Annotated in this window: 46 protein-coding genes, 2 tRNA genes and 3 rRNA genes (2 of these 51 running past the window's edge); 9 read left to right on the plus strand and 42 right to left on the minus strand. The window is 61.3% G+C overall.

All coding sequences use genetic code 11. The features are described from left to right. From AC3RCG_RS27155 to AC3RCG_RS27185, 7 genes are all read right to left on the minus strand, one after another. Window positions 1-2190 carry the beginning of an NAD-glutamate dehydrogenase domain-containing protein gene (locus tag AC3RCG_RS27155; protein WP_492402093.1) on the minus strand. 2538 nt of this gene lie to the left of the window's left edge, so 2190 of the gene's 4728 nt are visible here — the first part of the coding sequence; the start codon lies at window positions 2188-2190; its stop codon lies beyond the left edge, outside the window. Window positions 2191-2341: 151 nt separating this feature from the next. Then, window positions 2342-3682, minus strand: a complete 1341-nt coding sequence (astB, locus tag AC3RCG_RS27160; RefSeq protein ID WP_492402091.1) for an N-succinylarginine dihydrolase — start codon at window positions 3680-3682, stop codon at window positions 2342-2344. 9 nt (window positions 3683-3691) lie between these two features. Further along, window positions 3692-5173 carry a succinylglutamate-semialdehyde dehydrogenase gene (gene astD / locus AC3RCG_RS27165; RefSeq protein ID WP_492402090.1) on the minus strand — a complete coding sequence of 494 codons (1482 nt, stop codon included), beginning with the start codon at window positions 5171-5173 and terminating at the stop codon, window positions 3692-3694. Next, complete coding sequence (gene astA / locus AC3RCG_RS27170; protein ID WP_099411299.1) at window positions 5166-6218, minus strand: arginine N-succinyltransferase; 1053 nt, start codon at window positions 6216-6218, stop codon at window positions 5166-5168. Before astA ends, astD begins: the two co-directional genes overlap by 8 nt. Before the next feature lie 13 nt (window positions 6219-6231). Beyond that, window positions 6232-7263 (minus strand): arginine N-succinyltransferase, encoded by a 1032-nt coding sequence (locus AC3RCG_RS27175; protein ID WP_070220671.1) that lies wholly within the window; start codon window positions 7261-7263, stop codon window positions 6232-6234. Between the two features lie 95 nt (window positions 7264-7358). Next, window positions 7359-8600 carry an acetylornithine/succinylornithine family transaminase gene (gene astC, locus AC3RCG_RS27180; protein ID WP_070220673.1) on the minus strand — a complete coding sequence of 414 codons (1242 nt, stop codon included), beginning with the start codon at window positions 8598-8600 and terminating at the stop codon, window positions 7359-7361. A 140-nt stretch (window positions 8601-8740) separates the two neighbouring features. Next, window positions 8741-9685 carry a GlxA family transcriptional regulator gene (locus tag AC3RCG_RS27185; protein WP_492402089.1) on the minus strand — a complete coding sequence of 315 codons (945 nt, stop codon included), beginning with the start codon at window positions 9683-9685 and terminating at the stop codon, window positions 8741-8743. Window positions 9686-9814: 129 nt separating this feature from the next. Here AC3RCG_RS27185 and AC3RCG_RS27190 point away from each other — a divergent pair, with 129 nt between their 5' ends. The 3 genes from AC3RCG_RS27190 (at window position 9815) to AC3RCG_RS27200 (ending at window position 11699) form a co-directional block, all read left to right on the plus strand. Next, window positions 9815-10249, plus strand: coding sequence for a MarR family winged helix-turn-helix transcriptional regulator (locus AC3RCG_RS27190; RefSeq protein WP_492402088.1), 435 nt, complete (start codon window positions 9815-9817; stop codon window positions 10247-10249). A 45-nt stretch (window positions 10250-10294) separates the two neighbouring features. Further along, window positions 10295-10579, plus strand: a complete 285-nt coding sequence (locus tag AC3RCG_RS27195) for a hypothetical protein (protein ID WP_070290811.1) — start codon at window positions 10295-10297, stop codon at window positions 10577-10579. A gap of 271 nt (window positions 10580-10850) precedes the next feature. Then, window positions 10851-11699, plus strand: a complete 849-nt coding sequence (locus AC3RCG_RS27200) for an HDOD domain-containing protein (RefSeq protein WP_070220681.1) — start codon at window positions 10851-10853, stop codon at window positions 11697-11699. On the opposite strand, the gene AC3RCG_RS27205 is transcribed toward AC3RCG_RS27200, so the two are convergent. The 9 genes from AC3RCG_RS27205 to queA all read right to left on the minus strand — a co-directional run bounded on the left by AC3RCG_RS27205 (window position 11696) and on the right by queA (window position 20079). Further along, entirely contained in the window at window positions 11696-11860 is a 165-nt protein-coding gene (locus AC3RCG_RS27205; RefSeq protein ID WP_162995790.1) for a hypothetical protein, read from the minus strand. The two genes, AC3RCG_RS27200 and AC3RCG_RS27205, sit on opposite strands and share 4 nt — an antisense overlap. A gap of 186 nt (window positions 11861-12046) precedes the next feature. Further along, entirely contained in the window at window positions 12047-12673 is a 627-nt protein-coding gene (locus AC3RCG_RS27210) for a glutathione S-transferase family protein (RefSeq protein ID WP_492402087.1), read from the minus strand. Between the two features lie 74 nt (window positions 12674-12747). Further along, window positions 12748-13458, minus strand: a complete 711-nt coding sequence (locus AC3RCG_RS27215; RefSeq protein ID WP_492402086.1) for a helix-turn-helix transcriptional regulator — start codon at window positions 13456-13458, stop codon at window positions 12748-12750. Beyond that, complete coding sequence (locus AC3RCG_RS27220) at window positions 13455-14204, minus strand: hypothetical protein (RefSeq protein WP_492402085.1); 750 nt, start codon at window positions 14202-14204, stop codon at window positions 13455-13457. The genes AC3RCG_RS27215 and AC3RCG_RS27220 overlap by 4 nt, the downstream gene beginning before the upstream one ends. Window positions 14205-14277: 73 nt before the next feature. Further along, window positions 14278-15300 (minus strand): protein translocase subunit SecF, encoded by a 1023-nt coding sequence (secF, locus tag AC3RCG_RS27225; protein ID WP_070220687.1) that lies wholly within the window; start codon window positions 15298-15300, stop codon window positions 14278-14280. A gap of 90 nt (window positions 15301-15390) precedes the next feature. Continuing rightward, a complete protein-coding gene (gene secD / locus AC3RCG_RS27230) occupies window positions 15391-17256 on the minus strand; it encodes a protein translocase subunit SecD (RefSeq protein ID WP_070220688.1) in 1866 nt (621 codons plus the stop codon). Between the two features lie 96 nt (window positions 17257-17352). After that, on the minus strand, window positions 17353-17685 hold the full coding sequence (gene yajC, locus AC3RCG_RS27235) for a preprotein translocase subunit YajC (RefSeq protein ID WP_046684538.1): 333 nt from the start codon (window positions 17683-17685) through the stop codon (window positions 17353-17355). Window positions 17686-17881: 196 nt separating this feature from the next. After that, window positions 17882-19021, minus strand: coding sequence for a tRNA guanosine(34) transglycosylase Tgt (tgt, locus tag AC3RCG_RS27240; protein WP_034745502.1), 1140 nt, complete (start codon window positions 19019-19021; stop codon window positions 17882-17884). A 2-nt stretch (window positions 19022-19023) separates the two neighbouring features. Next, a complete protein-coding gene (gene queA / locus AC3RCG_RS27245; protein ID WP_070311527.1) occupies window positions 19024-20079 on the minus strand; it encodes a tRNA preQ1(34) S-adenosylmethionine ribosyltransferase-isomerase QueA in 1056 nt (351 codons plus the stop codon). 177 nt (window positions 20080-20256) lie between these two features. On the opposite strand from queA, the gene recG reads away from it, so the two are divergent. Further along, the gene (gene recG, locus AC3RCG_RS27250; RefSeq protein ID WP_492402083.1) at window positions 20257-22359 is read left to right on the plus strand and encodes an ATP-dependent DNA helicase RecG; all 2103 of its coding nucleotides are present in this window, start codon (window positions 20257-20259) and stop codon (window positions 22357-22359) included. Window positions 22360-22468: 109 nt separating this feature from the next. Here recG and AC3RCG_RS27255 read toward each other — a convergent pair whose 3' ends face one another. The 12 genes from AC3RCG_RS27255 to AC3RCG_RS27310 form a co-directional block, all read right to left on the minus strand. Further along, window positions 22469-22960: an REP-associated tyrosine transposase gene (locus AC3RCG_RS27255; protein WP_492402082.1), complete on the minus strand. Its 492-nt coding sequence runs from the start codon at window positions 22958-22960 to the stop codon at window positions 22469-22471. Window positions 22961-23147: 187 nt separating this feature from the next. Next, window positions 23148-23273: a hypothetical protein gene (locus AC3RCG_RS27260; protein WP_256267217.1), complete on the minus strand. Its 126-nt coding sequence runs from the start codon at window positions 23271-23273 to the stop codon at window positions 23148-23150. Beyond that, window positions 23273-24487: an MFS transporter gene (locus tag AC3RCG_RS27265; RefSeq protein WP_070311530.1), complete on the minus strand. Its 1215-nt coding sequence runs from the start codon at window positions 24485-24487 to the stop codon at window positions 23273-23275. Before AC3RCG_RS27265 ends, AC3RCG_RS27260 begins: the two co-directional genes overlap by 1 nt. Then, entirely contained in the window at window positions 24484-25488 is a 1005-nt protein-coding gene (locus tag AC3RCG_RS27270; RefSeq protein ID WP_492402081.1) for a Gfo/Idh/MocA family protein, read from the minus strand. The genes AC3RCG_RS27265 and AC3RCG_RS27270 overlap by 4 nt, the downstream gene beginning before the upstream one ends. 3 nt (window positions 25489-25491) lie before the next feature. Continuing rightward, on the minus strand, window positions 25492-26307 hold the full coding sequence (locus tag AC3RCG_RS27275; RefSeq protein WP_070311532.1) for a DUF3025 domain-containing protein: 816 nt from the start codon (window positions 26305-26307) through the stop codon (window positions 25492-25494). 6 nt (window positions 26308-26313) lie between these two features. After that, window positions 26314-27366, minus strand: a complete 1053-nt coding sequence (gene pyrC, locus AC3RCG_RS27280; RefSeq protein ID WP_070290804.1) for a dihydroorotase — start codon at window positions 27364-27366, stop codon at window positions 26314-26316. Window positions 27367-27515: 149 nt separating this feature from the next. Beyond that, complete coding sequence (locus tag AC3RCG_RS27285; RefSeq protein WP_492402079.1) at window positions 27516-28973, minus strand: amidohydrolase family protein; 1458 nt, start codon at window positions 28971-28973, stop codon at window positions 27516-27518. 37 nt (window positions 28974-29010) lie between these two features. Further along, on the minus strand, window positions 29011-29736 hold the full coding sequence (locus AC3RCG_RS27290; RefSeq protein ID WP_070220705.1) for an amino acid ABC transporter ATP-binding protein: 726 nt from the start codon (window positions 29734-29736) through the stop codon (window positions 29011-29013). Between the two features lie 19 nt (window positions 29737-29755). Continuing rightward, a complete protein-coding gene (locus AC3RCG_RS27295) occupies window positions 29756-30448 on the minus strand; it encodes an amino acid ABC transporter permease (RefSeq protein WP_409027630.1) in 693 nt (230 codons plus the stop codon). Between the two features lies 1 nt (window position 30449). Then, window positions 30450-31199, minus strand: coding sequence for an amino acid ABC transporter permease (locus tag AC3RCG_RS27300; RefSeq protein WP_121671239.1), 750 nt, complete (start codon window positions 31197-31199; stop codon window positions 30450-30452). Window positions 31200-31297: 98 nt separating this feature from the next. Further along, the gene (locus AC3RCG_RS27305; RefSeq protein WP_070220709.1) at window positions 31298-32254 is read right to left on the minus strand and encodes an amino acid ABC transporter substrate-binding protein; all 957 of its coding nucleotides are present in this window, start codon (window positions 32252-32254) and stop codon (window positions 31298-31300) included. Window positions 32255-32449: 195 nt separating this feature from the next. Continuing rightward, the gene (locus tag AC3RCG_RS27310) at window positions 32450-34300 is read right to left on the minus strand and encodes an ABCB family ABC transporter ATP-binding protein/permease (protein ID WP_436541529.1); all 1851 of its coding nucleotides are present in this window, start codon (window positions 34298-34300) and stop codon (window positions 32450-32452) included. Window positions 34301-34436: 136 nt separating this feature from the next. Between AC3RCG_RS27310 and AC3RCG_RS27315 the strand changes: the two genes are divergently transcribed. Both AC3RCG_RS27315 and AC3RCG_RS27320 read left to right on the plus strand, forming a co-directional pair. Then, window positions 34437-34802, plus strand: coding sequence for an acyl-CoA thioesterase (locus AC3RCG_RS27315; RefSeq protein WP_226939493.1), 366 nt, complete (start codon window positions 34437-34439; stop codon window positions 34800-34802). A 21-nt stretch (window positions 34803-34823) separates the two neighbouring features. Beyond that, the gene (locus AC3RCG_RS27320; protein WP_121670646.1) at window positions 34824-36416 is read left to right on the plus strand and encodes an alkaline phosphatase D family protein; all 1593 of its coding nucleotides are present in this window, start codon (window positions 34824-34826) and stop codon (window positions 36414-36416) included. On the opposite strand, the gene AC3RCG_RS27325 is transcribed toward AC3RCG_RS27320, so the two are convergent. After that, on the minus strand, window positions 36413-37279 hold the full coding sequence (locus AC3RCG_RS27325; RefSeq protein WP_070311535.1) for a LytTR family DNA-binding domain-containing protein: 867 nt from the start codon (window positions 37277-37279) through the stop codon (window positions 36413-36415). The genes AC3RCG_RS27320 and AC3RCG_RS27325 overlap by 4 nt on opposite strands. 155 nt (window positions 37280-37434) lie before the next feature. Here AC3RCG_RS27325 and AC3RCG_RS27330 point away from each other — a divergent pair, with 155 nt between their 5' ends. Further along, window positions 37435-38607, plus strand: a complete 1173-nt coding sequence (locus AC3RCG_RS27330) for an acyltransferase family protein (RefSeq protein ID WP_492402078.1) — start codon at window positions 37435-37437, stop codon at window positions 38605-38607. On the opposite strand, the gene AC3RCG_RS27335 is transcribed toward AC3RCG_RS27330, so the two are convergent. The 4 genes from AC3RCG_RS27335 to AC3RCG_RS27350 form a co-directional block, all read right to left on the minus strand. Further along, window positions 38604-40286 carry a long-chain-fatty-acid--CoA ligase gene (locus tag AC3RCG_RS27335; protein WP_492402077.1) on the minus strand — a complete coding sequence of 561 codons (1683 nt, stop codon included), beginning with the start codon at window positions 40284-40286 and terminating at the stop codon, window positions 38604-38606. The genes AC3RCG_RS27330 and AC3RCG_RS27335 overlap by 4 nt on opposite strands. A gap of 54 nt (window positions 40287-40340) precedes the next feature. Beyond that, a complete protein-coding gene (locus AC3RCG_RS27340; protein WP_099411285.1) occupies window positions 40341-42023 on the minus strand; it encodes a long-chain fatty acid--CoA ligase in 1683 nt (560 codons plus the stop codon). A gap of 276 nt (window positions 42024-42299) precedes the next feature. Beyond that, the gene (locus AC3RCG_RS27345; protein WP_492402076.1) at window positions 42300-43349 is read right to left on the minus strand and encodes an aminopeptidase; all 1050 of its coding nucleotides are present in this window, start codon (window positions 43347-43349) and stop codon (window positions 42300-42302) included. A gap of 1 nt (window position 43350) precedes the next feature. After that, entirely contained in the window at window positions 43351-45426 is a 2076-nt protein-coding gene (locus AC3RCG_RS27350) for a molybdopterin-containing oxidoreductase family protein (RefSeq protein ID WP_492402075.1), read from the minus strand. A gap of 206 nt (window positions 45427-45632) precedes the next feature. Between AC3RCG_RS27350 and AC3RCG_RS27355 the strand changes: the two genes are divergently transcribed. Then, entirely contained in the window at window positions 45633-46826 is a 1194-nt protein-coding gene (locus AC3RCG_RS27355; RefSeq protein WP_070311541.1) for a M20 aminoacylase family protein, read from the plus strand. 1 nt (window position 46827) lies between these two features. Here the strand turns inward: AC3RCG_RS27355 and AC3RCG_RS27360 are convergent, their stop codons facing one another. Beyond that, window positions 46828-47730 carry an NAD(P)-dependent oxidoreductase gene (locus AC3RCG_RS27360; RefSeq protein ID WP_492402358.1) on the minus strand — a complete coding sequence of 301 codons (903 nt, stop codon included), beginning with the start codon at window positions 47728-47730 and terminating at the stop codon, window positions 46828-46830. A gap of 88 nt (window positions 47731-47818) precedes the next feature. On the opposite strand from AC3RCG_RS27360, the gene AC3RCG_RS27365 reads away from it, so the two are divergent. Next, the gene (locus AC3RCG_RS27365) at window positions 47819-48391 is read left to right on the plus strand and encodes an acyloxyacyl hydrolase (protein ID WP_227742064.1); all 573 of its coding nucleotides are present in this window, start codon (window positions 47819-47821) and stop codon (window positions 48389-48391) included. Between the two features lie 269 nt (window positions 48392-48660). Here AC3RCG_RS27365 and rrf read toward each other — a convergent pair. From rrf to AC3RCG_RS27405, 8 genes are all read right to left on the minus strand, one after another. After that, window positions 48661-48773: ribosomal RNA gene (rrf, locus tag AC3RCG_RS27370) — 5S ribosomal RNA — on the minus strand. Between the two features lie 140 nt (window positions 48774-48913). Beyond that, a 23S ribosomal RNA gene (locus AC3RCG_RS27375) occupies window positions 48914-51787 on the minus strand. A 247-nt stretch (window positions 51788-52034) separates the two neighbouring features. Next, window positions 52035-52110 (minus strand) — tRNA-Ala (locus tag AC3RCG_RS27380). Window positions 52111-52137: 27 nt separating this feature from the next. Next, window positions 52138-52214 (minus strand) — tRNA-Ile (locus AC3RCG_RS27385). 100 nt (window positions 52215-52314) lie between these two features. After that, window positions 52315-53845: ribosomal RNA gene (locus AC3RCG_RS27390) — 16S ribosomal RNA — on the minus strand. The 16S, 23S and 5S rRNA genes sit together here with 2 tRNA genes alongside, the layout of an rRNA operon. 408 nt (window positions 53846-54253) lie before the next feature. Beyond that, window positions 54254-55333, minus strand: coding sequence for a tartrate dehydrogenase (locus AC3RCG_RS27395; RefSeq protein WP_492405691.1), 1080 nt, complete (start codon window positions 55331-55333; stop codon window positions 54254-54256). A gap of 40 nt (window positions 55334-55373) precedes the next feature. After that, window positions 55374-56864 carry a DUF3482 domain-containing protein gene (locus AC3RCG_RS27400; protein ID WP_070223770.1) on the minus strand — a complete coding sequence of 497 codons (1491 nt, stop codon included), beginning with the start codon at window positions 56862-56864 and terminating at the stop codon, window positions 55374-55376. Further along, a protein-coding gene (locus AC3RCG_RS27405; RefSeq protein ID WP_492405693.1) for a DUF2868 domain-containing protein crosses the window boundary here: on the minus strand, window positions 56861-57671 show its 3' portion. Its footprint extends 668 nt past the window's final position; the window shows 811 of its 1479 coding nt (coding positions 669-1479); the start codon falls outside the window, past its right edge; it ends in the stop codon at window positions 56861-56863. The genes AC3RCG_RS27400 and AC3RCG_RS27405 overlap by 4 nt, the downstream gene beginning before the upstream one ends.

Here is a 57671-nt window from a genome sequence, read left to right on the forward strand (position 1 = left end):
CAGGGTGGCTGCCATCAGGTCGGCCAGCGCGCCGAGGATTTCCTCGGTATCGGCATGGTTCACGGAGGGCAGGCCCGCCTTGATGGCGGCGATTGCCTCCAGGGCGGCCGCGTGCTGCGCATCGGACAGCGCTGGGTCGAAGCGCTGCAGGAAGGCTTCGACCAGGGCTTTGACCTGGGCCGGCTGTTTGCGCAGGCTCTCGGCGATGTAGCGCACCGAGAAGCGGCTGCCCGTCTGGCGCCAGTAGCTGGTGTAGGCCCGCACCAGCTGCACTTCGCGCGTCGACAAGCCGCCTTCGATGACGAGGCCATTCAGGCGGCCATCTTCGGCCGTGTCGTTGAACAGGGCGGCAAACAATTCCTGCGCCACGGCGACGACGGATGGCTGCGCCAGTTTCGCCGCGCTGGCGGCATCGACCGTCAGGCTGGTGATGAAATAGCGCGTGCCGTCGGACAGCGAAACCGAATACGCCTGTTCGCGGTCGATGGCCACGCCCGCGTTGTGCAGGGCCGGCAAAATGGTCGACAGCGGCGGCACCTTGTTGGCCGAGTACAGGCGAATCGTGGTCACAAAGCCCGTCTCGATGCGCACGGCCACGTGCGCCGGATCGGTATTGCGCAGGATGGTGTCGAGGTCGCGGAAAGCGATGGCCGGCGCGGTGGCGGCCACGTAGTCGAGCGGTAATGTGGCGCAGAGTTTGCGCAGGCTGGTGCGCAGGGCCACGTCGGGCACGGCGTCGGCCACGGCGGCAAAGCCGTTATGCCAGCCATCGAGCACGCCCAGCAGCGGCTGTTCGATATCCGTTTCCAGGTCCAGCGGGTAGCGCGCGGCGTGGGCGATCAGGTAGACGCGCGCCAGCGGGCCGTCGGCCACCAGGGTCTGCGTGCTCACGTGCGTGGCGCCGGAACTGGCTTGCAGGGCTTTTGCCAGGCTCGATGCGACGCTGGCGCTGTAGCGCTCGCGCGGCAGGTAGACCAGCACGTTCAGGTGGCGCGCGTACACGTCGCGGCGCGCGAAGACCTTGGTGCGCGGCTGCTTGTACAGCGAAACGACGGAACCGCACACTTGCGCCAGCCAGTCGAGGTCCGCTTCCAGCGCTTCCGTGCGCGGCAGGGATTCGAGGATTTCGCGGAATTTCTCGGCACGGAAGCCTTGCTGGCGCACACCGGCCAGGCTCAGTACCTTGGCCACGCGGCCGCGCGCAAACGGCAGCGCCGCCAGCGGGGTGGAATTGCCGGCACGGGTGAACAGGCCGACGAAGCAATGCTCGCCCAGGATCGCGCCTTGCGCATCCATGTCGCGCACGCCGATGAAGTCGAGCTGCTGGTCGCGGTGCAAAGTGCCCGCCACGTCGGCCTTGACGATGGACAGCGCCGAGTCGCGCTTGGCCAGGGTGTCGAAGTCGCCCGGGATATTCGCCAGGCAGGTGCCGTAGACCGGGTGCGCCGTATCCTGCAGTACGCCGACACGGCTCGGGATGTCGCGTTCCAGTTCGCGCACGCCCGGCTTGACGCGGTAGTAGGCATAGCCGAACACTTCAAAGCCGCCGCTGCGCGCCCATTCCAGGAAGGCGGCCACTTCCGCGCCCTCTTCGCCATGCTGCGCTGCAGCCGTGGCGACGGCGGCCAGGCGCTCGCTCATGGCGGCGGCATCGCGGCGCACGACGGCAGCGTCACGCGCGACCGTCTCCAGGGCGGCGACCAGCGCTGCCAGGGCTTGCGGCGCCAGCTCTTCGTCGAGCAGCACCAGCACATACGATTCGAGCGGATCGCCCGGCTGGCGCACCGCTTCGACGCTGCCATCAAGAGCGCGGCGCACGGGCAGCACGGTATTCATCACGCCGCGCACGGCCATGTGCTGGCGGCGCATGGCCATGACGATGGAGTCGACCAGGTAAGGCATGTCTTCGTTCAGGATCAGCAAGGCGCTCGCCATGCCGCCACGGCCATCCGCATAACGCAGGGTGGCGATTTGACAGCCGCTGCCGGTGCGCTTGGCCGCTTGCGTGAAGCCGTCGACCAGCACGGGCGCCAGGCTGCCGGGCGCGATGTCGGCCAGGTCTTCGGCGTCGAGCGAGTCGAGCCATGCCTGCACCAGCTGCACGACAGGCGCTGCCGCCTTGCCCGCATTGCCTGCCGCGTTAATCAGCTCCAGCGTTTGTGTACGCAAATCTTGTGGCGTGTGATTCATCTTGCATCTCCATTACGGTAATGTGAATGTCCAACGCTGTCGTTCGGGCTTGTGGCTGGGCGGCAGCGGTGTCAAGAGACGGGGGGTCGCCCGTCCAATTCTGTGCTACGGATAGTTTGTCTCGGATTTTTTCTGTGTGTTTTTCTATCGCCTACAAGTCGTACAATCCAGGTAAGTTGAGGATGATCGTCAATTCTTCAAGCGCCGCGTGCACTTCCAGCGCCAGCTGCGGGTCGGCCAGGTCGCCCGGCTCCAGATGGTCGCGGTAGTGCTTTTCCACCCACTGCACCAGACGATGGTACAGCGTTTCCGTCATGATCACGCCCTGGTGCATGGCGCGCGCCTCGGTTTGCGTCAGGGCCACGCGCAAACGCAGGCAGGCGGGCCCGCCGCCGTTGCGCATGCTCTGGCGCAGGTCGAAATGGATCAGTTCATCGATCGGTCCACCGCTCGCCACCAGGCCTTCCAGGTAGCGCGACACGGCGCGGTTTTCCTGGCATTCCTGCGGGATCACCAGCGCCATCTTGCCGCCCTCTTTCGTCAGCAACTGGCTGTTGAACAGATAGCTGCTGACGGCGTCCGCGATCGGCACCTGGCCCGTGTCCACGCGCAAGGCTTGCAGTTCCGCCCCCGTGGCGGCAACGGCACGGCGCAGCTGCGACAGGCTTTCCTCTTCATCGGCAAACGCCTGTTCGTGATAGAACAGCACATTGCCATTGCCGACGGCGATGACGTCGTTATGGAACACGCCCTGGTCGATCACTTCCGGATTCTGCTGCACGTACACGGTGCGCTTCGCGTCGAGGCCGTGCAATCGCGCCACGGCTTGCGACGCTTCCAGGGTCTGGCGTGCCGGATAGCGCTTCGGCGACGGCGCGGAAGGATCGAACTCCACGCGACCATACACGAACAATTCAACGGACGGCGCGCCGTGGTTCGCGCCCAAACGCGTGTGGTTGGCCGCGCCCTCGTCGCCGAAGGCGGGCGTCGACGGCAGCGCGTCGTGCACGGCGAAGTGCTGCTCGTCGCTGAAAATGGCGCGCAGGCTGCGCGCCGACTGCGCGTGCTCGAAGGCGCGATGCAGCTTGTTATTCAGGTTGGCGGCCGTGAAATGCACGCGGCCATCGTGCGTGTCCGCCGACGGGCTGACCGTGGCGGCGTTCGCCGTCCACATGGGCGAGGCGGAGTACGCGCAGGCCAGGATGACGGGCGACTCCTGGTAGGCGCGCGCCAGCACCTCGGCGTCCGTGCCCGTGAAACCGATAGCGCGCAGCAGGCGGAAATTCGGCCGGTCCTGCGGCGGCAGCAAGGCTTGCGCAAAGCCGCGCGCGGCCAGCGCACGCATCTTGGCCAGGCCCTGCAAGGCGGCCTGCTTCGGATTCGAGGCGCTTTTCACATTGCTGAACGAGGCCACGTTGCCGAACGAGAGTCCGGCATAGTTATGCGATGGCCCGACCAGGCCGTCAAAATTGTATTCGCGCGTGCTGTGCATGGGATTTCCTTAAAAATTCAGGCCGGGCGACAGCTTGGCCGGCAGTTCCAATACGCTGTTCTCGATCGACGCGACCGGATAGGCGCAGTAATCGGCTGCGTAATAGGCGCTCGGACGGTGGTTGCCCGACTTGCCGATGCCGCCGAACGGCGCCGTGCTGGCCGCGCCCGTGGTGGGACGGTTCCAGTTGACGATGCCGGCGCGCGCGCGCGTCTGGAACGTTTGCCACAGGGCCGCATCGTCGGACAAGAGCGCCGCGGCCAGGCCGAATTCGGTGGCGTTGGCAACCTTCAGGGCAGCATCGAAATCGGCCACGCGGATCACCTGCAGCAGCGGGCCGAACCATTCCTCGTCGGGGATGCCGACAGCGTTGGTAACGTCGACGATGCCGGCCGTGACAAAACCCGCCTCGGGATTCAACTGGCGCATCTGCAGCAGGGCCGTGCCGCCCTTGGCCACCATGTCCGCCTGCGCCTGCACCAGGCGCGCGGCCACGGCACTCGAGACAACGGGTCCCATGAATGGCTGCGGCTGCGCATCGGACGCGCCGATGCCCAGTTTCGCCGCCACTTCCACCAGGCGCACGACGAAGGCGGCGCCGGCGGCGTTATCCTGCACCACCAGGCGGCGCGCGCAGGTGCAGCGCTGGCCGGCGGAGACAAAGGCGGAGAAGATCGCGTGGTGCACGGCGGCGTCCACGTCCTTCACGTCCCATACGACGAGGGCGTTGTTGCCGCCCATTTCCAGCGCCAGCATCTTGCCCGGCTGGCCGCCGAACTGGCGGTGCAGGCTGATGCCCGTCTGGCAGGAACCCGTAAACAGCACGCCGTCGAGGTGGGCATTCGCGCCCAGCGCCACGCCTGTGTCGCGTCCGCCATTGACGAGGTTGACGACGCCGTCCGGCAAGCCTGCCTGCTGCCATAGCTGCACGGTTTTGATGGCCGTGCGCGGCGCATATTCGCTGGGCTTGAAGACGATGGTGTTCCCGGCGATCAGGGCCGGCACGATGTGGCCGTTCGGCAGGTGGCCCGGGAAGTTATACGGCCCGAAGACGCCGAACACGCCATGCGGGCGGTGGCGCAGCACGGCGTCGCCGTCGGCGATCCTGCTTTGCGTGATGCCCGTGCGCGCGTGGTACGACTGCACCGAGATATCGATCTTGTTGGCCATGGTGGCCACTTCCGTGCGCGACTCCCACAACGGTTTGCCCACTTCTTCCGAAATCAAGAGCGCCAGCGCTTCCGCATGTTCCTTGAGCAGCTCGCGGAAGCGTACGCAGATGGCGATGCGCTCTTCGACGGGCGTATCGGCCCATGCTTCGAAGGCGGCGCGGGCGGCCTGGCAAGCCTCTTCGACCTGTGTTGGCGTCGTTTCCAGGCTGGCCCAGGTCTGCTTGCCGTTCGACGGATCGATGGTAACGAGTTCGCGGCCCGTGCCCGGCAGCCAGGCGCCGTTGATGAAGTTCGATTGCGTGGTATTCACATTAGACATGGGGATGCTTCCTCGGGTTGAGTGACAAGGTGCGCACGGTGTCGCCGTTGCGGCAGCGCAGCAGATGCAGTTCATCGTCGTCCAGCGCGATCTTGCCGCTGTGCGGGTTGGCGCTGGTGACGATCATGCGGAAATCTTTCAGGTCGGTGTTCGACACCAGGTAAGGCTCGGCCTGGGCGGCGTCGCCGCACGCTTCAGGCGCAGCTTCGGCGTCGAGCACGGCCGGCATGCTGTCGCGCATGGCGCGCAGTTCGGACACGCGCGCCTGCAGCACGGGACCGGCGTCGAAGATGTCGACATAGCCTTCGAAGTGCAAGCCTTCCTGTTCCAGCAGGCGGCGCGCGGGCGCCGTGCTCAGATGCACCTTGCCGATGACTTCTTGCGCCTCGTCGGGCAGGTAGGCCACGTACATGGGCTGGCGCGGCATCAGTTCGGCGATGAACGATTTCTTACCGAGGCTCGTCAGATCGTCGACGTGGTGGAAATCCATCTTGAAGAAGTGGCGGCCCAGGCCTTCATAAAACGGCGAGCTGCCGTCCGGCGCCTGGTAGCCGCGCATTTCGGCGATCAGCTTTTCCGTAAACAGGTGCGGGAACTGGGCGATGAACAGAAACCGGCTTTTCGACAGCAGCTTGCCGTTGTTGCCGCTGCGATAATCGGGGTGCAGGAACAGCGAGCACAGTTCCGTGCTGCCCGTCAGGTCGTTCGACAGGTACAAAGTTTCCATGCGCGTAAACACATCGAGTTCGCGGCTGGAATGGACCAGGGTGCCGATGCGGTAGTTATAGAACGGTTCGTCCAGGCCCACGGCGCCCTTGATGGCGCATACGCCGGCCAGGCGGCCCGTGTCCGTATCCTCCATGACAAACATGTAGTCGCGCTTTTCGGGCGCGATGGTTTCGGCGAACGAGGCGCAGGCAATCGCCAGGCGGTCGCCCAGCATTTTCATGTCCGGCTTGAGGGTGGTCATGCCCGTGCCGACCTGGCTGGCCAGGCCATACAGGGCATCGAGGTCATTGGCGTTGATGGCGCGTACTACTAGCATAAAATTAACTCCCTTAGATACGCACGCAAATGACGCTGTCGCCTTCGGCCACGGCCAGCGCCTCGAGCAGGTCGGCCGGCAAGCCGATGCTGTCCTGCGCTTCGAGCGCATCGCAGGCAAAGGTCACGGCGCGGAAATTGCGCTCGGCGCCGGAAGCGACCGCATAATTGACTTTCAGGCCCGTGCGGCTGGGCGTGACGCCTGCGACGACGCGGCGCGTGAGCGAGCCCGTAAACGAGCGCAGCGCATGCTTGTGCGCCTGCAGGATCGGGCCGCCATCGAAGATGTCGATGTAATCGTCCGCTTCAAAGCCTTCTTCCGTCAGCAGATTGAACGCCAGTTCGCCGCTCGGGTGGATCTGGCCCATGGCCGCCTGCGCGTCGCCGGGCAGCAACGGCACGTACACGGGGTAGTGCGGCATCAGTTCGACGATCAGGGTGCGGTTGCGCGCACCGCCGATGACTTTTTCGGCATCGAGGAAATCCATCTGGAAGAACTTGCGGCCCAGCGCATCCCAGAACGGCGACTGGCCGTTGGCGTCGGTGATGCCGGCCAGCGGCACGAAGAAGCGGTCGCCGAAGCGGTGCGGCGCCAGCACGGCGAACAGCAGCCGCGCGCGCGACAGCAGGGCCGCTTCCAGGCCCGCCTGCTCCATATTGCGCACAAAGAAGCCGGACAGCTGCGAGTACGCCGTCAACTCGGAGCACAGGGTCAGCGCATGCACGCTGTGGCTGATGTTCAGGTCGCGCGAGACTTGCTGGATGACGTCGTTGCGAAAGGAAAAATAGGTGCCGTTCGAGCCGGCCGAGGCGAAGATGGCGGCCGTGCCGGCAATGCTCTTGTCGAGCAGGGATTCAAGCACGAAGAGGTACGACTCTTCGCTGGGGATGTCGACATGGGCGGCAAACGAGGCGATGGAGCGCTCGACGGAGGCGGCGATTTTCTCGCGCGTCTTCGGCAGGGTATGGACACCCGGCATGGTTACCGCGGCCAGCGCTTCGAGGGCTGCAATATCCGCAATTTCTACCGGACGGACAACATACATGGGTACTCCTTCAATGCTGACGATGCTGGGGGCAGAACCAAGCCGGCCCGCAGCAAAGCGGCGGGCCGGTGATCAAACAGGGAGCGAGGCTAGCCTCAGGCTTTCAGCATGCCGTCGATGGCGGCGCGCAGCAAGCGGCCCGCTTCGGCAATCTGCTCGTCCGAGACGATCAGGGCCGGTGCCAGGCGCACCACGTCCATGCCGGCGATCAGCACCATCAAGCCTTGCGCTTCGGCCGCTTTCTGGATGTCTTTCGCGCGGCCCTTGAAGGCATCGCTGACGACCAGGCCCAGCAGCAAGCCGCTGCCGCGCACGATGGAGAACACTTGCGGGTAATCCGTAATCAAGCCTTGCAGCATGGCGATGGTGTTGACGCTCGCTTCTTTCACCCGCGCCAGGAACGCTGGCGTGTTGATCGTGTCGAGCACGGTCAGGGCCACGGTGGCGGCCAGCGGATTGCCGCCGTAGGTGGTTCCGTGGGTGCCGACGGCCAGCGTTTGCGCCAGTTCATTCGTGGTCAGCATGGCGCCGATCGGGTAGCCGTTGCCCAGCGCCTTGGCGGCCGTCAGGATGTCCGGCGTGACGCCGTAGCCCATGTAGGCGAACAACGCGCCAGTGCGGCCCATGCCGCTCTGGACTTCGTCGAAAATCAAGAGGGCGCCGGTCTTGTCGCACAGGGCGCGCAGCTCCTTGAGGAATTCCGGATTGCCAGGCACCACGCCGCCTTCGCCTTGTACCGGCTCGACGATCACGGCGCACACGTCATCGCCGATGGCGGCGCGCGCCGCTTCGATGTCGTTGTAGGCGATGTGGTCGATCGACGGCGGCAGCGGCTCGAAGCCTTCCGTGTACTTGGCCTGGCCGCCGACGGACACCGTAAACAGGGTGCGGCCGTGGAAAGAGCTGAAGCACGAGATGATACGCGACTTGTGCGCGCCGAACTTGGTGTGCGCGTACTTGCGCGCCAGTTTCAGGGCCGCTTCGTTGGCTTCCGCGCCCGAGTTACAGAAGAAGGCGCGGTCGGCGAAGGTCGCTTCCGTCAGGGCCAGCGCCAGGCGCAGCACAGGCTCATTCGTATAGCCGTTGCCCAAATGCCACAAATTATTAATTTGCTTGGTCAGCACGTCGACCAGGGCCGGATGGCAGTGGCCCAGGCTGTTGACGGCGATGCCGGAGGTGAAATCGAGGTAATGCTTGCCTGACTGGTCCCACAGATCCAGTCCGGAACCGCGCACGGGCACCATGGCTGCAGGAGCGTAGGTAGGAACGAGGACCTGGTCAAAGGTTTCCCGGGTGACTGGACGAGCCGTTACGGTCGAATCAAGCTTGGCATTCATAGCATTTCCCCATCAATATGTTAGGTACTCCGCAGCTACGACAGCTACGTGTGTACTGCATTATAAAAAGCGGGATGCTAAAACTCTTTTGAATCTGCGACAAGGATTTTCACAATTCATCACAGCCGGGCTTGCCTGAATCAAACAGGTGGCATGAGCTTTCTTTGCCGCTCTTCGCGCGGTGTATTGCCAAACAGGGTGCCGAACGCCGTGGAAAAGTGCGAGCCGGAGGAAAAGCCGCACATCAGGCCTACTTGCACGATGGAATAATGTGTATCAAGCAACAGTTGCCTGGAGCGCTGCAGGCGCAGTTCCAGGTAGTAGCGCGACGGCAGGCTGCCCAGGTATTGCTTGAACAGCCGCTCCAGCTGGCGCCGCGACAGGCCCACCAGGCTGGCGATGTCGTCCGTCGACAGCGGCTCCTCGATATTGGCTTCCATCAAGGTCACCGCTTCGGACAGTTTCGGCTGCAACACGCCGAAGCGCGCCTGCAGGGCAACGCGCTGGCGTTCTTCCTTGCCGCGCACCTTGTCCACGCACAAGGCTTCCTTGACGAGCGCCTGGACGTCGGCGCCAAAGATGGTTTCGATCAGGGTCAGCGAAAAGTCGATGCTGGCCGCGCCGCCGCAGCAGGTGAGGTGCGGGCCGTCGATGTCGAACAAATGCGGCGTCAGGATGGCCCGTTCCGCCTTCGCTTCCGCATCGGCATACAAGGCCCACGGCAAGGCGATGCGCACGCCATCCATGACGCCCGCGTCGGCCAGCCACAACACGGCCGCGCCCACGCCGCCCCAGAACGGCGCCGAGCGGCAGCGCTCGATCACGGCCCGGCACAGCTCGGCGCGCAGCGGCGCCTGCGTTTCATCGGCCACCAGCAGCGCGATATGCCAGTGGCCGCCCTGCGCGGCCACCTGTTCCGGCGTGCGCACGTCCAGCTGGAACGCCTGCGGCCCCAGCGCCCGCGCGCACAGGCGCAGCGGCTGCACCAGGCCGGCCCACGTGATCGACTCGGCATCGCCGGCATGCACCAGCAGCAAACGCAACGGTTTGTCGAGGCCGATACGGGAAAGATTAGCGAAGGACATCGGCGGGCGGGATCGGGGCAAGGGCTGAGTTGCCCACATGATACCGGACTTCCGCCCCATCGAGCCCCTCATGCAAGGGCGATCCTGGCGCGGCGGAAAAAAGCGGAGCGGAAGGATATAATCACTGCCATGGGTGAACGATATTTAAAAAGTATCCGGCTGCTGGCCGAATGCATGCAAGGCTTCGAGCGGTTTTCTAGCGACTTCGTGCGCCAGTACGGCTTGACGCATGCGCAATTCGACATCATTGCCACGCTCGGCAACACCTGCGGCATGTCCTACAAGGAACTGGGCCAGAAAACCCTGATTACCAAGGGGACTTTGACGGGCGTGGTGGACCGGCTGGAACAAAAGGGGCTGGTGATACGCGAACGTTGTCCACGCGACAAGCGTTCCTATTATGTGCGCCTGAGCTGCGAGGGCGAACAGGTGTTCCATGACGTGTTCCCCAAGCTGACCAAGCAGGGCCAACAGCTGTTCGACGGCTATACCGAAGACGATTTCATGCAGTTGGAAACTATCCTGGCGGGCTTGAAGCACGCCATCGCCAACGGCCACGGCTGACCATTCACCAAGCACAGACATTCAAACAAGACAAAGGAAACCAAGTTGAAAACCACACTGCTCGAAGGCAAAAAGCCCGCACATTTCGATAAACACATCATCGGCAACCTGCTGCTCAACGCCAGCACGCCGGAACTGGTGCGCCAGGAAAAACTGATCATCGGCGTGCGCAACGAAGACGGCGAAATCTACCGCCTGATCGGCGCCACCAAGCACAACAGCTTCATGAATGCCGTCGAAGAATTGTTCGACTTGGGCTTGACCGATGAACTGGAAGACAGCGACGAGCTGGTGGAAGGCTGCGACGCAATCTTCAGCGAATCTCTCTAACAACGCGTAACAAAACCTGCTGCGCGGTGCGCTTTGCGGCCTGCGATGCTCACCGTACTAAAGTACGGTTGCGCTTCTTAGCCACAAATCCCATCCGCTCGCAATGGTTTTGTTAAGCGTTCGGAATTTCGTCGTTCAAAATGGGCACGCGTCGACTGTACGCGTGCCCATTTTGCGTTTACGGGGCTTTGCTTGCCTTTTGCTCGGCTGTTTGTGAAAAGATCACGGTTAAAAAGTTCCGCACGGAAATATTGCGAGTATAATTTTTTCAATGAACAGACTCGACGCCTTTAAAAGCATCGCCGCACAAGCCGCTCGTGGCGAGCTGACCTTTCCTGCCAATGTGGACGCTTCGCTCAAGCTGCAAGAGGCGCTGTCCGATCCCGACTGCCATATCGAGGCCGCCGCCAAGCTGGTGCAGGCAGACCCGCTGCTGGCCGCGCGCACGGTGGCCATTGCCAATTCGGCGGCGTTCAACCGTTCCGGCAATGAAATCACCAGCGTGCGCAACGCCGTGCAGCGGCTCGGCGTGCGTACCTTGCAATCGGTGGTGGCATCGCTGATCGTGCGCCAGCTGGGCAGCACCATCACCGATCCCGCGCTGCAGGCGAAGGCCAACCAGCTATGGGAACATACGGCCCATGTGGCGGCCCTGTCGCAGGTGCTGGCCCGCCGCGTCACCAGGGTCGATCCCGATACGGCCCTGTTTGCCGGCATCATGCATGAAGTGGGCGGGTTTTATCTGCTGTCGCGCGCGGCCGAATTCCCCGGCATCCTCGATGGCGAACCCGAGGACTGGGTCGAACATGGCGAACAGGCCATCGGCCACGGCGTCCTGGCCAAACTGAAGGTGCCGGAAGCGGTGCGGGGTGCCATCGATGCGCTGTGGGAGGGCTTGCGCGCCATCCCGCCCGAATCGCTGGGCGACACCCTGCTGCTGGCAAATGATCTGGCGCCCGTCTCGTCGCCCCTCAACGAAAGCCCGGCCGCCATTGCCGTACGGGCAGCGCGCGCCGCGCGCAGCATCGATTGCCTGATCGGCGACGATGCGACCTTGTCGAGCATCATGGAAGAATCGGACGATGAAGTGCAGTCGCTGCTGAAGGTGCTCGTGCACTAGCCTGCAGGCTTCTTGCCCGCTGGCGGCGGTGCCGCCGGCTTGACCGTCTCGACGATCAGCACATGCTTGTCCATGGGCTGGGTCCCCTGCTTCTGCTGGACGACCTGCGTGGCAACCGCCTTCGTACTCAACAGGGGTTTCGGATGGCGTGGCATGAACATGGCGTACCTGCTGGAAGTGGGATGTGTCCCATCTGTGCAGCGATTATCAATTTATCAAGCCGCTATTCAAAAAAAACCCGCTCGAAAGCGGGTAAAGTCCAAAGCTAGGGATGTCCTGAAAGAGACAGCCCTATCTTATGCGGTACGCCGCGCCGGCTCCGTGCGTTGACACACTTAGCGCGCACATTATCCCGGCACCAGTTCCACCTCCGTTTCCTGCCAGGCACGCAGCTGCCGCACGCGGGCGAACCACGCCCCGATATGCCGGTACTGCGCCAGCGGCAGCCGCACGGCCTCGCTGTACATCAGGGGCGCGGCCACGGCGAAATCGGCCAGGGTCACATCGTCTCCGCTGAGCCAATTGCGCGCCGCCAGATGCGCGTCCAGCACGACGGCGCATTCATGCAGATCGCGCTCGCCGCGCGCCTCTTCCAGCGGGTCCGCCGGACCATTGCCCGTCATGCCTTTCCAGGCGCGCTCCCAGGCCAGCACGCTGATGGCGGGCGCGAAGTGCTGCGCGGCCCAGAACAGCCAGCGGTTGACGTCGGCGCGCGCTTGCGGCGCCTGCGGATAAAGCGTCTGGCCCGGCACCTGCTCGGCCAGGTATTGCATGATGGCGCACGATTCCCACAGCAGGAAAGCGCCGTCGGCCAGCACGGGCACCTTGCCGTTGGGGTTCAGTTCGGCCAGGCGGCGGCGGTCGTCCGCATTCATCAGGTCGACTTCGGCCAGCTCCAGCGGCAGGCCGAGGTGGATCGCCGTCATCAAGGCACGGCGGGCATTCGAGGACATGGGGTGGTGGTACAGGCGCATGATAAATGGCTCCGGTGAGTGAAGAAGCCACCATCGTAGGGCCGGGCACTGACAGTTTTTGTCAGGAGCGAATATCAGGATTCGGGATCGATATCGTGGGCCTTGCGCCAGGTATCGAGCAAGGCGTGGCGGCGCCTGGGATAGCGCTCCTCATGCTGCTGCACGCTGGCGATGCGGTCGATGCGGAAATGCCGGTAATCGCCGCGCAGCTCGCACCAGGCGGCCAGCAGACGCTTGCCTTCGAAAAAGGCCAGGGCAAACGGCCACACCGTGCGCGAGGTGGCGCTGCCATGCTCATCCTGATAGGCGAGCGTGAGTTTCTGTTCGTAGCGGATCGCCTCGCGCACGGGCTGCACATACCGGTCGGCCGGGTCGGCCGGCTGCGTGCCATCGGCGGGACGGCCCAGCGGCACCCACAGACTGGTCTCGGCCATGCTGTCGCGCAAATCGCGCGGCGAGGCGGCCGCGATCTTGGCCAGGGCATTGCTGGCCGCCTGCGCCAGGCCCGCATCGCCCTGGCGGCGCACCCAGCGCGCGCCCAGCACCAGCGCTTCCAGTTCATCGGCGCCGAACATTAGCGGCGGCAGGAAGGCGCCGCGGCGCAGCACGTAGCCGATGCCCGCCTCGCCCTGCAGGGGCGCGCCCAGTTCGGCCAGGGTCTGGATATCGCGGTAGATCGTGCGCTCGGAAACACCGAGCTGCTGCGCCAGCTGGGCCGCCGTGACGGGCACGCGCCTGGCGCGCATGGCGTCCATCAGCAGGAACAAGCGGCCGCTGCGGCTCATGGACAGTCCTGCAAGGCCTGGTCGCCCATGACGAGCGCGGACAGGGCCGGCACGTACAGATAACCGTCGGGCGCCAGGCGAACCGCGCGCGGCCCCTCGTCCACGCCGGCGATGCCGTAGCAGCGCCGCAGGCGGGCGGCGGCCGGCCACCAGTAGACGGCGGCCTCCTGGTCGGGAAAACGCCGGCGCACGCTCTCGGCCTGCGCCGCCACTTGCGGAAAATCGCGGTAAAAGGCGGGAGCAATGCCCAGTTCCGCGGCAAACGCCGCTTCCTGCGCCGCCGTGTCGGCCAATCGGGCCGCCAGTGCCGCCGTTTCACTGCCGATGTCCTCAGCCGCCACGCCCGCCTCGGCCAGGGTGCGGCGCATCTGTGCCGGGCTCGCCTGCGCACGCAGGAAAGCCGATTCCTGCAGCGCCAGCACGGCATCGGCCGGAATGCGCTTGTGCCGCGCGGCCGGGAAGACATACAGGGCGCAGCTGCCCGCGCACACGGTGTCGATGGCAATATCCCATTGCTGCCGGCGCAGATAGCGGCCCAGCTGCATGGCCGCCAGCGCATCGCCACCCTCGCTATTGACGCGCAACAGCGTCGTCCCCGGCACAGCCAGCAGCCGCAGCTTGTCCACGTCGCCCTCGGCAATCGGGCCGCGCAGGGCGATGGCGCCGCTGTCCGCGCGGCTCAATTGCGCGGCACTGGCCAATGTGCCGATGCCTGCCATGATGCCCATCACTATCAAACGCTTCATTGTCATCCACCATAAAAAAAACGACCACCGCAAACGGTGATCGTTCCTCATTCGACCTGCAAAAAACCTGCGCTTACACCACGGCGCCGTCGGTTTCGTCTTTTTCCTTGATCGGCTTGATCAAGTCTTCGCGCTTGACGCCCAGCCACATGGCGATCGAGGCAGCGACGAACACGGACGAATAAATACCGAAGCAGATACCGATGGTCAGCGCCAGTGCAAAGTGGTGCAGGGTCTGGCCGCCGAAGACCAGCATCGACAGCACCATCATCTGGGTCGAGCCGTGGGTGATGATGGTACGTGAAATGGTGCTGGTGATCGCGTTGTCGATCACTTCATGCACGGAAGCCTTGCGCTGCTTGCGGAAGTTTTCGCGGATACGGTCAAAGATCACCACCGATTCGTTGACGGAATAGCCGAGCACCGCCAGGATCGCCGCCAGCACCGTCAGCGAGAATTCCCATTCGAAGAAGGCGAAGAAGCCCAGGATGATCACCACGTCATGCAAGTTGGCGATAATGGCCGAGACAGCGTATTTCCATTCGAAGCGGATGGCCAGGTAGATCATCACGCCGATAATCACCACCACCAGCGCGTTCAAGCCGTTCTGCGCCAGTTCCTCGCCCACTTGCGGGCCGACGAATTCAACCTTCTGCAGTACCACCGCTTCATTGCCGGCGGTGTCCATGCACGCGCTCTTGAGCACATGTTCGCCCTTGGCGGTGACGGTGTCGATGGCCTTGGTCGTGCCCTGCTCGGCCTTGCACAGCGATTCGAACACGCGCTGCGAGGTATTTGCGGCGCTGACGCCATTTTCCACCGGCAGGCGGATCATCACGTCGCGCGCCGTATCGAAGCTGGTCACGCCCGGCTCTTCATAGCCCATGGCGATCAGGGTGCCGCGTATGCCTTCAAGATTGGCCGCCTTCGGGTATTTCACCTCCATCAGCGTGCCGCCCTTGAATTCGACGGACAGGTGCAAGCCCTTGTGCACCAGGAAGAAGACGGCGGCAAGGAAGGTCACGGCCGAAATCACGTTGAAAATCAACGCATGGCGCATGAAGGGAATATCTTTTTTAATCCGGAAAAATTCCATGAAATCCTCTGAGTTCTATTCTGTGCGTCCGGCAGCTGTGCCACCGGACGCGATCGCTGTTGTCGCTATTGGGTAAGGCTGGGCCGTCGCTTATTTGCTGGTGCCCGGCACCCACACCGTGCCGATCGACAAGGTCGTCAGCTTTTTCTTGCGGCCATACCAGAGGTTGACCACGCCGCGCGACACGAACACGGAGGAGAACATCGAGGTCAGGATGCCCAGGCAATGCACGACAGCGAAGCCGCGCACGGGACCGCTGCCGAAGGCCAGCAGCGCCAGGCCGACGATCAGGGTGGTCACGTTCGAGTCCAGAATCGTGGCCCAGGCACGGTCGAAGCCGGCGGCGATCGCCGCTTGCGGCGTATTGCCGGCGCGCAGCTCTTCACGGATACGTTCATTGATCAGCACGTTGGCGTCAATCGCCATGCCCAGCGCCAGCGCGATAGCGGCGATACCTGGCAAGGTCAAGGTCACCTGGATCATCGACAGCAAGCCGACCAGCAACAGCAGGTTGGTGGCCAGGGCCAGCACGCTGAAGGCGCCGAACAGCATGTAGTAGGCGATCATGAAGATGGCGATGGCGATGAAGCCGTACAAGGTCGAGTGGAAGCCCTTGGCGATGTTTTCCGCGCCCAGCTGCGGTCCGATCGTGCGTTCCTCGATGACGGTCATCGGTGCGGACAGGGCTCCCGAGCGCAGCAGCAGCGCCAGTTCATTCGCGTTTTCCGCGCCGCCCATGCCCGTGATCTGGAAGCGCGAACCGAGTTCCTGCTGGATGGTCGCCACCGACAGCACTTCCGGCTTGCCCTTTTCAAACAGCACGATGGCCATGCGCTTGCCCACGCGTTCGCGCGTCGCTTCGCGCATCTTGCGTCCGCCGTCGCCGTTCAGGTCGATCGACACGGCCGCTTGCTGGTTCTGGTCGAAGCTGGCCGTGGCGCTGGAGATATAGTCGCCCGTCAGGATCACGTCTTTCGCCAGCACGACAGGGACGCCCTTGCCGACGGTGAACAGTTCCGAGTTGAACGGGATGGCGCTCGACAGTTCGGTGCCAGGCACGATGGTTTCATCGACCAGGCGCACTTCCAGCGTCGCCGTGCGGCCGATGATGGCTTTCGCGCGGGCCACGTCCTGCACGCCAGGCAGTTGCACCACGATGCGGTCGGGACCTTGCTGCTGGATCAGCGGCTCGGCCACGCCCAGCTCGTTGACGCGCTTGGACAGGGTGGAGATATTCTGTTTTACGCCTTCGTCGATGGTCGCCTTCAGGGCGGCCGGCTTCAGGGTGATGTTCAATTTCAAATCGCTGCCTTCGCCCGCATCGGCGAACGCCAGTTCCGACATCTGGTCGGACAGCACATTTTTTGCCTTCAGGCGCGTTTCCGCGTCGCGGAAGTTGATCTGCACGCTGTCGCCCACGCGCTCGATGCCCGCATGGCGGATATTTTTGTCACGCAACACGCTACGCGCGGCGGACTGGACGCCCTGGACTTTCTTGTTCAATACTGCTTTTGCATCGACCTGCATCAGGAAGTGCACGCCGCCGCGCAAGTCCAGGCCCAGGAACATGGGCAAGGCATGCAATTTTTGCATCCACATCGGGGTATTGGCTTGCAGGTTGACCGTCACGATGTACGCGGGGTCGCTGGCATCGGGATTGAGGTCCTTTTCCAGCACCAGTTTCGCCTTGAACTGGGTATCGGGATCGGCGAAACGCACGCGCACGGAGGCGAGGTTGCCGGCGCCATCCATGGTGACACCTTCCGACTTGACGTTCTCTTTCGTCAATATTTGCTCGACTTGCGTCATCAGCTCGCCCGTCACCTTGACGGTCGACTTGCCGCTGGTTACTTGCAGCGCCGGTGACTCACCGAAATAATTGGGTGCCGTATAAAGTGCGCCCAGCAATAAGGCGACGACGATGATGATGTATTTCCAGGCAGGATAGCGATTCATATTGATTCAGCGTTCAGTGTTGAGCGTCGGAGGCGTCGCGAGGGGCGGCGGGTAGCCGCCCCGTTCAATCATTGCCGGGGCAATGACAGCGAGGAATTACAGCGCCTTCAGGGTGCCTTTAGGCAGCAAGGTGGTAATGGAGCTCTTTTGCACCGTGATTTCGGTGCCGGTCGCCACTTCGATGGTGACGTAAGCGTCCACTACCTTGACAACACGGCCCAGCATGCCGCCGGCGGTGACGACTTCGTCACCCTTGGCCAGCGCGTCCATCATCGCCCGTTGTTCTTTGGCGCGTTTTTGCTGTGGACGGATCATCAGGAAATACATGACCACGAACATCAATACCAGCGGCAGGAAGCTGGTCAGGTTGCCGCCGAGGCCCAGGGCTTCGGTTGGGGCTTGCGCATAAGCGTTGGAAATGAAAAACACGGTGACTCCAGTTCTAATCAGTTTGAAAAAATAGCGCTGTATTCTAGCATTGGCAATCCGCCAAGCCCCCAATTGCAGGCATGGCAGCTTCAAATGGGGCTAAAAAGGCATTATGCAATGCTTTCTCGCCCCCGTCCAAGCACCAATACACAAAACTTCCGGCCATGCTGCCGCCAGAGCGCAAGCTAAGGTTTTCTTAAGTTCCGCGTGCGCGTTCCGCGTGGAATTGCAGCGTAAACGCGTGGAAACGGTCTTCGTCCAGCGCTTCGCGCATCTGGCGCATCAGGTCCAGGTAGTAATGCAGGTTGTGGATGGTATTGAGGCGCGCGCCGAGGATTTCCTTGGAGCGGTGCAGATGGTGCAGGTAGGCGCGCGAGAAGTTGCGGCAAGCGTAGCAGCTGCAGGTTTCGTCCAGCGGCGCCTGGTCTTCCTTGTACTTGGCATTCTTGATCTTGATGTCGCCAAAACGGGTGAACAGCCAGCCATTGCGGGCGTTACGCGTCGGCATGACGCAGTCGAACATGTCGATGCCGTTCGACACGCCCGCCACCAGGTCTTCCGGCGTGCCCACGCCCATCAGGTAATGGGGCTTGTTGGCCGGCAGGCGCGGACCCACGTGGGCCAGCATGCGCATCATGTCTTCCTTCGGCTCGCCGACGGACAGGCCGCCGATGGCGATGCCGGGGAAGTCGATCTCTTCGAGCTTGGCCAGCGACTCGTCGCGCAGCATTTCGAACATGCCGCCCTGCACGATGCCGAACAGCGCATTCGGGTTTTCGCCGCGGTGGAACTCATCCTTCGAGCGCTGCGCCCAGCGCAAGGACATGCGCATGGACTTGGCCGCTTCCTCGATGGTGGCCGGGCGGCCCTGAATTTCGTACGGCGTGCATTCGTCGAACTGCATGACGATGTCGGAATTCAGGACGCGCTGCACCTGCATCGACACTTCCGGCGAGAGGAACAGTTTATCGCCGTTGATGGGCGAATTGAAATGCACGCCCTCTTCCGTGATCTTGCGCATGGCGCCCAGCGAAAACACCTGGAAGCCGCCCGAGTCCGTCAGGATGGGCTTGTTCCAGCCCATGAAACCGTGCAAGCCGCCGAATTTTTCCATGACGGTGTTTCCTGGACGCAACCACAGATGAAAAGTGTTGCCCAGGATAATCTGCGCGTCGATCTCGTTGAGTTCCAGCGGCGACATGGCTTTCACCGAGCCGTAAGTGCCCACTGGCATGAAGATCGGCGTCTGCACGACACCATGGTTGAGTTTCAAGGTGCCGCGGCGTGCCTTGGTCAGGCCGCTCGTGTCGGTCTTGAGTAATGTAAATTCCAGCATGGTCAGTCTTTCACGGGAGTATCAAGGTTCAGTGCGGCGCGCGATTGCGTGGTGAGCAGCATCGCATCGCCATAGCTGAAGAAACGGTAGTTCTGCGCGATCGCATGCGCGTAGGCGTTGCGGATCGGCTCATAGCCGGCAAAGGCCGACACCAGCATCAGCAGGGTCGACTTCGGCAAATGGAAGTTGGTAATCAGGCGCGTCACCGTTTTAAACGCATAGCCGGGCGTGATGAACAGGGCCGTGTCGGCGCTGCCCGCCACCAGCTGGCCGCTTTGCGAGGCCGATTCCAGCGCGCGCAGGCTGGTCGTGCCGACGGCCACCACGTCGCGTCCGGCAAGCTGGGCGGCGCGCACGGCGTCGACGGTTTCCTGCGGCATGGTGTACCACTCGGTATGCATCTTGTGTTCGGCCAGCACTTCCGTGCGCACGGGCTGGAAGGTGCCGGCGCCCACGTGCAGGGTCACATAGGCAAAGTTGACGCCCTTGGCCTTCAACTGGTCGAGCAGGGCCTGGTCGAAATGCAGGCCCGCCGTCGGCGCGGCGACAGCGCCCGGCACCTTGTTGAAGACCGTCTGGTAGCGCGTTTCGTCGAATTCGTCCGCATCGTGCTCGATGTAGGGCGGCAGCGGCAAGCGGCCATGCGCCTCGATCAGCTCGAACACGTCGGCCTCGAAGTGCAAGGTAAAGAATTCGCCGGCGCGCTGGCCGACCGTCACGTCGAAGGCGTCGGCCAGGCGGATGCGGCAACCGGGCGGCGGCGACTTCGACGCGCGTACCTGGGCCAGCACGGTGCGGTCATCGAGCACGCGCTCGACGAGCGCCTCGATCTTGCCGCCGCTTTCCTTGACGCCGAAGAAGCGCGCCTTGAGCACGCGCGTATCGTTCATCACCAGCAGATCGCCCGCGGCTAGCTGTCCTACGATGTCGGCGAACTGGCGGTCGACCACGGTCTCGCCGTCCAGATGCAACAGGCGCGAGGCGCTGCGCTCGGCCAACGGAGTTTGCGCAATGTTTTCTTGCGGCAAATTAAAATCGAAATCGGAAAGCGAATACATGCGTTTTGCTTCAAAAGTACGTCAAAAATGATTAGGAGTGCGCAATGGAACATCTGGCACTATACTGTGCGCCTATACAGGCATTACAATAATCCGCCGCAGCAACTACGACTGCGGTACGCACAGGGTGTGCCGGACAACCCTCTATTTTACGCTAGCGGCACAAAAATCTCCGATATGTCCGAACCCAAGCCCGATCTTCCGCCCTCAGCCAAGCCGGCCGCCAAGCCGAAAGCCGCCAAAAAAGTGGTCAGCACGGAAAGCCGGCTGGCCAAGCTGGGCTTGCGCACGGATATGGACCTGGTGCTGCACCTGCCGATGCGCTACGAGGACGAAACCAAGGTCTACACCATCCGTGACGCCTGCCTGCGCGGCGGCGAGTCGTGGCAAGTGGAAGGCATCGTCACCAAGTGCGAAGTCAATTTCAAGCCGCGCAAGCAATTGCTGGTGACGATCGCCGACGAAACGGGCAATTTGCTGCTGCGCTTCATGAATTTCTACGGCAGCCAGGTCAAGCAGCTGGCCGAAGGCACGCGGGTGCGCGCGCGCGCCGAACTCAAACACGGCTTTTTCGGCGCCGAGATGGTGCACCCGACGTACAAGGTGGTCAACGAGGGCGCGCCGCTGCCCACGGCCCTCACACCCGTGTATCCGTCCGGCGAAGGCCTGTCGCAACACGTGCTGCGCCGCGAAATCGCCGACGCCATGCGCCGCATCGACTGGCAGGACACCTTGCCCGATCATCTGCTGCGCGAGATGCAGCTGTCGCCGTTCCGCGCCGCCGTGCACCTGCTGCACTATCCGCCGCAGGACATCGATGAAAGCGCGCTGATGGACCGCTCGCACCCGGCCTGGGTGCGCATGAAGTTCGATGAACTGCTGGCGCAGCAACTGTCGCTGAAACGCGCCCAGCGCGCGCGCCGCTCGAAAGGCGCGGCGTCCCTGCCCATCGTCGGCACCTTGTCGGAAGCCTTCGGCGCCGCCCTGCCCTTCAAGCTGACGGGCGCGCAGGCGCGCGTGCTCGAGGAAATCCGCGCCGACCTGCGCCAGCCGTATCCGATGCAGCGCTTGCTGCAGGGCGACGTCGGCAGCGGCAAGACGGTGGTGGCGGCTTTATCCGCCACGCAGGCGATCGACAGCGGCTACCAGGCCGCGCTGATGGCGCCCACGGAGATTTTGGCCGAGCAGCACTTCCGCAAGATCGCCGCCTGGATGGAACCGCTGGGCGTGAAGGTGGCGTGGCTGACGGGCAGCCTGAAGAAAAAGGAAAAGACGGCGGCGCTGGCCCTGATCGAATCGGGCGAAGCGCAGCTGGTGATCGGCACGCATGCGCTGATCCAGGATAACGTGCTGTTTGCCAAACTGGGCCTGGTGATCGTCGACGAGCAGCACCGCTTCGGCGTGGGCCAGCGCCTGACCCTGCGCAACAAGGGCGACAGCGCGGCCGTGCCGCACCAGCTGATGATGTCGGCCACGCCCATCCCGCGCACCCTGGCCATGACGTATTACGCCGACCTGGAAGTGTCGGTGATCGACGAGCTGCCGCCCGGCCGCAGCCCCATCGTCACGCGCGCCATCGACCAGAACCGGCGCGACGAAGTCATCGCCCGCGTCTACGCAGCCGCGCTGGAAGGCCGGCAGGTGTACTGGGTCTGCCCGCTGATAGAGGAATCGGAAGCGCTGCAGCTGCAGACGGCCACCGATACCTACATGATGCTGGCCGATGCCTTGCCCGCGCTGCAGGTGGGCCTCGTGCACGGGCGCCTGAAACCGGCGGAAAAGCAGGAAGTGATGGATGCCTTCATCGCCGGCCATATCCACGTGCTGGTGGCCACCACCGTCATCGAGGTGGGCGTCGACGTGCCGAACGCTTCGCTGATGGTGATCGAGCACGCCGAGCGTTTCGGCCTGTCGCAGCTGCACCAGCTGCGCGGCCGCGTGGGCCGCGGCTCGGCAGCCAGCGTCTGCCTGCTGCTGTACCAGGGACCGCTGGGCGGCGTGGCGCGCCAGCGCTTGATGACCATGCGCGAGACGACGGACGGTTTTGAAATTGCCCGCCGCGACCTGGAAATCCGCGGACCCGGAGAATTCCTCGGCGCGCGCCAGTCCGGCCAGGCCATGCTGCGCTTCGCCGACCTGGAAACGGACCAATGGCTGGTCGACCAGGCCCGCGACGTGGCGCACGACCTGCTGCACGCCACCACCGCGGCGGCCGCCGCCACCGTGGAAGCGCACCTGGCGCGCTGGCTGGGTGGGAAAGAGGAATTTTTGAAGGTGTAGGTCTTACATTGCATGTCGGATTACGCGCTTTGCGCTAATCCGACCTACTCATGACACAAACGGTAGGTCGGATTAGCGTAGCGTAATCCGACAACATTGTTGACCCCGCCTACTCCCGCCCAACACCCGCCACATCCACACCATCGCCGCCCCAATCCGCAGCACACCATCCCTGCTTTACATACCGGTGAAAACTCGAATACGGCCAATCGATGACTTTACTCGCCAAGCCATGCTTGACGGGGTTGTAATGGATGTAATCGACATGCTTTATAAAGTCGCGCTCGTCGCGTAGCACATGCTCCCAGTAGCGATGCTGCCAAACGTCTTTCAATCCTGCATGCTTGCTGAACCTCGTCTTGATCAAGCGCCAGCGCGTCATGAAATCGGCATCGCCTTCAGGCAGGGTCCAGATGCAGTGCAGGTGATCGGGCAAGATGACGATGGCGTCGATAGCGAATGGCCGTTGATGGCGCACGGCGCTGAATGCGTCACGCAGCAAGTCCACAGCTGTTGCCGAAGAAAAAATGGGGCGGCGATGAGCCGTCACCACCGTGAAGAAAAAACTGCCGCCAGGCTGGGATGCGCGTCGGTATCGCATGGTTTCAAGGTGTTGCCGGATTACGGCCTTCGGCCTAAGCGCCGTTGGTATTGTTTATTTTCGGGTGTTGTCGGATTACGGCCTTCGGCCTAATCCGACCTACGCGATATGCGCGGCGGCAGGCCGGGTAGGTCGGATTAGCGTAGCGTAATCCGACTTTTCGCAAACTACATTGCGCCCGCGCAGCCTACATGCACATCCAGAAGCGGTTCGCCAGGTCGAGCATGAAGTCGGGGCGCAGATAGGCCAGGAAGACGAGACCCAGCAGCGCAGCGCCGGCCAGGCGCCATAGCCATGTGCGCCAGCTGGCCATTACGCGGCCACCGCCACGCGCTTGACGGCGCGCTCGTCGATGGGCAGGTTGATCAGCGCGGCCAGCAGACCAAGGCCAATGGTGATCATCCACACGATGTGGTAACTGCCCTGGTGCTCGTACAGGTAGCCGCCCAGCCACGCGCCGAGGAAACTGCCCACCTGGTGCGAGAAGAACACCATCCCGGCCAGCATCGACAAATGCTTGACGCCGAAGATGCCGGCGATGATGCCGTTCGTCAGCGGCACGGTCGACAGCCACAGCACGCCCATGCCGGCGGCGAACAGGTACACGGACCATGCCGACAATGGCGCCAGCAGGAACACGGTGATGACCACGGCGCGCGTCACGTAGATGGCCGACAGCAGGTAGCGCTTGGCGATCTTGCCACCGAGTTTGCCCGCATAGTAGGAGCCGACGATGTTGAACAGGCCGATCAGGGCCAGCGCCGTGACGGCGATGTTCGGGTTCATCAGGCCCTGGTCCTTCAGGTAGGCCGGCAAGTGCACGCCGATGAAGACCAGCTGGAAACCGCAGACAAAATAGCCGGCCAGCAGCAGCCAGAACGAACGGCTGGCGATGGCTTCGCTGAAGGCGGCACCGATGCTTTGCTGCGGGCCGCTGGCGTGCGAGACGGGCGGCTCGCGCAGGTAGAAGGCCATCGGGATCATGGCCAGCAGCACCAGCGCGGCCAGCACATAAAAGGCGTTTTGCCAGCCCACGGCGGAGATCAGCTGCTGCTCGACCGGCATCATCAGGAACTGGCCGAACGAGCCGGCCGCCGACGAAATGCCGAAGGCCCACGAGCGCTGCTCGGGCGGCGCGCTGCGGCCGATGATGCCGCTGATGGCGCCAAAGGCCGTGCAGGCCAGCGCCAGGCCGATGAAGATGCCGGAACCGACGATGAACAGGGTGGGCTGCGTCACGAGCGCCATCCACACGAGGCCCGCCATGTAGCTGATGGCGCCGACGATGACGACGCGCATGGTGCCGAAACGGTCGGCCGCCATGCCGGCGAACGGACCGAAGACGCCCCACATCAGGTTTTGCATGGCCAGCGCCAGCGAATACGTTTCGCGCGTCCAGCCGTTCGCTTGCGAGATCGGCTGCATCCAGAAGCCCAGGCCGTGGCGCACGCCCATCGCCAGGGTCAGCACGACGCCGCTGGCGATGAGGACGGTTTTCAGGCTGGGACGCGATGCGTGCGATGTCATGGGGTTCCTGTTCTCGCCTGGTCGGCTTGGTAGACGAGGCCGATCTGGCCGCGCATGGTGTCGAGGTTGTGCATCAGCGCCACGCTGTCGGCGTGCGGCATGACGGGGCTTTCCAGCAGGCCGGCGCGGATGCAGCGCATCGCTTCGATGGCCTCGTGCGCGTAGCCATTGCCCAGGTGCGGTGCGGCGACGACGCGGCATGCGCCATCCATCGCTTCGACGATCAGGTGGTCGGGCTTGTAAAAACGGCTGGGCAGGCGGATGCGGCCCAGGCTGCCGGAAATGGTCATTTCCGTCGGCGTCTGCGCGCGCAGGGTGCAGGCGCAGGACGAGGTGCCGCCGCCCGCGTGCAGCAGCGAGAACACCACCTGTTCATCGACGCCGGTGGCGCCCATCTCGGCCAGCGCCTGCACCTGCGATACCGGGCCGAGGAAGAAGGCCGCCATCGACAGCGGATAAATACCCACGTCGAGCAGCGCGCCGCCGCCGAGTTCGGGATTGAACATGCGGTGCTCGGGCGGGAAATGGGCGACGAAGCCGATATCGGCCTGCACCTGCCGCAGCACGCCGATCTCGCCGCTGGCGATGATACGCTGCGCTTCCTGCAAGGCGGGCAGGAAGCGGCTCCACATCGCTTCCATCAAGAACAGCTTTTTCTCGCGCGCCATATCGACCACGGCCTGCGCCTCGCGCGCGTTCATCGTGAACGGCTTTTCGCACACGACGTGCTTGCCCGCGGCCAGGCACATCAGGGCATTTTCCGCATGCAGGGTGTGCGGCGTAGCGATGTAGATCACGTCCACGCCAGGATCGTCCGCCAGCGCCTGGTAGGAGCCGTGGCAGCGTTCGATGCCGAATTCGGCGCCGAAGGCTTGCGCGCCGGCGCTGCTGCGCGAGGCGACGGCCGCCAGCTGCGCTCCAGGCGCGTCGCGCAAGCCATTGGCCATCGCGCGGGCGATCTTGCCGGTGCCGAGGATGCCCCAGCGGACGGTATGCTCCATGCTCTACTCTCTTTCTGCGCCTGCTGCCTTGCGCTTCGGGCGGAACACCGCCGCGTCATTGTAAAAATCGTCGTCCTGGCCTTCGCACCAGCCAGGCAAACCAAGCACCGGCAGCGGCGTGAAGTCGGCCGTCGTGAGGCCTTGCTGCGCCAGGTCTTGCGCCACCCGCTCGTCGAGCCAGGCGCGGCGTGCGACATCGTCCAGCGTGAAATAAGCGTCGCCGGCAAAGATCACGCGCGTGTGCGCCGTAATGGCCTTGCGCGGCGCCACCAGTTTTTCCATCAGCGCGTGGCCGAACAGCCAGACTTCGGCGTCGCCGCCCGCGCCAAACTTCGCGCGCTGCGCGATAAATGCGCTGCGCCAGTCATGTCCGCGCAGTGCCGTTTCGAGCGCGCGTCCGGCATCGCTGTCGCGCAGCACCAGCAAGGCGGAATTCTCGTCAAAAATCGTCGCGCCGTCGCGCGCGGGACCGCGCGATTTTCCCACGCCGGACAGGGCGATCTGCGCCGCCTGCAGCGCATTCAACTGCCGCTTGATGCGCGGGAAAGTGAGCCACACGAGCGCATTGAAAAAATCGTGCAGATTGTCGCGCGTGGGCACGCCGCCCGTGGCGCCGATGAACTCCTCGTAGGCCACGCCTTCGGGCAGGTCCGCTTGCGGCACGAAGGCCAGCGGCAAGCCGGACGGATTGCGCAAGTCCAGCGCCCGCGCCCGTCCGTTCAGCGCCGCGATCACCGTGTCGCGCTGCAGGTCCAGCTGCCGTCGCGCCGGCAGCACCGTGGCAAACCAGGGGCGGGTCCAGTCTATCGATGGCAGCATGAACGCTTAGACCATTTTCCAGTTGATCTGCTCGCCCGCGTTAAGCGGAATCACATGGCTGTCGCCCAGCGGCAGCGAGGCCGGCAAGGTCCAGCTTTCGCGACGCAAGGTGATGGTGTCCGTGTTGCGCGGCACGCCGTAGAAGGCCGGGCCGTGGAAGCTGGCGAACGCTTCGAGCTTATCGAGCGCGCCGGCCCGTTCGAATGCTTCCGCATACATTTCCATCGCGTGCAGGGCCGTATAGCAACCGGCGCAGCCGCAAGCCATTTCCTTGGCGCCTTGCGCGTGCGGCGCCGAATCCGTGCCGAGGAAGAAGCGCTCGTCGCCGCTGGCGGCCGCCGTCATCAGCGCCAGGCGGTGCTCTTCGCGCTTGAGGATGGGCAGGCAGTAGTAATGGGGGCGGATGCCGCCCTTGAAAATCTCGTTGCGGTTGTACAGCAGATGGTGCGCGGTGATGGTGGCGGCGATCGGGCCTTCCGCTTCGGCCACGTACTGCGCCGCATCCTTGGTGGTGATGTGTTCGAACACGACGGACAGTGCCGGGAAGGCGCTGCGCAGCGGGCGCATCACGCGCTCGATGAAGACGGCTTCGCGGTCGAAAATGTCGATTTCCGGATCCGTCACTTCGCCGTGCACGAGGAAGGGCATGCCCACTTCCTGCATCACTTCGAGCACCTTGTAGCAATTCTTCAAATCCGTCACGCCCAGGTCGGAATTCGTGGTGGCGCCGGCCGGATACAGTTTCACGGCTTGCACGATGCCGCTGTCCTGCGCGCGGCGGATTTCGTCGGGCGAGGTGTTGTTCGTCAGGTACAGCACCATCAGCGGATCGAAGTTCACGCCTTCCGGCACGGCGGCCAGGATGCGCTCGCGGTAGGCGCTGGCATCGGCCGTGGTGGTAACCGGGGGTTTGAGGTTCGGCATGACGATGGCGCGGCCGAACTGGCGCGCGCTGTGCGGCAGCACGCTGGCCATGACGGCGCCGTCGCGCAGGTGCAAATGCCAGTCGTCTGGACGGGTGATGGTGATGGAATCTGGGGTGTGATCGAGTGTGGACATGGCGGCTGCTCTCAGGCGGTCATTGCGGATAGCGCCATTTTACCAGCCGCAGGACCGTCCCGCCGGCCGGGAGAGCCCGCGCATGCTGGCGGGGAAACGGCAAAACGGCCGGTATCACCCGGCCGTTTTAACTAAAAGAATGAAGAGCATCAGGACTTGGCCGATGCAGTCTCCTGCTTCGCCACCCAGGCGCGGATCTCGGCCAGCATCTGGTCCAGCTTGGCGCGGTCATACACCTGGCCACGGCTGACCACCAGGCGGATCTGGCGCGTGGCGCCGATGTCCTGCAGCGGGTTCGCGTCGAGCACCAGCAGGTCGGCCGCCTTGCCGGCCGCCACGCTGCCGTAGCGCTCCAGCTTGCCCAGGAAGCGGGGACCGTTGATGACGGCCGACTGCAAGGCTTGCTGCGGCGTCAGGCCATACTGCACGTACAGGCCGATTTCATCGTGCAGGGCCTGGCCCGGGTAGTCGAAGGAATTCAAGAAGCCCGCATCGGTGCCGGCGATGATGCTCACGCCCTGCTGCTGCAAAATGGGCAGCAGCTGTGCCGATTGCTCGAACTGCGCGTGGCGCTGGGCGATCGCATCCGGGCCATCCTTGGCGGCGCGCTGCACGCGCCAGTCGTAGGTGGCGCGCAAGCCCTTGCCGATGTACTGCAGGGCAGGATCGTGCGTGTGGTCTTCGCGGTCCAGATACGCCGTTACGCGCGAACCCCACAGGGTAGGCACGATGGCCGTGCCGCGCGCGGCCAGGTAGCTGAAGGCCTTGCGCGCCGTCGGCTCGTCGTAGCTTTGCAGGCTTTCGCGCATGGCCTCCTTGCCCGTCATCGTGCCGGCGGCCACCTTGTCCGTCAGCTCCTGTTCGCGCGGCGTGGTGGCACGCAGCAGGTAGGATTGATGTTCGATCGTGCCCAGGCCCGCATCGGCCATCTGCTCCAACGTGAGCTGCACGGGGATATGGCCCGAAGTGCGCATGCCCCGTTCGCGCGCCTGGCGCAGCGCTTCCAGGTACAGCTCCGGCTTCAGGGTGTTTTCCGTGATCTTCACGAAGTCCACTTGCTGCGCCTGCAGGCCATCGAGCGCGCGCGTGACTTCCTGCGGCGTGCCCACTTCAATGGTGCCCTTCCACAGCGGCTTGAGGCCTTCGAGCTTGGCGCCAGAGGTAAAGATCGTCGGACCTTCCAGCTGGCCCGCGTTGATCTGCCGGCGCCATGCCAGCACCGTGTCGGGCAAGTCGCCCGAACAGTCGCGCACCGCGGTGATGCCGTGTGCCAGGTACAAAGGCAGCAGCTGCTTGTTCTCGTCGATCAGTTCCGGGCCACCGCCGAAATGCACGTGCGTGTCCCACAGACCCGGCATCAGATATTTGCCGGGCAGGCGGATGGTCCGCTTCGGCGCGTAGCTGCGCAGCTGCGCGTCATCGACGACGGCGACGACGGCGACGATGCTGTCGCCCTTGAGCAGCACGGCCTTGCCCTTGACGGCGCGGCCACCGGCCACGTCGATCAGGGTGGCGTCGCGCAGGGCGATGTCGACGGCGATCTTGTCGGCCGCGTGGGCTTGGGCCAGCAAGCCCAGCGCCAGCATGGCGCCGGCGATGTGTTTCATGTCAGGCATTCATACTCAACTTCAAGGTGATGGAAAATTAATGGATGATCTTGGCGAGGAAATCGCGCGCACGGTCCGAGCGCGTCGTGTTGAAGAAGTCATCCTTGCTGCAATCCTCGATGATCTTGCCCTGGTCCATGAAGACGATGCGGTTCGCCACGCGCCGGGCAAAACCCATTTCGTGCGTGACGACCATCATCGTCATGCCTTCCTGCGCCAGGCCCACCATCACGTCGAGCACTTCGTTGATCATCTCCGGATCGAGCGCCGATGTCGGCTCGTCGAACAGCATGGCGATCGGGTCCATCGACAGTGCGCGGGCGATGGCCACGCGCTGCTGCTGGCCTCCCGACAGCTGGCCGGGGAACTTGTCCTGCTGCGACAGCAGGCCCACGCGGTCCAGGTATTTCAAGCCCTTGGCATTGGCTTCGTCGGCGCTGCGGCCCAGCACCTTGATCTGGCCGATGGTCAGGTTTTCGCGGATCGACAGATGCGGGAACAGCTCGAAATTCTGAAACACCATGCCGATGCGCGCGCGCAGTTTCGACAAATTCGTTTTCGGATCGTTGACGGTGATGCCGTCGACGATGATCCGCCCCTGCTGGATCGGTTCCAGGCCGTTGACGGTCTTGATCAGGGTCGACTTGCCGGAGCCCGACGGGCCGCAAATGACCATCACGTCACCCTTGGCGACGTTGGTGGTGCAGTCGGTCAGTACCTGGAACTGGCCATACCATTTGCTGACGTTATTGAGTTCAATCATCTTGTTCTTTCTTTTACGGTTAGCGAATGATGGCGACGCGTTTCTGCAGGCGTTTTACCAGGAACGACAAGGCATAGCACAGCACGAAATACACGACGGCGACAAACACGTACATTTCCACCAGGCGGCCGTCGCGCTGCGCGATTTTCGAGGCGGCGCCGACGAAATCGGGAATCGACAGCACGTACACGAGCGACACGTCCTGGAACAGCACGATGGTTTGCGTCAGCAGCACGGGGATCATGTTGCGGAACGCTTGCGGCAGCACGATGCTGCCCATGGTTTGCCGGTAGTTCATGCCCAGCGCCTGTCCCGCCCACACCTGGCCGCGGGGAATCGACTGTATGCCGCTGCGCATGATCTCGCAATAGTAGGCCGCCTCGAACATGATGAAGGTGATCAGCGCGGAAGAAAACGCGCCCACTTTCACGGGCTCGTTGGCGCCGATGATCCAGGCGGCGATATACGGCACCAGGAAGTAGAACCAGAAGATCACCAGCACCAGCGGGATCGAGCGTATCAGGTTGACGTAGCTCGACGCCACGCCGGAGATGATGCGGTTGCCGGACAGGCGCATCAGCGCCAGCAAGGTGCCCAGCACGATGCCGCCCACCATGGCCAGCGCCGTCAGTTTCAGGGTAAACACCATGCCGGTCTGGAACAGATAGACCCACGAGCGAGAGATGACGTCGAAATCGAAATTACCGAACATATCAGTGTCCTCCCGTCTTGGCGCCGGCGACGATGAAGCCGGGGATGGCGACCTTTTTCTCGATCAGGTGCATCAGCACCACGACCAGCAGGTTGACGACGACGTAGATGATGGTGGCGGCCGAAAACGCCTCGAACACCTGGAAGGAAAACTCCTGGATGGCGCGCGCGCTGGCCGTCAGCTCGATCAGGCCGATAGTCAGCGCCACGGAACTGTTCTTGATGATGTTCAAAAATTCGCTGGTCAGCGGCGGCAGGATGACGCGCGCGGCCATCGGCAGCAAAATGAAACGGTAGGTTTGCGGCAGGGTCAGGCCCAGCGCCGTGCCGGCCAGTTTCTGCCCGCGCGGCAGCGCCTCGATGCCCGTCGTCACCTGCACGGCCACGCGCGAGGAGGTAAAGAATCCCAGGCACAGCACGGCCGTGACGAACGGCGCATTCGGCAGCGACTTGACCCAGGCGCCCAGGTCCGGCGGCAGCAATTCCGGCATGACGAAATACCAGAGGAACATTTGCACCAGCAGCGGCACGTTGCGGAACAATTCAACGTAGGCATTGGCTACGCCCACCAGCCATTTATTCGGCAGGGTGCGGATGGTGCCGACCACCAGGCCCAATATCAATGCCATGATCCATGCCGCACCGGCCGTGGCCAGGGTCCAGACCAGGCCGGACCACAAGGTGTCCATATACGTGCCCACGCCATCGGGAGAAATCTCCCAGAAGATGCGCCAATTCCAGTTGTAATTCATGATCATCCTTCGCATGCAGCCCGAGGACAGCGGCCAGCCGGCCACCTGTCCCGCAAATAAATCGGGAGGCTTGCGCCTCCCGGTTTGTTACGCAATCTTTACTTTTTCCGTTTGTCCGAAGTCTTCTGCGCTTCCGGTACGGCCGCATATGCGGCCGGGTCACCGGAGTCGGTCGGATTGGCAAACACGGCCTTCAGTTGCGGCGGCATCGGGAATTTCAGGTTGATGTTTTTCGGCGGGATCGGCGAGGTAAACCATTTCGCATAAATGCGGTTGATGTCGTCGCTCTTGTACAGGCGGATCAGCGCATCGTCGACCACTTTCTTGAAGGCCGGATCGCCCTTGCGCAGCATGATGCCGTACGGTTCGACGGACAGCGCTTCCTTGGTGATTTCGTAGTCGTTCGGGTTCTTCGAGTTGGCCACCTGCGACGCCAGCAAGATGTCGTCATTGGCTTCGGCCACCGCGCGACCCGTTTCCAGCATCAGGAACGACTCGGGATGATCCTTGCCGACGGCAATCGTCATGCCCAGGTTCTTTTCCTTGTTCAAAATCGTCATCTGCTTGATGGTCGACGTGCCGGCCGTGGCGACCAGGGTCTTGCCGCGCAAGTCTTCCAGGGTCTTGATGTTCGAGGATTTTTTCGACAGCACGCGGTTGCCGATGACGAACATGGTGGGGGCGAACGCCACCTGCTGCTGGCGCTCCAGATTGTTCGTCGTCGAGCCGCATTCGAGGTCGATGGTGCCGTTGGCCATCAGCGGAATGCGGTTGGCCGAAGTGACGGGGCTCATCACCACTTTCAGTTCGCTCATGCCCAGGTGTTTCTGCAGGGCCGTGACGACTTTCATGCACAGGTCGATCGAATAACCCTGGTATTGCTGCTTGTCATCGAGATAGGAGAAGGGCACGGAGCCGTCGCGCACGCCGAGGGTGACGGAACCGGCTTTCTTGATCTTGGCCAAGGTGCCGGTCAATTCCTGAGCCTGGACTGGCGACATGCTGCTGATGACACCGACGCTGAGCAGCGTGGCGATGATTTTGGTCAATTTCATAAATTCTCCTGGGCGGACAAACGGAATCGATTCCGAACGAAACAACTGTGGTGCAGACGCCACCAATGGAATTAATTTTATTTCATTTTCAGCGCCGGACCAGCCGTTTTCTGCGATTGCCCTCAAATAGGCGCTATACGCGCGCCTGAATCGGCGCGGCTGTAGCATTTTTCCTACTGATTTCCCATTCCTGATTTATTTTGCTGGCGCCAACCCCGCCAACTCGTCCTCTTCCGCCTCATCGTCCCTATTCGCCTGCTGGCGTTGCCACATCTGCGCATACAGGCCGTCAAGCGCCAGCAATTGCGGATGCGTGCCCCGCTCGACGATGCGGCCATGGTCGAGCACGAGGATTTGCTGGGCGTCGGCCACCGTCGACAGACGGTGCGCAATCACCAGGGTAGTGCGGTTTTTGGCAATCTCCTTCAGCTGCGACTGGATCGCCTGTTCGGCCTTGGAGTCGAGTGCCGAAGTGGCTTCATCGAAGATCAGGATGGCCGGGTCTTTCAGCAAGGTGCGGGCAATCGCCACGCGCTGCTTTTCGCCGCCCGACAGTTTTAAGCCCCGCTCGCCCACCATGGAGCTGTAACCATCTGGCAAGCTTTCAATAAAATCATGGATCGATGCGGCTTTGGCTGCCGCCACGATGGCTTCCTTGCTGGCGCCCGGCTTGCCGTAGGCGATGTTGTATTCGATGCTGTCGTTGAACAGCACCGTATCCTGCGGCACGATGCCGATGGCCGCGCGCAGGGAATCCTGCGTGATATTGCGCAGGTCCTGGCCATCGATGGTGATGCCGCCGCCATCGACTTCATAGAAGCGGAACAGCAAACGCGACAAGGTCGACTTGCCCGAGCCGCTGTGGCCCACCACGGCTGTCGTCGTGCCGGCGGGGATCTGGAAATCCACATCGAACAGGATTTGCCGCTTGGCTTCATAGCTGAAATCCACGTGCTCGAAACGCACGGCCGCACCCCGCGTGACGAGCGGCTTGGCGTCCGGCGTATCGGCGATTTCGCGGTTCTCGTTCAGCAGGGAAAACAATCGCTCCATGTCGGCCAGGCTTTGCTTGATTTCGCGGTAAATGACGCCGAGGAAATTGAGGGGAATGTACAGCTGGATCATGAAGGCATTCACCAGCACCAGGTCGCCCAGGGTCATCGTGCCGGCGATCACGCCCACGGTGGCGCGCCACAAAATCAAGGTGACGGCCGTGGCGATGATCAAGGACTGCCCGGTATTGAGCAGGGATAGCGAGGTCTGCGATTTCACGGCGGCCGATTCGTAGCGCTGCAAGCCTTCGTCATAGCGCTTCGCTTCGTAATCCTCGTTGCCGAAATATTTTACGGTTTCATAGTTGATCAGCGAATCGATGGCCTTGGTATTCGCCTTCGAGTCGAGGTCGTTCATGGTGCGGCGGAAATGCGTGCGCCAGTTCGTCACCAGCACGGTGAACGCGATGTACGACACGAGCGCCACCGCCGTGATCACGGTGAACCAGATGTCGTAATGCAAGACCAGATAGCCGAGCACGAGGGTGATTTCCACCAGGGTCGGCAGGATGTTGAACAGGGTGTAGGAAATGAGCGAGCCGACGCTGCGCGTACCCCGTTCGATATCGCGCGTCATGCCGCCCGTCTGGCGGTTCAAATGGAAACGCAGGGACAGCGCATGCAGGTGGCGGAACACTTGCAGGGCGATGGTGCGCACGGCCCGCTGCGTGACCCGGGCGAACAGGAATTCTCGCAATTCCGTAAACAAGGTGGTCGACAGGCGCAGCAAGCCGTACGCCACCAGCAAGCCGACGGGCAGCACCAGCAGCGCTTGCGGATGCGCGGCCGTGATCGTCATGGCGTCGACGAGTTTTTTCAGGATCAGGGGTACGCCCACGTTGGCGAGCTTGGCGCCCACCAGGCATAGCAGCGCCAGCAGCACTCGCCATTTGTAGACCCACAGGTACGGCAGCAAGGTCTTGATGGTGGCGAAATCGCTGTGGCTGGCGGAAGCTGGCGAGCGGGGCGGAGGGGGAGTCTGGGAACGGCGCATGGCGAAGGTCGGCTTTTTATGGTTCAATCGCAGCAATTGTAGCCTTTCATGAGAATAAAAGATGAGCACCTCCCCAGACCGTCCCGACAACTGCCTCGCCTCCGGCCTGCCCGCCGGAAAAATGCCGGAATTGCGCATGATGCCCGCGCCGTCCGACGCCAATGTGTACGGCGACGTCTTCGGCGGCTGGATCATGGCGCAAGTCGATATCGCCGGCTCCCTGCCGGCCACGCGGCGCGCCAACGGCCGTGTCGCCACCATCGCCGTCAATTCCTTCGTCTTCAAAAATCCCGTCTTCGTCGGCGATCTGCTGTCCTTCTACGCCGACATCGTCAAGGTGGGCAATACCTCGATCACCGTCAATGTCGAGGTGTATGCCGAGCGCAACCGCCTGCAGGCCTGCATCGTAAAAGTCACGGAAGCGACCCTGATCTACGTGGCGACGGACTCCGACCGCAAGCCGCGCAAGGTGCCGCCGATCGAGACCTTATTGGCGTCTTGATTGTCGTAATCATTCCACACCATGGATAGCCAGCGCCGCATCTTCTTGCTGAGCGCTGCGCGCATCACGGCGCTGGCCGCGGCCGGCACTGTGCTGTCCGGTTCCAGCGCCGGCGCCGCCACGCGCCTGAACGGCACGGCTTATCCGTTTGCGCTCGGCGTCGCTTCCGGCTCGCCCTTGCCCGACGCCGTCGTGCTGTGGACGCGCATCTGCTACGACCCGCTGCACGCAGCCGCCACGCCCGCCATCGCCCTGAACGTGCGCTGGGAAGTGGCCGAAGACGAGGCTTTCCGGCGCATCGCCGCCAAGGGGCAAGCGACGGCCATGCCGGCCCTCGCGCACAGCGTGCACGTCGACGCGGGCGGTCTGGCGCCCGGACGCTGGTACTGGTACCGCTTCATGCTGGGCGACGCCGTCAGTCCCGTGGGCCGCACGCGCACGGCGCCCGAGCCCGCCTCCATGCCTGCCTCGCTGAAACTGGCCGTCGCCTCATGCCAGCACTGGGAATTCGGCGCGTATGGGGCGCACCGGCACATCGCGGCGGCGGCGCCCGACCTCGTGGCCTTCCTCGGCGATTACATTTATGAGTGGGGGCCGTACCAGCTGCAGCACCCGGACCGGGCCGTGCGCACGCATGAAAGTTTTACCTTGGACGAGTACCGCGCCCGCTATGCGCAATACAAGAGCGACCGCGACTTGCAGGGCGCGCACCTGGCCGCGCCGTGGATCGTCACCTGGGACGACCATGAAGTGGCCAACGACTACGGCAACGACCGCGACGAGTTGCTCACGCCCACCTTCCTGCAGCGCCGCGCGGCCGCCTACCAGGCGTTTTATGAACACATGCCGCTGCGCCTGCTGCCGCTGGGGCGTCGCGGCTTTGTCGACATGCGCATCTACCAGCGCTACGACTGGGGCCGGTTGGCACGCTTCCACGTGCTCGATGACCGGCAATACCGCGCCTACCACGCCTGCGCCAGACCGGGCCGTGGCGGCTCCAATTCCGTCACCACGCGCAACTGTCCCGACTTGCTCAAACCCGACCGCACCATGCTGGGCGAGGAACAGCAGCGCTGGCTGCAAGCCGGTCTCGATGATTCCCCGGCGCGCTGGAATATCCTGGCCCAGCAAACCCTGATGGCGCAATCGAGCCAGGTGCCCATCGTGCGGCCCGGCGACGAGCGCGTCTGGACCGATGGCTGGGACGGCTATCCCATGGCGCGCCAGCATCTGCTCGACGCCTTGCGCAGCAGCAAGGCCAGCAATCCGCTGGTGTTGTCGGGCGACGTGCACACCTTTTATGCGACGGAACTGAGCCGCAACGCCATGCGGCCCACCTACAAGGATAATCCCGTGCTGGCGACCGAGTTTTGCGGCACCTCGATCACGTCGAGTTCCCGCCCGCAGGCGCGCACCGACCAGTACGTGGCGATGAACCCGCACATCCGCTACGGACGCAGCGACAAGCGCGGCTATATGTTGCTGGAGATCACGCCAGAAAAAAGCACGGCTCTGTTCCAGGGCCTGGAAAATGTACGCGACAGCACATCCGGCATCGCGACATTGGCCAGCTTCACCGTGCAGGACGGCAAGGCGGGCCTGCAACGCAGCTAAGCTACGCTTTTCAAGGCGTCGCGGTAACGCCGGCTGACGGGCACTTCGCCGCCCGTGGACAGCACGGCGCGCGCGTCGCCCGATTCCAGCGGTATGATGGCCTGCACGAAATCGAGGTTGACGATATAGCTGCGGTGCACGCGCACAAAGCGCTTGCCGTCGAGGCGGCGCTCGATGGCGGCCATGGTCGAACGCAGCGGGTAATCGTGCCCGCGCACATGCAGGTTCACATAGTTGCCCCAGGCTTGTATCCATTCGATCTCAAGAGCAGGCAACAGAAAATCCTTGCCCAGCTTGCGCACCAGAAACCGCTCCGGCTGCTGCACCGGTTCCACGGCGGGCCCTTCATCGGGCTCGCCCAGCAAGGTCGCCTCGCCTTGCCAGCGCATCAGCAGCAACTGGTAAAAGCCCACGGCCAGCAGGACGAGGAAGTAAGCACGCACATCTTTCAGGTATTCATACGGCAACTCGCGCCACCAATGACCGAAATCGTAATCGCTGCCGGCGCTCCAGTACGCCAGTTTGCGCAAGGCCACCATGGCCGCCACATGCACCAGGCTGTAGGCGACCGACGCGGCCAGGTGCCAGCGCAGGTTCTGGCGCTGGAACACCAGGTGCAGCGGCCGGTACTGTCCCGCCAGCACGACCACGGGCACCAGCGCCAGCAGCACCAGATTGCTGCTCCACTCCCACACGGCCACTTCCCAGAATGGCGTATTGACGCCGGCGCGCCGCAGGTCCAGCCAGACCAGCCAGCTGTTGACGCTGGCCTGCAGCAGATACAGCACGATCCAGAATCCCGGCTCGGCCACGCGGCGCCAGCGTTGATAACGTTGCAACAGGTCAGTGGAAGCGATATGCATGGTTTCGGGGCTTGAATGAGTTACATGATTGTAAGGTCCCACACCCGTCCCAGGCGATCCATTCGTCCCAGCCAGCCGTCCGCTGGTCCCATTTCGCTGGCACGCTGCCCCGTCGCTGCCTATGCTGTGGTTTCCTTCACCACTCGCCCACGATCATGACCATAGCCTCCCGCCGTCACGATATCGACGCCTTGCGCTTTCTCGTCTTCAGCCTGCTGATTGTCTATCACACTGCCCTGCTGTACATGAATGGATGGCACTTTCACATGCACAGCAGCTACGCCACCGATGCCTTGAACATGCCGCTGATCTTCCTCAACCGCTGGCGCATGGAAATCGTCTTCCTCATCTCCGGCGTCTCGTGCGCCATGATGACGCAGGCCTCGCGCGGCGCCTTCCTGTGGCGCAGGACCAAGCGGCTGCTGCTGCCGCTGCTGTTCGGCATGGCCGTCATCATTCCCATCCAGCCGTATTGCGAAGGGGTCAGCAAGGGCCTGGTCGAGCCTGGATATGGGCAGTTCCTGCTGCATTACTTTGGCGGCCATGCCTGGCCGGCAGGCGCCTTCGATGGCTGGCAATATGGCTTTACCTGGAACCACCTGTGGTATCTCGTGTACTTGCTGCTGTACATCATCGTACTGGTGGCGCTGCAGCCGCTGCTGACGGCGCTGCGCCCCCGGTTCCAGCGCTTGCACGGCTGGCGTCTGCTGGTCCTGCCTGCCCTGCCACCCTTGGCGGCAATGGTCTTCCTCAAAATGCGCTATCCGGAAACCCATGCGCTGGTGCGCGACTGGTATGCGCACGCCATGTATTTCACGCTGTTCCTGTATGGCTGGTGGCTGGGCAATGACAAGGGATTGTGGGCGGAACTGGCGCGCTTGCGCTGGCATACGCTGTGGCTGGGCCTGGGCGCGTTTGCCGTGTATATGTTTTTCGACCAGATATATTCGGAAAACCTGCTGACCTGGGCCTCGTTCGGCTCCTGGCCCATGCGTAATCTGTACATGTGGCTGGCCATCTGCGCCATCCTGGGCTGGTCGCACACCTTGCTGAATAAACCTTTTGCCTGGCTGCCATGGGCGCGCCAGGCCGTGTTTCCCTGGTACCTACTGCACCAGAGCGCGATTATCCTGCTGGCTTACTGGCTGGTGCCGCTGAAGCTGAGTCCCGTGCTGGAACCGCTGCTGATACTGGCTGGCACGGTGGCGACTTGCTGGTTGGCAACGTCGCTGCTGATCAGCAAAGTGCACTGGCTGCGCCCCTGCTTCGGCCTGCCCGCCAGGCCACGGCAAGCCGTAGCGGCGGACACGGCCTTGGCGGCGAATTAAGCTACTTTCTTTTCGTCGCGCAATTGACGGCGCAAGATCTTGCCGACATTCGTCTTCGGCAATTCATCGCGGAACTCGATGTATTTCGGTTTCTTGTAAGCCGTCAATTCATGTTTGCAATGCTCGCGGATCTGCTCCACCGTCAGGTTCGGGTCCTTGCGCACGACAAACACTTTCACGGCTTCGCCCGCGTTGGCGTCCGGCACGCCGATGCATGCGCATTCGAGCACACCAGGGCAGGACGCGACCACGTCTTCCACCTCGTTCGGATACACATTGAAGCCGGAGACGATGATCATGTCTTTCTTGCGGTCTACGATTTTTACATAGCCGCGCTCGTCCATGACGCCCACGTCGCCCGTCTTGAAGTAGCCGTCGGCCGTCATCGACTTGGCCGTCTCGTCCGGACGCTGCCAATATCCCGCCATCACTTGCGGGCCGCGCACGGCGATTTCGCCCGGCTCACCCAGCGGCACTTCCACGCCGTCATCATTCAGAATCGCCACTTCCGTCGACGGGAAAGGCAAGCCGATGGTGCCCGTGAATTCCGTGATATCGACGCGGTTGCCCGTCACCACGGGTGATGTTTCCGACATGCCATAGCCTTCGATCAGCGGGCAGCCCGTCAGTTTCAGCCAGCGTTCGGCCACGTTGCGTTGCAAGGCCATGCCGCCGCCGTTGCACACTTTGTAGCTGGAGAAATCGAGCTTGGCGAAGTCCGCATTGTTCAGCAGCGCGTTGTACAAGGTATTGACGGCCGGGAAGACGACGATCTTGTGCTTGCTCAATTCCTTGACGAAACCAGGGATGTCGCGCGGGTTGGGAATCAGCACGCACATGCCACCCAGGCGCATGCCCATCAGGGCGCTGACCGTCAGCGAGTAGATGTGATACAGGGGCAAGGCGCACATGAATCCCATCGAAGTGGCGCGCATTTCAGGCGTCATCACGGGCGCCATCCACGCCTCGTTTTGCAGTACGTTGGCAATCACGTTACGGTGCAACAGCATCGCGCCTTTTGAGACGCCCGTCGTGCCGCCCGTGTATTGCAGGAAGACGATATCGTCATGCCCCTGCTGCACCGGCGTCAGGCTCAAGCGTGCACCCTCGGCCAGCATCTTGTTGAAACTGATGGCGTTCGGCAAGGAGAACGCAGGCACCATTTTCTTGATCTTGCGCACGACGAAGTTGACGATGGTGCCCTTCACGCCGCCCAGCAAGTCGCCCATGGTGGCCACGATCACGTGCTTGACTTGGGTATGCGGCAACACCTGTTCGACCGTCGTGGCGAAGTTTTCCAGCACGATGATCGCTTCGCTGCCCGAATCGACCAGCTGGTGCTGCAGTTCGCGCGGCGTGTACAGCGGATTGACGTTCACCACCGTGTAGCCGGCGCGCAGGATCGCCGCCATGGCGACCGGATATTGCAGCACGTTCGGCAGCATGATCGCCACGCGCGCGCCCCGTTGCAGCCCCTTGCTTTGCAGCCAGGCGCCCATCTGCAGTGACAACTGGTCGAGCTCGCGGTAGGTCAGGAATTTATCCATGCACACGAAGGCATTGCGGTCCGCATATTTCTGGAACGACTCTTCCAGCAAATGCGTGACGGAACGGTATTGCGTGCAATCAATCTCTGCGGGCACGCTGTCCGGGTACGACTTCAACCAAATCTTGTCCATCTCGCCTCATCTTTATCTGTAAAAGGGATGCGCCTCCTGGCGCATCCACACTGTTTATGCTGCTATCTTCGATTCATCGCGCAAGGCGCGACGCAAAATCTTGCCGACGTTGGTCTTCGGCAGTTCATCGCGGAATTCGATGTATTTCGGCCGCTTGTAGCCCGTGAACTGCTCCTTGCAATACGCGGCCAGCACGGCCTGGGTCAGGTTCGGGTCCTTGCGCACGACAAATACTTTCACGGCTTCGCCCGAGTGTTCATCGGGCACGCCCACGCACGCGCATTCGAGCACGCCCGGATGGGCCGCGATGACGGCTTCGACTTCGTTCGGATACACATTGAAGCCGGAGACGAGAATCATGTCTTTCTTGCGGTCCACGATCTTCACGTAGCCGCGCTCGTCCATGATGCCCACGTCGCCCGATTTAAAATAGCCGTCCGGTGTCATGACCTTGGCCGTTTCATCGGGACGGTTCCAGTAGCCGCTCATCACTTGCGGGCCACGGATGGCGATCTCGCCCGTCTGGCCCAGCGGCACTTCCTTGCCGTCATCGTCGAGGATGGCGATATCGGTCGACGGAATCGGCAAGCCGATGGTGCCGGAGAACGCCGTGCTGTCAGCGCGGTTGCAGGTAGCGACAGGCGAGGTTTCCGACAAGCCATAGCCTTCGATGATGGACACGCCCGTCACCTGCAGCCACTTGTCGTTGACGGCTTGCTGCACCGCCATGCCGCCGCCATTGGCGATCTTCAAGCCCGAGAAATCGAGCTTGGCAAAATCGGGATGGTTGACCAGCGCGTTATACAGCGTATTGACCGCAGGCAGCAGGTTGAACTTGTATTTTCCCAGTTCCTTGATCAGGCCCGGGATATCGCGCGGATTCGGGATCAGGATATTCAGGGCGCCCACGCGCGTGCCCCACATGGCGCAAGCCGTCAGGGCAAAGATATGGTACAGCGGCAGGGCGCAGACGACGATCATCTGTTCCTTGCTGTTCTGGTCGAGCGCCGCGCCCGACCACGCTTCGCTTTGCAGCACATTGGCGATCACATTGCGGTGGCTCAAGGTCGCGCCTTTCGACACGCCCGTCGTGCCGCCCGTATATTGCAGGAAAGCGGGATCGTTGATGCTCAGCTCGACGGGCGTGAGCTTCATGCGGCTGCCCAGCGCCAGCGCCTGCTTGAAACGCATGGCGTTCGGCAAGGAATACGCGGGCACCATCTTCTTGACGTTGCGCACGACAAAATTGACGATCATGCCCTTCAAGCCGCCGAGCATTTCGCCCATGCTGGCGACGACGATGTGCTTGACGGCCGTCTTGCTCAATACTTGCTCGACCGTATGGGCAAAATTTTCCAGCACGATGATCGCTTCGCTGCCCGAATCGTTGAGCTGGTGCTCAAGTTCGCGCGGCGTATATAAAGGGTTGACGTTGACCACCGTGTAGCCGGCGCGCAGCACGGCCGCGATCGCGACCGGATACTGGAGCACGTTCGGCATCATCAGGGCCACCCTGGCCCCCTTCTTCAGCCCACGGCTTTGCAGAAAGGCCCCCAGCTGGCGCGAATAGGTATCGAGTTCGGCATAGGTGAGAAATTTGTCCATGCAGACATAGGCATTGCGATCCGCATATTTTTGAAACGCTTCTTCCAGCAAATGCACCAGCGAACGATATTGATCAGGATCGATGTCGGCGGGGACGCCGGGAGGATACGACTTCAGCCAAATTTTTTCCATCCTGTGCCTCTTGTCTCGAATAATCGTGGGGGAGCCGGCGCATCTTGCCGACGCGGATCATCGCTGCGGATTCTGTCGTCCTGCAGTCAGTTTGAGCATTCTGACGAGCAATTGCTCTATGCTACTAATGCGATGCTATCGGGCGCCGCGCTTCCATGCAAGCGCTTTCAACAGTATTCGAGCAGCAACTCTAAGGCCTTTTTATGCTGCGTTGCAGCATGATAAATACGCTGTTACCGAATCGCTTGCCTCGGCGTACTGGACAATCTTTACGGGTCAGGGGCTGGACAATTGTTCCAGCGCATGCCTGCGCTCAGGCTTCTTGATCTGGGCCATTGTGTGCACTGCAGCATAAAAAGCACGAAAGTTCTTTTTTTCTTCCAGCAATTTTTTAAAGGCAGGCAAAAATTCATTGTAGGTAGACACCGATGCCAGGTGCGCATTGCTCAAGGGCTGCTCGAACCAGCGGTCGTAACCGGCAAAACCGCCCCAGTTTTGCTTGAGCACCTGATACGCGTCTTGCAATGCTGCAAACACCTGCGCCTTGCGCGCGCGCTTGTCCGCATCGCTGGCGTCGCTCGCATACACGGCGTCCAGCTTCCCCCGGTATGTCAGCAGCAAGGCCAGAAAATCCTGGCGCCGCGCCGCGTACTGAGCGTAGGCCGCGCGCATCGCGTCATTGCCCTCGCGCGCCAGCCAGCGCTGCACGCCCGCCTCTTCCACGGCGCTGGCAAACGATTCGTTGAAGGCCGAATCGCCGGGCACGTACACCACCTGGTGCGCCAGTTCATGGAAAATCAGGCGCGCCAGTTCCGCATCGTTGTAGTTGATAAAGGTCGACAGCAGGGGATCGTCGAACCAGCCCAGGGTGGAATACGCGGGCACGCCGCCCACCTGCACGTCGTAATGCTGGGCGCGCAGCTCGTCGGCATACGCGAGCGCCTCATCCTTGCTGTAATAGCCGCGGTAATTCACGCAGCCGGCGATGGGAAAACACCATTGCAGCGGCTGCAGCGACAATTCCGGCGTGGCCACCACGTTCCACAGCACGAATGGGCGCCGCAGGGCCGCGTAATTCTTGTAGCTGCCATTGTCCGGCAAATCCAGTTCGCTGACGGCAAAGCGGCGGATCTGCTGCGCCTTGGCCAGGCGCATTTTCAGGCGCGGTTCGGTGGCCGGGTCATCGAGCCAGGCATCGACGGGGCGCGCGCCGGACCACAGCGCATATTGCCCCTGCGCCGCTTGCGTGTAGTAGCGCAGCTGCGTGCAGCCGCCCAGCGGCAGGCACAGCATGCCGACAAGCAGGCGGGCCGGCCAGCGGGCCATGTCAGGCAACCTTTTCCACTTCGACCAGCGTGTCATAAAAGGTGGGTGCGCGGCCCATGTCCGTCAGGCGCTGGCTCGTCACTTCATTGGCGTTCTTGCCGTCGCTGGCGAGCTTTTTCCACCACACGGACAAGCCCACCACCAGGCCACGTCTCGCCTTGTCCGTGACCCTGGCCTTGGCGACAAAGCTGCCACGGTCATTGAAGATGCGCACCATGTCGCCGGCCGCGATGCCGCGCGCGGCACAATCGTCCGGGTGGATGTCGAGGTGCGGCTCGCCCTCGGCCGCGCGCAGGCTTTTCACGTTCACAAAAGTGGAATTGAGGAAGTTGCGCGCCGGCGGCGAAATCATGGCCAGCGGGAAACGCGCCGCCAGCGCGGGATTGCTCGCTGGCGATTCGTGCGGCGCAATGTAGGTCGGCAAGGGATCGAGTCCCGCCTGCGCCATGGCGCTGGAATACAACTCGCACTTGCCCGATGGCGTGGGGAAACCACCCTCGGCAAAGGGCGCCTCGGGCATGGCCAGCTTTTGCCAGCCCGTGCGTTTCAGCGATTCCCAGTCGAAATGCACGGCACGGGCATCCGTCGCATCGAAGGCCTTGGCCGCCAGCGCATCGTCGCTTTCCTGGAAGCACGGGTCATCAAAGCCCATGTGTTGCGCCAGCAGGCGGAAGATTTCCGTATTCGCCTTCGCTTCGCCCAGCGGCGCCACGGCCGCATTGTTCGCCATCATGTACAAATGGCCGTAGGTGGAATGCGCATCGACGTGTTCCAGCTGCGTGGTGGCGGGCAGCACGATGTCGGCGTAATCGACGGTATCGGTCTGGAAGTGCTCGAGCACGACCGTAAACAAATCTTCGCGGGCAAAACCCTGCGCCACTTTCGACGAATCGGGCGCCACCGCCAGCGGATTCGAGTTGTAGACGATCACGGCCTCGACTTGCGGGCCGAACTCGGGCGACGTGGTTTTCAGCAGATCGTCGCCGATGGTGCTCATGTTGATGGTGCGCGGCGTGCCTTTCAATAAGTCGGGGCGCTGCAAGGCCTTGCGGTTGACGGGGAAGGAACCCGAGCTCGACAGCTGCATGCCGCCGGCCGGATGGCGCCAGGCACCCGTCAGGGCCGGCAGGCAGGCGATATTGCGCACGGCCATGCCGCCGCCATGCACGCGCTGCACGCCATAGTTGGCACGGATGGCGGCGCCCTCGCCGGAACGGCAAGCATGGCCGTACAGGCGCGCCAGTTCCACCACTTCCGTGGCCGTGATGCCGCACACCTCGGCCGCGCGCTCGGGCGGCCACGCCAAAGCGCGCTGTTTCAAGGCATCGTAGCCGACCGTGTAGCGTTCGATGTAATCATGGTCGACCAGGTCTTCGGTGATCAAGACATGCATCAAACCCAGCGCCAGGGCCGCATCGGTGCCCGGCAGCAAAGCGATATGCTGATGGCATTTTTCTGCCGTCAGCGAACGGTAAGGGTCGATGGCGATCAGGGTGGCGCCGTTGCGCTTGGCCTCTTGCGCGCGCATCCAGAAGTGCAGGTTCGAGGCGATGGGATTGCCGCCCCAGATGATGATCAATTTCGCGTTCTGGAACTGCTCCAGGTCCGTACCGATGCTGGCGCCCACCGTGTAGCGGTAGCCCGTGGCGCCGGCCGAGGCGCAGATGGTGCGGTCCAGCAGGGAAGCGCCGAGCTGGTTGAAGAAACGCGAAGACATCGATTCGCCCTGCACCAGGCCCATGGTGCCGCAGTAGCTGTACGGCAAGATCGCCTGCGGATCGCGCGCGACGATCGGTTTCAGGCGGGCGGCGATGGTCTGCAATGCTTCTTCCCAGCTGATGCGCTCGAACTTGCCTTCCCCCTTCTTGCCCACGCGGCGCAGCGGATGCAGCAGCCGGTCCGCATGGTAGGTGCGTTCCGTGAAGCGCGATACCTTGGTGCACAGCACGCCAGCCGTGGTCGGGTGGTCGGGATCGCCCTTGACGGCGGTGGCCACGCCATCGGTCACGGTGACCAGCAAGGCGCAGGTATCGGGGCAATCGAGCGGGCAGGCGGCGCGCACTTGGGTGGTGGTCATCGGGTAATCCAAAAACGTTGGGGGAAGGCGATACTGTAAACCATTCCGCGCGCTTGCTGTTGGCGTCAGGGCAAGCTGGTCCGTGCGCTGGATTTACCCCGCAAACAAGGGCTACAATGCATTATTAGCCGCGTCTGTTTTTGATCAAACAAGCGCGGTCCGGCGCGCCATACATTGCTGCGTGCCAGCATCCACAGGAGAGTCCCATGAAACTAGTTGATCCGATCTTGGCGTTTCAATCCGAACTGCAAGGTATCCGCCGCGACCTGCATGCGCACCCCGAGCTGTGCTACGAAGAACAGCGCACCTCGGACGTAGTCGCCGCCAAACTGACGGAATGGGGCATTCCCGTGGTGCGCGGCCTGGGCCGCACTGGCGTGGTCGGCATCATCAAAAATGGTACGTCGACACGCGCCATCGGCCTGCGCGCGGACATGGATGCCTTGCCCATGCAGGAAATGAATACCTTCGAGCATGCCTCGCGCCACCCGGGCAAGATGCACGCCTGCGGCCACGACGGCCACACGGCCATGTTGCTGGGTGCCGCCCATTACCTGGCGCAGCACCGCAACTTCGATGGCACGGTCTACCTCGTCTTCCAGCCGGCGGAAGAAGGCGGTGCCGGCGCGCGCGAAATGATAGCAGACGGCTTGTTTACCCGCTTTCCCATGGATGCCATCTACGGCATGCACAACTGGCCGGGTGCGGAAACGGGCACCCTGAGCGTGGTGGAAGGCCCGATGATGGCGTCCAGCAATGAATTCCACGTCACCGTCAAGGGCAAGGGCGCGCATGCGGCCCAGCCCCACAAGGGCATCGATCCCGTCATGGTGGCCGTGCAAATCGCGCAAAGCTGGCAAACCGTCATCACGCGCAACAAGAGTCCGCTCGACACGGCCGTGCTGTCGATCACGCAAATCCATGCGGGCAGCGCCACCAATGTGATTCCCGATGACGCGAGCCTGGTCGGCACCGTGCGCACCTTTACCACGCCCGTGCTGGACCTGATCGAAGAGCGCATGCGCGACATCGCCGTGCACACGGCCGCCGCATTTGGCGCCGAAGTCGAGTTCCACTTCAAGCGCAACTATCCGCCGCTGGTCAACCATGCGAAGGAAACGGCGTTTGCCGTCGACGTGATGAAAAGCGTAGTGGGCGCGGACAAGGTCAACGCGAATGTCGAACCAACGATGGGCGCGGAAGATTTCGCGTTTTTCCTGCAGGAAAAGGCCGGCTGCTACATCTTTATCGGCAATGGCGATGGCGAGCACCGCGATGGCGGCCACGGCCTGGGACCGTGCGTCTTGCACAATGGCAGCTACGACTTCAACGACAATCTGCTGCCGATCGGCGCCAGTTTCTGGGTCAAGCTGGCCGAAGCGAGCCTGCCCGTCGCTTGATTCAGCTCAGCTTATCCGGACCAGTGCCCAAACGCTGACCCGGATTCAACGCTTCCAGGGCCAGCAAGGCCGCCGCATGGTCTGCCGTCGGGTGGCTGGTGGCGAGGGTTTCATAGCGCTGCGTCACCAGTTGCGTCACCGGCAAGGTGACGTGGGCCGCCTCGGCCGCGGCGAGGATGTTGTGCATATCCTTGATCTGGCTCTTCACCTGGCCACCGGCAACAAAGTTGCGCTCCAGCATGCGCTGGCCATGCACCTCCAAAATCTTGCTCTCGGCAAAACCGCCACGAATAGCGGCGCGTACGGCGCTCGCATCGGCGCCGGCCGCCTGGGCCAGCAGCAAGGCTTCCGCCACGATAGTCAATGTCGCGCCGACGATCAGCTGATTGCACAGCTTGGCAACCTGGCCGCTGCCGGCCGGCCCCACCAGAGTCGGGCGCCCCATGGCCGCCAGAATCGATTCAACCCGCGCGTAATCGCTGGCACTGGCGCCGGCCATGATGGCCAGGGTACCCGCCTGCGCTCCGCCGACGCCGCCCGACACGGGCGCATCGATGAAGCCATGGCCAGCGGCGTGCACAGTGGCATGGAATTGCTGGGCTTCTGATTGTCTGGTGGAGCTCATGTCGATCCAGATCGCGCCAGTTGCCAGGGCCGGCAGCGCTTCTTGCAGCACCTGCGCCACGATGGGACCGGCTTCCAGCATCGAGATGACCACGTCCGCGCCATTGACCGCCTCAGCCACGGAAACGGCCGGCTGCGCCCCTGCCGCACGCAGGACTTCGGCCTTGCTGTGCGTGCGATTCCAAATTGTGACAGAATATCCAGCGCGTAGCAGGCACCGGACCATCGGATCCCCCATCAGACCGATACCAAGAAATGCGATTTTTGTAGAGAATGTCAATTGAACCCCTGAGATCAACAAGTGGCGAGAGCGGCATGCAAAGCAAGGTGCCTGTACAAACAAGACAAGCCTAACGGCCAATTTTACGATGAAAGCCTCTATGTTCTTCAAGAAGAATCTCCTCAAATCCATCGCCGCCGTTACCGCGCTGATGGCGGCCAACGCCGGCTTTGCCGCCGACGACAAACTGATCGACTCCGTCTACGGCGAATATGCCAAGGGCGTCAAAGTGCAGATGTTGCGTGCTGGTGTGACCTCGAACTGGGATAAAGCCTGGTTTGTATCGAATGGCACGCAGCTGAGCGGTTACTGGGATGCCAGCATCGGCGGCTGGGATGGCAAGAGCTATCGCAACGTCCCTGGCCAGCATCAAAAACTGTGGGACCTGGGCTTTACCCCTGTCTTCCGCTTTGAAAACACTAACAAGCTGGGCTTCTACGCGGAAGGCGGCATTGGCGTGCACATGCTGTCCAAGCTGTACGATAACGACGATAACCGCCTGTCGACCCACTTCCAGTTCGGCGACCATATCGGCATCGGGTATGTCTTCAATAACAAATGGGAAGTCGCTGCGAAAATCCAGCATTTCTCGAACGGCGGCTACAAGAAACCGAACAGCGGCGTCAATTACATGAACGTCAAAGTCGCTTATCACTTTTAATTGGTTTGATAAATGACAAAGGCAGCGCGCAGCGCTGCCTTTTTTTCGTCTGTTGCATTGGCAGCTGATGAACAGCCGGGGTCAGACCCTCCATGCCGCAAACTCAGGAGCTTGTGCTGTCGCCATGGGGGTCGGCGTAGGTCGGCTTAGCGCCGCGCGCGTAAGCCGACAGCCACCGACACAAAAGCACAGACGAAAAAAAACCCGACCATTGCTGATCGGGTTTTTCTCAAGAAACCACAGCCAAAGGCTGTTGCTTCAAATAACAAGCCTGACGATAACCTACTTTCACACTGGTTGCAGCACTATCATCGGCGCAAAGTTGTTTCACGGTCCTGTTCGGGATGGGAAGGGGTGGGACCAACTTGCTATGGTCATCAGGCATAACTTGTACCGGCGTTTGTCTCCTGTAGGACGACAAGGCCATGAATCTGGAAGAAGCAAAGATTGGGGGTAATGAATTGGTGTATCAACACACACGCAACGTTGTACCGTCTTATCCTCTGTACCTGCTAAGGTTATAGGGACAAGCCGTACGGGCAATTAGTACTGGTTAGCTTAATGCATTACTGCACTTCCACACCCAGCCTATCAACGTCCTGGTCTCGAACGACCCTTCAAAGAGCTCAAGGCTCTGGGAAATCTCATCTCAAGGCAAGTTTCCCGCTTAGATGCTTTCAGCGGTTATCTCTTCCGAACTTAGCTACCCGGCAATGCCACTGGCGTGACAACCGGTACACCAGAGGTTCGTCCACTCCGGTCCTCTCGTACTAGGAGCAGCCCCCTTCAAATTTCCAACGCCCACGGCAGATAGGGACCAAACTGTCTCACGACGTTTTAAACCCAGCTCACGTACCACTTTAAATGGCGAACAGCCATACCCTTGGGACCGGCTACAGCCCCAGGATGTGATGAGCCGACATCGAGGTGCCAAACTCCCCCGTCGATATGAACTCTTGGGAGGAATCAGCCTGTTATCCCCAGAGTACCTTTTATCCGTTGAGCGATGGCCCTTCCATACAGAACCACCGGATCACTATGTCCTACTTTCGTACCTGCTCGACTTGTCAGTCTCGCAGTTAAGCACGCTTATGCCATTGCACTATCAACACGATGTCCGACCGTATCTAGCGTACCTTCGAACTCCTCCGTTACACTTTAGGAGGAGACCGCCCCAGTCAAACTGCCTACCATGCACTGTCCCCGATCCGGATAACGGACCAAGGTTAGAACCTCAAACAAACCAGGGTGGTATTTCAAGGTTGGCTCCACGAGAACTAGCGTCCCCGCTTCAAAGCCTCCCACCTATCCTACACAGATTGGTTCAAAGTCCAATGCAAAGCTACAGTAAAGGTTCATGGGGTCTTTCCGTCTAGCCGCGGGTAGATTGCATCATCACAAACATTTCAACTTCGCTGAGTCTCGGGAGGAGACAGTGTGGCCATCGTTACGCCATTCGTGCAGGTCGGAACTTACCCGACAAGGAATTTCGCTACCTTAGGACCGTTATAGTTACGGCCGCCGTTTACTGGGACTTCAATCAAGAGCTTGCACCCCATCATTTAATCTTCCAGCACCGGGCAGGCGTCACACCCTATACGTCCACTTTCGTGTTTGCAGAGTGCTGTGTTTTTATTAAACAGTCGCAGCCACCAGTTTATTGCAACCCTTTCACCCTTCTGGAGTAAACCAGTCAAGCTACCGGGGCGTACCTTTTCCCGAAGTTACGGTACCAATTTGCCGAGTTCCTTCTCCCGAGTTCTCTCAAGCGCCTTAGAATACTCATCTCGCCCACCTGTGTCGGTTTGCGGTACGGTCTCGTATGACTGAAGCTTAGAGGCTTTTCTTGGAACCACTTCCGATTGCTTCGTGAATAAATTCACTCGTCCCATCCCCTTGAATCCTGCGCCCGGATTTGCCTAAGCGCCTTCTATGAGACAGAAACTGACTATTCCAACAGTCAGACAACCTTCCGCGATCCGTCCCCCCATCGCATCATACGACGGTGCAGGAATATTAACCTGCTTCCCATCAGCTACGCATCTCTGCCTCGCCTTAGGGGCCGACTCACCCTGCTCCGATGAACGTTGAACAGGAAACCTTGGGCTTACGGCGTGGAGGCTTTTCACCCCCATTATCGCTACTCATGTCAGCATTCGCACTTCTGATACCTCCAGCATCCTTTACAAGACACCTTCGCAGGCTTACAGAACGCTCTCCTACCATATGCTTACGCATATCCGCAGCTTCGGTGACTGGCTTAGCCCCGTTACATCTTCCGCGCAGGACGACTCGATCAGTGAGCTATTACGCTTTCTTTAAATGATGGCTGCTTCTAAGCCAACATCCTGACTGTTTTAGCCTTCCCACTTCGTTTTCCACTTAGCCAATCTTTGGGACCTTAGCTGGCGGTCTGGGTTGTTTCCCTCTTGACGCCGGACGTTAGCACCCGACGTCTGTCTCCCAAGCTCGCACTCATCGGTATTCGGAGTTTGCAATGGTTTGGTAAGTCGCAATGACCCCCTAGCCATAACAGTGCTCTACCCCCGATGGTGATACTTGAGGCACTACCTAAATAGTTTTCGGAGAGAACCAGCTATTTCCAAGTTTGTTTAGCCTTTCACCCCTACCCACAGCTCATCCCCTAATTTTTCAACATTAGTGGGTTCGGACCTCCAGGGCGTGTTACCGCACCTTCATCCTGGCCATGAGTAGATCACTTGGTTTCGGGTCTACACCCAGCGACTGATCGCCCTATTCGGACTCGATTTCTCTACGGCTTCCCTATGCGGTTAACCTTGCCACTGAATGTAAGTCGCTGACCCATTATACAAAAGGTACGCAGTCACGGAACAAGTCCGCTCCTACTGTTTGTATGCACACGGTTTCAGGATCTATTTCACTCCCCTTCCGGGGTTCTTTTCGCCTTTCCCTCACGGTACTGGTTCACTATCGGTCGATTACGAGTATTTAGCCTTGGAGGATGGTCCCCCCATATTCAGACAGGATGTCACGTGTCCCGCCCTACTTGTCGTACGCTTAGTACCACCGGTCCGATTTCACATACGGGGCTATCACCCGCTATGGCTCCTATTTCCAGAGGATTCTGTTATCGGTCCGACTATCACGTACAGGCTCTTCCCATTTCGCTCGCCGCTACTTTGGGAATCTCGGTTGATTTCTTTTCCTGCAGCTACTTAGATGTTTCAGTTCGCCGCGTTCGCCTTGCATACCTATGTATTCAGTATGCAATACCCTAAAAGGGTGGGTTGCCCCATTCGGAAATCTGCGGATCAAAGTGTGTTTGCTCACTCCCCGCAGCTTATCGCAAGCTACTACGTCCTTCATCGCCTGTAATCGCCAAGGCATCCACCATGTGCACTTATTCGCTTGTCCCTATAACGTTAGCCTCTTCATTCTTTCAAACGAAAAGAGCGCTACAGGGATAAGAAAGTACAACGTTGTTGCTTGTTTGTTGATACATACAATCATTACCCATCGATCTGCGTTTTACGGCAAACCGATCAATAAATAATCTTTACTTCTTCCAGATTGTTAAAGAACGAAACAGCTTTGATCGCTAAAAGATCAAACCTAAACCACAGTCTTGTTGACCGGCTTACGTTTGCACTTTCAAAGTACTTGGTGGAGGATGACGGGATCGAACCGACGACCCCCTGCTTGCAAAGCAGGTGCTCTCCCAGCTGAGCTAATCCCCCAGGATATTTCTACGACTCGGGTCTTACTGGTAGGGCTGGTTGGACTCGAACCAACGACCCCCGCGTTATCAACACGGTGCTCTAACCAGCTGAGCTACAGCCCCAACGCGGAACTTCTACGACTACTGTTTCTTCTTTGACTAACAGCCGATAAGTGTGAACATTTGATGCGTGAACCAGTTACCTGATTCGTGCAAACTCTAGAAAGGAGGTGATCCAGCCGCACCTTCCGATACGGCTACCTTGTTACGACTTCACCCCAGTCACGAATCCTACCGTGGTAAGCGCCCTCCTTACGGTTAAGCTACCTACTTCTGGTAAAACCCGCTCCCATGGTGTGACGGGCGGTGTGTACAAGACCCGGGAACGTATTCACCGCGACATGCTGATCCGCGATTACTAGCGATTCCAACTTCATGCAGTCGAGTTGCAGACTACAATCCGGACTACGATACACTTTCTGCGATTAGCTCCCCCTCGCGGGTTGGCGGCGCTCTGTATGTACCATTGTATGACGTGTGAAGCCCTACCCATAAGGGCCATGAGGACTTGACGTCATCCCCACCTTCCTCCGGTTTGTCACCGGCAGTCTCATTAGAGTGCCCTTTCGTAGCAACTAATGACAAGGGTTGCGCTCGTTGCGGGACTTAACCCAACATCTCACGACACGAGCTGACGACAGCCATGCAGCACCTGTGTACTGGTTCTCTTTCGAGCACTCCCCAATCTCTCGGGGATTCCAGCCATGTCAAGGGTAGGTAAGGTTTTTCGCGTTGCATCGAATTAATCCACATCATCCACCGCTTGTGCGGGTCCCCGTCAATTCCTTTGAGTTTTAATCTTGCGACCGTACTCCCCAGGCGGTCTACTTCACGCGTTAGCTGCGTTACCAAGTCAATTAAGACCCGACAACTAGTAGACATCGTTTAGGGCGTGGACTACCAGGGTATCTAATCCTGTTTGCTCCCCACGCTTTCGTGCATGAGCGTCAATCTTGACCCAGGGGGCTGCCTTCGCCATCGGTGTTCCTCCACATATCTACGCATTTCACTGCTACACGTGGAATTCTACCCCCCTCTGCCAGATTCTAGCCTTGCAGTCTCCAATGCAATTCCCAGGTTGAGCCCGGGGATTTCACATCAGACTTACAAAACCGCCTGCGCACGCTTTACGCCCAGTAATTCCGATTAACGCTTGCACCCTACGTATTACCGCGGCTGCTGGCACGTAGTTAGCCGGTGCTTATTCTTCAGGTACCGTCATTAGCAAGAGATATTAGCTCTCACCGTTTCTTCCCTGACAAAAGAGCTTTACAACCCGAAGGCCTTCTTCACTCACGCGGCATTGCTGGATCAGGCTTTCGCCCATTGTCCAAAATTCCCCACTGCTGCCTCCCGTAGGAGTCTGGACCGTGTCTCAGTTCCAGTGTGGCTGGTCGTCCTCTCAGACCAGCTACTGATCGATGCCTTGGTAGGCTTTTACCCTACCAACTAGCTAATCAGATATCGGCCGCTCCACGAGCATGAGGTCTTGCGATCCCCCACTTTCATCCGTAGATCGTATGCGGTATTAGCGTAACTTTCGCTACGTTATCCCCCACTCCAGGGTACGTTCCGATATATTACTCACCCGTTCGCCACTCGCCACCAGAGCAAGCTCCGTGCTGCCGTTCGACTTGCATGTGTAAGGCATGCCGCCAGCGTTCAATCTGAGCCAGGATCAAACTCTTCAGTTTAATCTCTGTTACTTTGCCATTTTATTGGCACCGTCATTGCTGACGGGTCGCTCACTCAAAAAACTGACAGGCCACTACTTTCGTAGCGCCTATTTCATTATTTCTTGTGAACATTTGATATATTTTAAGTTAGACGCCAATCCGAAGATTGGCGCTGCACTTACATCAAATGCCCACACTTATCGACTGTTAATTGTTAAAGAACTGTATTCGGTTACTGCTTACGCGCTATCGACAAAGCGTTGTGTTTGTCAGCTGCGAAGAAGGAAGAGTATGAAGCGTTTCGACTAATTCGTCAACCTTCTTTTTTGCCGTTTGCTACTGCATCCGGCTCCCTCTGTTTCGCTAAAACCACTGCGTCTCATTGGGGAGGCGAACTATAGCAAAGCCACTCAAAGGCGGCAAGCTTTATTTCAGCAATTCGGCAACCGCCATGCCCACATCGGTCGTACTGGCGCTGCCGCCCATATCCGGCGTACGCGGACCATGCTCGAGCACCCGCTCGATGGCGCGCACAATCGCGTCATGCGCCGCCGTGTAATTGGCATCGCCATTACCGAGGAAGTCCAGCATCATGGCGCCCGACCAGATCATGCCGATCGGGTTGGCGATATTCTGGCCATAGATATCGGGCGCGGAACCGTGCACCGGCTCAAAGACGGAGGGGAATGTACGCTCCGGATTGATATTGGCCGATGGTGCGATGGCAATCGTTCCCGTGCACGCAGGTCCCAGGTCAGACAATATGTCGCCAAACAGATTCGAAGCGACCACCACGTCGAAACGTTCGGGACTCAATACAAAGCGAGCCGCCAGGATGTCGATATGGTATTTATCCCAGCAGACATCGGGAAAGCTCGGGCCCATCGCTTCCACCCGTTCATCCCAATACGGCATGCTGATGGCAATGCCATTCGACTTGGTCGCCGATGTCAGGTGTTTTTTAGGCCGGCTTTGCGCCAGCTCAAACGCATACTTCAGGATGCGGTCGACGCCTTTGCGCGTAAACACGGATTCCTGCAGCACCATTTCGCGCTCGGTCCCCTCGAACATGCGTCCGCCCACGGATGAATATTCTCCTTCCGTATTTTCACGCACCACATAAAAGTCGATATCACCCGGCTTTTTATTCGCCAGCGGACATGGCACGCCCGGCATCAGCCGCACGGGACGCAAGTTGACGTATTCGTCGAATTCACGCCGGAACTTCAGTAATGAACCCCACAGCGAGATATGATCGGGCACCTTGTCCGGCCAGCCCACGGCGCCAAAATAGATGGCGTCGAAATCCTTGAGCTGCGCGAACCAGTCCGAGGGCATCATTTGCCCGTGTTCCAGGTAATAGTCGCAATTGGCCCATGCCATCGTCGTAAACTGCAGGTCGATATTGAAACGGTGGGCGGCCGCTTCAATTACACGCAAGCCCTCCGGCATGACTTCATTGCCAATGCCGTCACCGGCGATGACGGCGATTTTATGTATGCTCATGGAGGAAACCCTGTTGGAAATAGACGATGGAAGCCCGTATTTACATCTGCTGCGTCACGTCCGGGTACAGACGCGCCAGCACATCGGCAGTGATTGCCGTGATGATGGGCTGCACACATTCGGCAGCCAGTTCATTAGACTTCGCGCGGCGCACCTCTTTCCATAACTCGACCAATGCGCTCTCATGACGCGCCACCGCCTGCTCGACTTCATCCTGCCAGAAGGCCGGCGCCTCGCTTTCGACAAAGTTGCCGCGGCCACGGCCAAAGTGCGCCACCGCCAGGTAACGCAGCACGCCCGCCACCACCAAGGTGCGCAGGAAGGCATCGGTAAATTGCATCGTGGGCTCGTTGCGGTCCGTTCCGGAATTAAAGCCCCAGGCTGCGCCCGCAAACGTCAACGCACCAACCACACCGCCAAGCAGGGCGCCCGTGCCCAGGGTCAGGCCGCCGGAAATCAGGTCGGCCGACAGCCCTGTCGCCGCACCGGAAATCATCGCGCCCAATAGCCCGGCTTGCGCCTTGTCGATCGGCGCGCGCACGGCGAAGTTCTCCCGTATCCGGCTATTGATCTTATGCGCGTCGGTCGGGTCGAGTTTGTGCAGGATCAAAAGCTCACGCGTGGTGATACCGCTGTGCGCATTAAGCCGCGCCACCAGGCTGGCCATGGCCTTTTCCTGGCGTTGCTGCTCTGCGTTCTTGCCTATGCCAACGACCTGCAAGGCCGATTTCAGCAGCCCCTTAGAGGCGGGCTCGATGGCTTCGCGATCCTGCCCGGCCACCGCCAGTTGCGTGGCCAGCAAGTGCATCGCCTGCCGGAAACGTGCCGTATTCTGCTCTTGCCAGGCAGCAAACAAACGCGCATAGCCTGCTTGCTGCGACTGCGGCAACAATTTACCCACAGCTTCGTAAAACACGCGTTCATGCACCCAGCAGCGGGCAAAGGCATCGAGCGCCAGGACATCGCGCACGATTGGATACTGCTGCAAATGCTCGCGCCAGCGCGCCTGCTCGCCGTGTTCCTCATTCCCCGGACGCGGCGGCCCCATCTGATTGAGCAAGACCACCACAGGCTTATCCAGCCAGGCGAGGATTTTCATTTCCGCCGGCAAGTAGCCCGCATCCTTCGGATGTTCCGAGGAATTCACCAGGTACAACACCACGTCGGCGGAGTCCTTGGCCGTGCGCAGCGCCTGCTGGCTGAGCCAAAACGGGCGGTCGCGATAACGGTCCAGCACTTCACGCAGAAACCAGCCGATGGGATTGCCTGACTGGCCCAGGCGCTTGAGCAGACGCACGGAGTCGCCAAAGCCGGGCGTGTCCCACAATTGCAAAGCATCACCCTGTGGTGTGGCCAACAAGGTATGCGATTCGGCAAACACAGTTACGTGGGCAGCGTCGCGCACTTCGCCCACATCCACGCCCACGAGGGTACGCGCGAGTGTCGTCTTGCCATTATTCGTGTGCGAAATCAGCGCAAACTGAATCTGCACCGCGTCATCTTGCACATCTTTATTCACGTTCACACTCATGCTGTTGCCGATACTTTCAAGCCGACACCGGCATCAAGCGGGTGCAAGGCAGGGTTGAGCAGATTGACCACGGTGGCCGTGGCTTTATGGAACTGGCAAAACTGCTGCCACAAGGCGACCCGTTCCGCCAGACGCGCGCCGTTATCCGCCTGCTCGCCCGCGCGCTCCAGGTAGCTGGACTCGTCGATCAGGACAGCGATGCCGCGCGCCGACGATTGCACCAGGTAATCGAGGAAGGCCCCGTGATTTTCCTTTTCCGGCGTCGCTGTCAGATTGAACAGCACGGCCGTGATATTGACTTGTGGATCGTTCAAGTCCGTGTCGCGCAAGACGTCCTGCGGCTCTTCGCCATACGACGTTGATGGACGCAGCATCATGCGCCCCTGCTCGCCAAACAGCATGAGGGCGATTTGCCCCAGACCCTTGTGGCGTGCCTCATCGACAGTAAAGCTGTAGGGCAAGACGCGCAGCATGCCGCCCGTGGCCACACCGATGCTTTCATTAAGCTTGCGGAAATACGGCTGATCGAGATCCAGCGGAAACTGCCTGGCCAGGCGCGCGGCGCGCCAATTATTGACCAGGGCCAGGATCAGGCGGGGGACGACCACCAGCAGGAAAATCGTCGCCGCATACAAATGCACCCAGCGTGCGCCGCCTTCGACGGTCGTCGTTTGCGGGAAGCGCAGCGCTTCGATTTCCGCCAGCGAAAAACCTTGTAAGTGAAACAGGGCAATGGCCGGCGCAAACAGGGTCGACAGCAGGCTGTGCACCTGGCCGGCATTCAGAAACGTGCTTTCCCAGCCGGCC

Source organism: Janthinobacterium sp. GW823-FHT01H08, from assembly GCF_058797855.1.

Bases quoted from the DNA above. Each gene is read 5' to 3' on its own strand.
- astB (WP_492402091.1), bottom strand. From the start codon at position 3,682: ATGCACAGCACGCGCGAATACAATTTTGACGGCCTGGTCGGGCCATCG.
- astD (WP_492402090.1), bottom strand. From the start codon at position 5,173: ATGTCTAATGTGAATACCACGCAATCGAACTTCATCAACGGCGCCTGG.
- astA (WP_099411299.1), bottom strand. From the start codon at position 6,218: ATGCTAGTAGTACGCGCCATCAACGCCAATGACCTCGATGCCCTGTAT.
- AC3RCG_RS27175 (WP_070220671.1), bottom strand. From the start codon at position 7,263: ATGTATGTTGTCCGTCCGGTAGAAATTGCGGATATTGCAGCCCTCGAA.
- astC (WP_070220673.1), bottom strand. From the start codon at position 8,600: ATGAATGCCAAGCTTGATTCGACCGTAACGGCTCGTCCAGTCACCCGG.
- AC3RCG_RS27185 (WP_492402089.1), bottom strand. From the start codon at position 9,685: ATGTCCTTCGCTAATCTTTCCCGTATCGGCCTCGACAAACCGTTGCGT.
- AC3RCG_RS27190 (WP_492402088.1), top strand. From the start codon at position 9,815: ATGGGTGAACGATATTTAAAAAGTATCCGGCTGCTGGCCGAATGCATG.
- AC3RCG_RS27200 (WP_070220681.1), top strand. From the start codon at position 10,851: ATGAACAGACTCGACGCCTTTAAAAGCATCGCCGCACAAGCCGCTCGT.
- AC3RCG_RS27205 (WP_162995790.1), bottom strand. From the start codon at position 11,860: ATGTTCATGCCACGCCATCCGAAACCCCTGTTGAGTACGAAGGCGGTT.
- AC3RCG_RS27210 (WP_492402087.1), bottom strand. From the start codon at position 12,673: ATGCGCCTGTACCACCACCCCATGTCCTCGAATGCCCGCCGTGCCTTG.
- AC3RCG_RS27215 (WP_492402086.1), bottom strand. From the start codon at position 13,458: ATGAGCCGCAGCGGCCGCTTGTTCCTGCTGATGGACGCCATGCGCGCC.
- AC3RCG_RS27220 (WP_492402085.1), bottom strand. From the start codon at position 14,204: ATGAAGCGTTTGATAGTGATGGGCATCATGGCAGGCATCGGCACATTG.
- secF (WP_070220687.1), bottom strand. From the start codon at position 15,300: ATGGAATTTTTCCGGATTAAAAAAGATATTCCCTTCATGCGCCATGCG.
- secD (WP_070220688.1), bottom strand. From the start codon at position 17,256: ATGAATCGCTATCCTGCCTGGAAATACATCATCATCGTCGTCGCCTTA.
- tgt (WP_034745502.1), bottom strand. From the start codon at position 19,021: ATGCTGGAATTTACATTACTCAAGACCGACACGAGCGGCCTGACCAAG.
- queA (WP_070311527.1), bottom strand. From the start codon at position 20,079: ATGTATTCGCTTTCCGATTTCGATTTTAATTTGCCGCAAGAAAACATT.
- recG (WP_492402083.1), top strand. From the start codon at position 20,257: ATGTCCGAACCCAAGCCCGATCTTCCGCCCTCAGCCAAGCCGGCCGCC.
- AC3RCG_RS27255 (WP_492402082.1), bottom strand. From the start codon at position 22,960: ATGCGATACCGACGCGCATCCCAGCCTGGCGGCAGTTTTTTCTTCACG.
- AC3RCG_RS27260 (WP_256267217.1), bottom strand. From the start codon at position 23,273: ATGGCCAGCTGGCGCACATGGCTATGGCGCCTGGCCGGCGCTGCGCTG.
- AC3RCG_RS27265 (WP_070311530.1), bottom strand. From the start codon at position 24,487: ATGACATCGCACGCATCGCGTCCCAGCCTGAAAACCGTCCTCATCGCC.
- AC3RCG_RS27270 (WP_492402081.1), bottom strand. From the start codon at position 25,488: ATGGAGCATACCGTCCGCTGGGGCATCCTCGGCACCGGCAAGATCGCC.
- AC3RCG_RS27275 (WP_070311532.1), bottom strand. From the start codon at position 26,307: ATGCTGCCATCGATAGACTGGACCCGCCCCTGGTTTGCCACGGTGCTG.
- pyrC (WP_070290804.1), bottom strand. From the start codon at position 27,366: ATGTCCACACTCGATCACACCCCAGATTCCATCACCATCACCCGTCCA.
- AC3RCG_RS27285 (WP_492402079.1), bottom strand. From the start codon at position 28,973: ATGAAACACATCGCCGGCGCCATGCTGGCGCTGGGCTTGCTGGCCCAA.
- AC3RCG_RS27290 (WP_070220705.1), bottom strand. From the start codon at position 29,736: ATGATTGAACTCAATAACGTCAGCAAATGGTATGGCCAGTTCCAGGTA.
- AC3RCG_RS27295 (WP_409027630.1), bottom strand. From the start codon at position 30,448: ATGTTCGGTAATTTCGATTTCGACGTCATCTCTCGCTCGTGGGTCTAT.
- AC3RCG_RS27300 (WP_121671239.1), bottom strand. From the start codon at position 31,199: ATGAATTACAACTGGAATTGGCGCATCTTCTGGGAGATTTCTCCCGAT.
- AC3RCG_RS27305 (WP_070220709.1), bottom strand. From the start codon at position 32,254: ATGAAATTGACCAAAATCATCGCCACGCTGCTCAGCGTCGGTGTCATC.
- AC3RCG_RS27310 (WP_436541529.1), bottom strand. From the start codon at position 34,300: ATGCGCCGTTCCCAGACTCCCCCTCCGCCCCGCTCGCCAGCTTCCGCC.
- AC3RCG_RS27315 (WP_226939493.1), top strand. From the start codon at position 34,437: ATGATGCCCGCGCCGTCCGACGCCAATGTGTACGGCGACGTCTTCGGC.
- AC3RCG_RS27320 (WP_121670646.1), top strand. From the start codon at position 34,824: ATGGATAGCCAGCGCCGCATCTTCTTGCTGAGCGCTGCGCGCATCACG.
- AC3RCG_RS27325 (WP_070311535.1), bottom strand. From the start codon at position 37,279: ATGCATATCGCTTCCACTGACCTGTTGCAACGTTATCAACGCTGGCGC.
- AC3RCG_RS27330 (WP_492402078.1), top strand. From the start codon at position 37,435: ATGACCATAGCCTCCCGCCGTCACGATATCGACGCCTTGCGCTTTCTC.
- AC3RCG_RS27335 (WP_492402077.1), bottom strand. From the start codon at position 40,286: ATGGACAAGATTTGGTTGAAGTCGTACCCGGACAGCGTGCCCGCAGAG.
- AC3RCG_RS27340 (WP_099411285.1), bottom strand. From the start codon at position 42,023: ATGGAAAAAATTTGGCTGAAGTCGTATCCTCCCGGCGTCCCCGCCGAC.
- AC3RCG_RS27345 (WP_492402076.1), bottom strand. From the start codon at position 43,349: ATGGCCCGCTGGCCGGCCCGCCTGCTTGTCGGCATGCTGTGCCTGCCG.
- AC3RCG_RS27350 (WP_492402075.1), bottom strand. From the start codon at position 45,426: ATGACCACCACCCAAGTGCGCGCCGCCTGCCCGCTCGATTGCCCCGAT.
- AC3RCG_RS27355 (WP_070311541.1), top strand. From the start codon at position 45,633: ATGAAACTAGTTGATCCGATCTTGGCGTTTCAATCCGAACTGCAAGGT.
- AC3RCG_RS27365 (WP_227742064.1), top strand. From the start codon at position 47,819: ATGAAAGCCTCTATGTTCTTCAAGAAGAATCTCCTCAAATCCATCGCC.
- AC3RCG_RS27395 (WP_492405691.1), bottom strand. From the start codon at position 55,333: ATGAGCATACATAAAATCGCCGTCATCGCCGGTGACGGCATTGGCAAT.
- AC3RCG_RS27400 (WP_070223770.1), bottom strand. From the start codon at position 56,864: ATGAGTGTGAACGTGAATAAAGATGTGCAAGATGACGCGGTGCAGATT.